The sequence below is a fragment of the Planococcus sp. BI3 genome (genome assembly GCF_056680115.1).
In genome coordinates this window covers 461,372-517,255 of record NZ_CM155266.1, presented here as the reverse complement: position 1 = coordinate 517,255, position 55,884 = coordinate 461,372, and the positions used below count along the sequence as shown (strand labels likewise).

The 55,884-nt window shown below is 46.0% G+C and carries 63 protein-coding genes, 1 pseudogene and 2 riboswitches (2 of these 66 only partly in view); of the genes and pseudogenes, 16 read left to right on the top strand and 48 right to left on the bottom strand.

From position 1 onward, the window contains the following. The 4 genes from AC1MEO_RS02690 to AC1MEO_RS02675 form a co-directional block, all read right to left on the bottom strand. Window positions 1-709, bottom strand: the 5' end (the start) of a protein-coding gene (locus AC1MEO_RS02690; RefSeq protein WP_480334142.1) for an ABC transporter permease. It extends 1,874 nt beyond the left edge of the window; only the first 709 of its 2,583 coding nucleotides appear in the window; the start codon lies at window positions 707-709; the stop codon falls past the left edge of the window. Continuing rightward, window positions 706-1,389 carry an ABC transporter ATP-binding protein gene (locus tag AC1MEO_RS02685; protein ID WP_480334140.1) on the bottom strand — a complete coding sequence of 228 codons (684 nt, stop codon included), beginning with the start codon at window positions 1,387-1,389 and terminating at the stop codon, window positions 706-708. Before AC1MEO_RS02685 ends, AC1MEO_RS02690 begins: the two co-directional genes overlap by 4 nt. A gap of 121 nt (window positions 1,390-1,510) precedes the next feature. Beyond that, on the bottom strand, window positions 1,511-2,515 hold the full coding sequence (locus tag AC1MEO_RS02680) for a sensor histidine kinase (protein WP_480334139.1): 1,005 nt from the start codon (window positions 2,513-2,515) through the stop codon (window positions 1,511-1,513). 2 nt (window positions 2,516-2,517) lie between these two features. Continuing rightward, entirely contained in the window at window positions 2,518-3,201 is a 684-nt protein-coding gene (locus tag AC1MEO_RS02675; RefSeq protein WP_480334138.1) for a response regulator transcription factor, read from the bottom strand. A 220-nt stretch (window positions 3,202-3,421) separates the two neighbouring features. Further along, window positions 3,422-3,521: riboswitch (purine riboswitch) on the top strand. Between the two features lie 87 nt (window positions 3,522-3,608). Between AC1MEO_RS02675 and AC1MEO_RS02670 the strand changes: the two genes are divergently transcribed. Next, window positions 3,609-4,811, top strand: coding sequence for an MFS transporter (locus AC1MEO_RS02670; protein ID WP_480334137.1), 1,203 nt, complete (start codon window positions 3,609-3,611; stop codon window positions 4,809-4,811). Window positions 4,812-4,874: 63 nt separating this feature from the next. On the opposite strand, the gene AC1MEO_RS02665 is transcribed toward AC1MEO_RS02670, so the two are convergent. From AC1MEO_RS02665 to AC1MEO_RS02645, 5 genes are all read right to left on the bottom strand, one after another. After that, window positions 4,875-5,591 (bottom strand): vWA domain-containing protein, encoded by a 717-nt coding sequence (locus AC1MEO_RS02665; protein WP_480334135.1) that lies wholly within the window; start codon window positions 5,589-5,591, stop codon window positions 4,875-4,877. Window positions 5,592-6,005: 414 nt separating this feature from the next. Beyond that, window positions 6,006-6,350 carry a hypothetical protein gene (locus AC1MEO_RS02660; protein WP_480334134.1) on the bottom strand — a complete coding sequence of 115 codons (345 nt, stop codon included), beginning with the start codon at window positions 6,348-6,350 and terminating at the stop codon, window positions 6,006-6,008. 103 nt (window positions 6,351-6,453) lie between these two features. Continuing rightward, window positions 6,454-6,780, bottom strand: coding sequence for a hypothetical protein (locus AC1MEO_RS02655; RefSeq protein ID WP_480334133.1), 327 nt, complete (start codon window positions 6,778-6,780; stop codon window positions 6,454-6,456). Between the two features lie 227 nt (window positions 6,781-7,007). Continuing rightward, complete coding sequence (locus tag AC1MEO_RS02650; protein ID WP_480334132.1) at window positions 7,008-7,217, bottom strand: hypothetical protein; 210 nt, start codon at window positions 7,215-7,217, stop codon at window positions 7,008-7,010. A gap of 42 nt (window positions 7,218-7,259) precedes the next feature. Continuing rightward, complete coding sequence (locus AC1MEO_RS02645; RefSeq protein WP_480334131.1) at window positions 7,260-7,412, bottom strand: hypothetical protein; 153 nt, start codon at window positions 7,410-7,412, stop codon at window positions 7,260-7,262. A 1,274-nt stretch (window positions 7,413-8,686) separates the two neighbouring features. Between AC1MEO_RS02645 and AC1MEO_RS02640 the strand changes: the two are divergent. From AC1MEO_RS02640 to AC1MEO_RS02615, 6 genes and pseudogenes are all read left to right on the top strand, one after another. Continuing rightward, window positions 8,687-8,869 (top strand): annotated as a pseudogene (locus AC1MEO_RS02640) (recombinase family protein); the annotation flags it as partial. 307 nt (window positions 8,870-9,176) lie between these two features. Further along, window positions 9,177-9,282: riboswitch (TPP riboswitch) on the top strand. Window positions 9,283-9,370: 88 nt separating this feature from the next. Next, window positions 9,371-9,961: a YkoF family thiamine/hydroxymethylpyrimidine-binding protein gene (locus AC1MEO_RS02635; protein WP_480334130.1), complete on the top strand. Its 591-nt coding sequence runs from the start codon at window positions 9,371-9,373 to the stop codon at window positions 9,959-9,961. Between the two features lies 1 nt (window position 9,962). Beyond that, complete coding sequence (locus AC1MEO_RS02630) at window positions 9,963-10,544, top strand: ECF transporter S component (protein ID WP_480334129.1); 582 nt, start codon at window positions 9,963-9,965, stop codon at window positions 10,542-10,544. Then, entirely contained in the window at window positions 10,537-11,967 is a 1,431-nt protein-coding gene (locus AC1MEO_RS02625) for an ABC transporter ATP-binding protein (RefSeq protein WP_480334128.1), read from the top strand. Before AC1MEO_RS02630 ends, AC1MEO_RS02625 begins: the two co-directional genes overlap by 8 nt. Further along, entirely contained in the window at window positions 11,948-12,703 is a 756-nt protein-coding gene (locus tag AC1MEO_RS02620) for an energy-coupling factor transporter transmembrane component T family protein (RefSeq protein ID WP_480334127.1), read from the top strand. Before AC1MEO_RS02625 ends, AC1MEO_RS02620 begins: the two co-directional genes overlap by 20 nt. Window positions 12,704-12,957: 254 nt before the next feature. After that, window positions 12,958-13,422 (top strand): hypothetical protein, encoded by a 465-nt coding sequence (locus tag AC1MEO_RS02615; protein WP_480334125.1) that lies wholly within the window; start codon window positions 12,958-12,960, stop codon window positions 13,420-13,422. A gap of 164 nt (window positions 13,423-13,586) precedes the next feature. Here the strand turns inward: AC1MEO_RS02615 and AC1MEO_RS02610 are convergent, their stop codons facing one another. The 4 genes from AC1MEO_RS02610 to AC1MEO_RS02595 form a co-directional block, all read right to left on the bottom strand. After that, a complete protein-coding gene (locus AC1MEO_RS02610) occupies window positions 13,587-13,946 on the bottom strand; it encodes a hypothetical protein (RefSeq protein ID WP_480334124.1) in 360 nt (119 codons plus the stop codon). Window positions 13,947-14,549: 603 nt separating this feature from the next. Continuing rightward, window positions 14,550-14,969: a sporulation protein gene (locus AC1MEO_RS02605; protein WP_480334123.1), complete on the bottom strand. Its 420-nt coding sequence runs from the start codon at window positions 14,967-14,969 to the stop codon at window positions 14,550-14,552. Between the two features lie 64 nt (window positions 14,970-15,033). Then, complete coding sequence (locus AC1MEO_RS02600) at window positions 15,034-16,221, bottom strand: AI-2E family transporter (protein ID WP_480334121.1); 1,188 nt, start codon at window positions 16,219-16,221, stop codon at window positions 15,034-15,036. 57 nt (window positions 16,222-16,278) lie between these two features. Beyond that, the gene (locus tag AC1MEO_RS02595) at window positions 16,279-17,223 is read right to left on the bottom strand and encodes an LCP family protein (RefSeq protein WP_480334120.1); all 945 of its coding nucleotides are present in this window, start codon (window positions 17,221-17,223) and stop codon (window positions 16,279-16,281) included. Window positions 17,224-17,722: 499 nt separating this feature from the next. Here AC1MEO_RS02595 and msrA (AC1MEO_RS02590) point away from each other — a divergent pair, with 499 nt between their 5' ends. Then, complete coding sequence (gene msrA / locus AC1MEO_RS02590) at window positions 17,723-18,253, top strand: peptide-methionine (S)-S-oxide reductase MsrA (protein WP_480334118.1); 531 nt, start codon at window positions 17,723-17,725, stop codon at window positions 18,251-18,253. 75 nt (window positions 18,254-18,328) lie between these two features. Continuing rightward, window positions 18,329-18,640, top strand: a complete 312-nt coding sequence (locus AC1MEO_RS02585) for a hypothetical protein (RefSeq protein WP_480334116.1) — start codon at window positions 18,329-18,331, stop codon at window positions 18,638-18,640. Window positions 18,641-18,815: 175 nt separating this feature from the next. Here the strand turns inward: AC1MEO_RS02585 and AC1MEO_RS02580 are convergent, their stop codons facing one another. Continuing rightward, window positions 18,816-19,997, bottom strand: a complete 1,182-nt coding sequence (locus AC1MEO_RS02580) for an MFS transporter (RefSeq protein ID WP_480334115.1) — start codon at window positions 19,995-19,997, stop codon at window positions 18,816-18,818. Between the two features lie 274 nt (window positions 19,998-20,271). Between AC1MEO_RS02580 and AC1MEO_RS02575 the strand changes: the two genes are divergently transcribed. Both AC1MEO_RS02575 and AC1MEO_RS02570 read left to right on the top strand, forming a co-directional pair. Then, window positions 20,272-20,505, top strand: coding sequence for a hypothetical protein (locus AC1MEO_RS02575; protein ID WP_480334113.1), 234 nt, complete (start codon window positions 20,272-20,274; stop codon window positions 20,503-20,505). 108 nt (window positions 20,506-20,613) lie between these two features. Then, window positions 20,614-22,221: an ABC-F family ATP-binding cassette domain-containing protein gene (locus AC1MEO_RS02570; protein WP_480334112.1), complete on the top strand. Its 1,608-nt coding sequence runs from the start codon at window positions 20,614-20,616 to the stop codon at window positions 22,219-22,221. Window positions 22,222-22,335: 114 nt separating this feature from the next. Here the strand turns inward: AC1MEO_RS02570 and AC1MEO_RS02565 are convergent, their stop codons facing one another. From AC1MEO_RS02565 to AC1MEO_RS02550, 4 genes are all read right to left on the bottom strand, one after another. Continuing rightward, on the bottom strand, window positions 22,336-22,812 hold the full coding sequence (locus AC1MEO_RS02565; protein ID WP_480334110.1) for a YkvA family protein: 477 nt from the start codon (window positions 22,810-22,812) through the stop codon (window positions 22,336-22,338). 52 nt (window positions 22,813-22,864) lie between these two features. Continuing rightward, complete coding sequence (locus AC1MEO_RS02560; protein ID WP_480334108.1) at window positions 22,865-23,071, bottom strand: cold-shock protein; 207 nt, start codon at window positions 23,069-23,071, stop codon at window positions 22,865-22,867. A 211-nt stretch (window positions 23,072-23,282) separates the two neighbouring features. Continuing rightward, entirely contained in the window at window positions 23,283-23,483 is a 201-nt protein-coding gene (locus AC1MEO_RS02555) for a cold-shock protein (protein WP_480334106.1), read from the bottom strand. Between the two features lie 183 nt (window positions 23,484-23,666). After that, complete coding sequence (locus AC1MEO_RS02550; protein WP_480334105.1) at window positions 23,667-23,978, bottom strand: DUF1033 family protein; 312 nt, start codon at window positions 23,976-23,978, stop codon at window positions 23,667-23,669. A 188-nt stretch (window positions 23,979-24,166) separates the two neighbouring features. On the opposite strand from AC1MEO_RS02550, the gene AC1MEO_RS02545 reads away from it, so the two are divergent. After that, window positions 24,167-24,880 (top strand): 5-bromo-4-chloroindolyl phosphate hydrolysis family protein, encoded by a 714-nt coding sequence (locus tag AC1MEO_RS02545; RefSeq protein WP_480334104.1) that lies wholly within the window; start codon window positions 24,167-24,169, stop codon window positions 24,878-24,880. Next, window positions 24,852-26,033 carry a toxic anion resistance protein gene (locus AC1MEO_RS02540; protein WP_480334102.1) on the top strand — a complete coding sequence of 394 codons (1,182 nt, stop codon included), beginning with the start codon at window positions 24,852-24,854 and terminating at the stop codon, window positions 26,031-26,033. Before AC1MEO_RS02545 ends, AC1MEO_RS02540 begins: the two co-directional genes overlap by 29 nt. Before the next feature lie 418 nt (window positions 26,034-26,451). Here AC1MEO_RS02540 and AC1MEO_RS02535 read toward each other — a convergent pair whose 3' ends face one another. The 9 genes from AC1MEO_RS02535 to AC1MEO_RS02495 all read right to left on the bottom strand — a co-directional run bounded on the left by AC1MEO_RS02535 (window position 26,452) and on the right by AC1MEO_RS02495 (window position 38,473). Then, window positions 26,452-28,305: a vWA domain-containing protein gene (locus tag AC1MEO_RS02535; RefSeq protein ID WP_480334100.1), complete on the bottom strand. Its 1,854-nt coding sequence runs from the start codon at window positions 28,303-28,305 to the stop codon at window positions 26,452-26,454. Between the two features lie 9 nt (window positions 28,306-28,314). After that, entirely contained in the window at window positions 28,315-29,172 is an 858-nt protein-coding gene (locus tag AC1MEO_RS02530; RefSeq protein WP_480334099.1) for an ATP-binding protein, read from the bottom strand. A gap of 90 nt (window positions 29,173-29,262) precedes the next feature. Continuing rightward, window positions 29,263-29,460: a DUF6501 family protein gene (locus AC1MEO_RS02525; RefSeq protein ID WP_480334097.1), complete on the bottom strand. Its 198-nt coding sequence runs from the start codon at window positions 29,458-29,460 to the stop codon at window positions 29,263-29,265. A gap of 188 nt (window positions 29,461-29,648) precedes the next feature. Further along, on the bottom strand, window positions 29,649-30,239 hold the full coding sequence (locus AC1MEO_RS02520) for a DedA family protein (protein WP_480334095.1): 591 nt from the start codon (window positions 30,237-30,239) through the stop codon (window positions 29,649-29,651). 87 nt (window positions 30,240-30,326) lie between these two features. Then, the gene (gene odhB / locus AC1MEO_RS02515; protein WP_480334093.1) at window positions 30,327-31,589 is read right to left on the bottom strand and encodes a 2-oxoglutarate dehydrogenase complex dihydrolipoyllysine-residue succinyltransferase; all 1,263 of its coding nucleotides are present in this window, start codon (window positions 31,587-31,589) and stop codon (window positions 30,327-30,329) included. A gap of 24 nt (window positions 31,590-31,613) precedes the next feature. Further along, window positions 31,614-34,439 (bottom strand): 2-oxoglutarate dehydrogenase E1 component, encoded by a 2,826-nt coding sequence (locus AC1MEO_RS02510; protein WP_480334092.1) that lies wholly within the window; start codon window positions 34,437-34,439, stop codon window positions 31,614-31,616. Window positions 34,440-34,684: 245 nt separating this feature from the next. Beyond that, complete coding sequence (locus AC1MEO_RS02505) at window positions 34,685-36,331, bottom strand: sensor domain-containing protein (RefSeq protein ID WP_480334090.1); 1,647 nt, start codon at window positions 36,329-36,331, stop codon at window positions 34,685-34,687. A gap of 18 nt (window positions 36,332-36,349) precedes the next feature. Then, a complete protein-coding gene (gene dapF / locus AC1MEO_RS02500) occupies window positions 36,350-37,303 on the bottom strand; it encodes a diaminopimelate epimerase (RefSeq protein ID WP_480334088.1) in 954 nt (317 codons plus the stop codon). A gap of 93 nt (window positions 37,304-37,396) precedes the next feature. Next, window positions 37,397-38,473 (bottom strand): undecaprenyldiphospho-muramoylpentapeptide beta-N-acetylglucosaminyltransferase, encoded by a 1,077-nt coding sequence (locus AC1MEO_RS02495; RefSeq protein WP_480334087.1) that lies wholly within the window; start codon window positions 38,471-38,473, stop codon window positions 37,397-37,399. 117 nt (window positions 38,474-38,590) lie between these two features. Between AC1MEO_RS02495 and AC1MEO_RS02490 the strand changes: the two genes are divergently transcribed. Next, window positions 38,591-39,967, top strand: a complete 1,377-nt coding sequence (locus AC1MEO_RS02490; protein WP_480334086.1) for an MATE family efflux transporter — start codon at window positions 38,591-38,593, stop codon at window positions 39,965-39,967. Between the two features lie 93 nt (window positions 39,968-40,060). On the opposite strand, the gene AC1MEO_RS02485 is transcribed toward AC1MEO_RS02490, so the two are convergent. The 16 genes from AC1MEO_RS02485 to AC1MEO_RS02410 all read right to left on the bottom strand — a co-directional run bounded on the left by AC1MEO_RS02485 (window position 40,061) and on the right by AC1MEO_RS02410 (window position 52,201). Beyond that, window positions 40,061-40,300 (bottom strand): hypothetical protein, encoded by a 240-nt coding sequence (locus AC1MEO_RS02485; RefSeq protein WP_480334084.1) that lies wholly within the window; start codon window positions 40,298-40,300, stop codon window positions 40,061-40,063. Further along, window positions 40,297-41,178, bottom strand: a complete 882-nt coding sequence (locus AC1MEO_RS02480; RefSeq protein WP_480334082.1) for a CobW family GTP-binding protein — start codon at window positions 41,176-41,178, stop codon at window positions 40,297-40,299. Before AC1MEO_RS02480 ends, AC1MEO_RS02485 begins: the two co-directional genes overlap by 4 nt. A 57-nt stretch (window positions 41,179-41,235) precedes the next feature. Then, entirely contained in the window at window positions 41,236-42,759 is a 1,524-nt protein-coding gene (locus AC1MEO_RS02475; RefSeq protein WP_480334081.1) for a lmo1851 family serine protease, read from the bottom strand. A 103-nt stretch (window positions 42,760-42,862) separates the two neighbouring features. Continuing rightward, the gene (gene deoD / locus AC1MEO_RS02470; protein ID WP_480334079.1) at window positions 42,863-43,564 is read right to left on the bottom strand and encodes a purine-nucleoside phosphorylase; all 702 of its coding nucleotides are present in this window, start codon (window positions 43,562-43,564) and stop codon (window positions 42,863-42,865) included. Between the two features lie 70 nt (window positions 43,565-43,634). After that, on the bottom strand, window positions 43,635-43,850 hold the full coding sequence (locus AC1MEO_RS02465) for a YozE family protein (protein WP_480334077.1): 216 nt from the start codon (window positions 43,848-43,850) through the stop codon (window positions 43,635-43,637). 58 nt (window positions 43,851-43,908) lie between these two features. After that, window positions 43,909-44,334 (bottom strand): peptide-methionine (R)-S-oxide reductase MsrB, encoded by a 426-nt coding sequence (gene msrB / locus AC1MEO_RS02460; protein WP_480334076.1) that lies wholly within the window; start codon window positions 44,332-44,334, stop codon window positions 43,909-43,911. Then, entirely contained in the window at window positions 44,331-44,861 is a 531-nt protein-coding gene (gene msrA / locus AC1MEO_RS02455) for a peptide-methionine (S)-S-oxide reductase MsrA (protein WP_480334075.1), read from the bottom strand. The genes msrB and msrA (AC1MEO_RS02455) overlap by 4 nt, the downstream gene beginning before the upstream one ends. 16 nt (window positions 44,862-44,877) lie before the next feature. Beyond that, complete coding sequence (locus tag AC1MEO_RS02450) at window positions 44,878-45,453, bottom strand: YpmS family protein (protein ID WP_480334074.1); 576 nt, start codon at window positions 45,451-45,453, stop codon at window positions 44,878-44,880. Window positions 45,454-45,465: 12 nt separating this feature from the next. After that, on the bottom strand, window positions 45,466-46,266 hold the full coding sequence (locus tag AC1MEO_RS02445) for a GDSL-type esterase/lipase family protein (RefSeq protein WP_480334073.1): 801 nt from the start codon (window positions 46,264-46,266) through the stop codon (window positions 45,466-45,468). 39 nt (window positions 46,267-46,305) lie between these two features. Next, window positions 46,306-47,145: a DegV family protein gene (locus AC1MEO_RS02440; RefSeq protein ID WP_480334071.1), complete on the bottom strand. Its 840-nt coding sequence runs from the start codon at window positions 47,143-47,145 to the stop codon at window positions 46,306-46,308. Window positions 47,146-47,237: 92 nt separating this feature from the next. Next, window positions 47,238-47,975 carry a lysophospholipid acyltransferase family protein gene (locus AC1MEO_RS02435; RefSeq protein WP_480334069.1) on the bottom strand — a complete coding sequence of 246 codons (738 nt, stop codon included), beginning with the start codon at window positions 47,973-47,975 and terminating at the stop codon, window positions 47,238-47,240. 3 nt (window positions 47,976-47,978) lie between these two features. Then, window positions 47,979-48,464: a dihydrofolate reductase gene (locus AC1MEO_RS02430; protein WP_480334067.1), complete on the bottom strand. Its 486-nt coding sequence runs from the start codon at window positions 48,462-48,464 to the stop codon at window positions 47,979-47,981. 578 nt (window positions 48,465-49,042) lie between these two features. Further along, on the bottom strand, window positions 49,043-49,987 hold the full coding sequence (locus AC1MEO_RS02425; RefSeq protein ID WP_480334066.1) for a thymidylate synthase: 945 nt from the start codon (window positions 49,985-49,987) through the stop codon (window positions 49,043-49,045). 122 nt (window positions 49,988-50,109) lie between these two features. Beyond that, window positions 50,110-50,703, bottom strand: a complete 594-nt coding sequence (locus AC1MEO_RS02420; protein ID WP_480334064.1) for a YpjP family protein — start codon at window positions 50,701-50,703, stop codon at window positions 50,110-50,112. 281 nt (window positions 50,704-50,984) lie between these two features. After that, entirely contained in the window at window positions 50,985-51,767 is a 783-nt protein-coding gene (locus tag AC1MEO_RS02415; RefSeq protein ID WP_480334062.1) for a class I SAM-dependent methyltransferase, read from the bottom strand. Further along, entirely contained in the window at window positions 51,764-52,201 is a 438-nt protein-coding gene (locus AC1MEO_RS02410; protein WP_480334060.1) for a BrxA/BrxB family bacilliredoxin, read from the bottom strand. The genes AC1MEO_RS02415 and AC1MEO_RS02410 overlap by 4 nt, the downstream gene beginning before the upstream one ends. A 247-nt stretch (window positions 52,202-52,448) precedes the next feature. Here AC1MEO_RS02410 and AC1MEO_RS02405 point away from each other — a divergent pair, with 247 nt between their 5' ends. Next, window positions 52,449-52,682, top strand: a complete 234-nt coding sequence (locus AC1MEO_RS02405; RefSeq protein ID WP_480334058.1) for a hypothetical protein — start codon at window positions 52,449-52,451, stop codon at window positions 52,680-52,682. Window positions 52,683-52,811: 129 nt separating this feature from the next. Then, a complete protein-coding gene (locus tag AC1MEO_RS02400) occupies window positions 52,812-53,039 on the top strand; it encodes a hypothetical protein (RefSeq protein WP_480334056.1) in 228 nt (75 codons plus the stop codon). Between the two features lie 575 nt (window positions 53,040-53,614). On the opposite strand, the gene AC1MEO_RS02395 is transcribed toward AC1MEO_RS02400, so the two are convergent. The 5 genes from AC1MEO_RS02395 to AC1MEO_RS02375 all read right to left on the bottom strand — a co-directional run. Continuing rightward, a complete protein-coding gene (locus AC1MEO_RS02395) occupies window positions 53,615-53,857 on the bottom strand; it encodes a hypothetical protein (protein ID WP_480334054.1) in 243 nt (80 codons plus the stop codon). A 154-nt stretch (window positions 53,858-54,011) separates the two neighbouring features. Then, on the bottom strand, window positions 54,012-54,218 hold the full coding sequence (locus tag AC1MEO_RS02390; protein ID WP_480334052.1) for a hypothetical protein: 207 nt from the start codon (window positions 54,216-54,218) through the stop codon (window positions 54,012-54,014). A gap of 227 nt (window positions 54,219-54,445) precedes the next feature. Further along, the gene (locus AC1MEO_RS02385) at window positions 54,446-54,706 is read right to left on the bottom strand and encodes a hypothetical protein (protein WP_480334050.1); all 261 of its coding nucleotides are present in this window, start codon (window positions 54,704-54,706) and stop codon (window positions 54,446-54,448) included. Window positions 54,707-54,734: 28 nt separating this feature from the next. Then, window positions 54,735-55,037 (bottom strand): hypothetical protein, encoded by a 303-nt coding sequence (locus AC1MEO_RS02380; RefSeq protein WP_480334048.1) that lies wholly within the window; start codon window positions 55,035-55,037, stop codon window positions 54,735-54,737. 148 nt (window positions 55,038-55,185) lie between these two features. After that, window positions 55,186-55,884 carry the 3' portion of a conserved virulence factor C family protein gene (locus tag AC1MEO_RS02375; RefSeq protein WP_480334046.1) on the bottom strand. 432 nt of this gene lie beyond the right edge of the window, so the window shows 699 of its 1,131 coding nt (coding positions 433-1,131); its start codon lies beyond the right edge, outside the window; it ends in the stop codon at window positions 55,186-55,188.

Genomic DNA, 55,884 nt, shown 5'->3' with positions numbered 1-55,884 from the left:
TGGAGACGACAACAAAAGCGTCGTATGTTTCGCTTTCATCCAGTTTGTTTTTGTCTATAAAACCGACCACTGTATAACCGGGCGACCAGGCCGGTTCCCACTCCGGGCGATCGAGTATTCCTGTAATCGTCACCGTTTTTGCTTTCAAGTTGTCGAGCTTTTCGAAGCTCTCCCCATCGGTGGTCTGCAGGGAATCAGTTTGTGTCAATACCTTCCCTTCGATTTCATGGATGCGTTGTCCTATTTCAACCGTCAGTTGGTCTCCGATTTGGAAAGGGGTTTCGATATTGTCCTGGATTGCTGCCGAGATGGCGACTTCTTCTTCAGAAGCCGGCAATCGCCCTTCCGAAACCGTCATGGGAAATTGGGCCAAGCCCTGTTCATCATAGTTTTGGAAATACAGGTAGGGCTTGTAAGCATTCGTTGAACTTTCCAGGGTGGCATAGCCGCCGCTTGAGAGGATCACCTTTTCGGTGTCACCATCCTGTTCGATGGCTTGGACTTGTTGTTTCTCCACACTTTCATATTTGACATGCCATTCACCATTTTTTGAAATCTCCTGGCGGACCATGAGATCCAGAAACGATACGCCAAGCGTGGTCACCGCTGCAATCATCGCAACGGAAATGATGACGCCGATGATGGTCACAAGTGAGCGGCGTTTGTTCTGCCGGATATGCCGGATAGTTACTTTGTTGATGATGTTCATGGCCGGATGACCTCATCTTTTGCAATTTTCCCGTCTACGATGGAAATGATGCGGTCAGCTTGCAACGCGATGCGCTCATCGTGGGTGATGACAATCAAGGTCTGTTTGTACATCTTGTTGAACAGCTTCAGCAATTCCATGATTTCTTCGCTGTTTTTGCTGTCAAGGTTGCCGGTCGGCTCGTCCGCCAGCATAATCGCTGGGTTGCTGATGAGCGCACGCCCAATCGAGACGCGCTGCTGTTGTCCTCCTGAGAGCTGGTTCGGCAAATGGGAAAGCCGTTTGCCCAGCCCCAACACATCAATGATTTTATTGAAATGAGCCGGATCCACCTGTTGCTCGTCCAACAGCATCGGCAAGGTGACATTTTCTTCAACCGTCAAAATCGGGATCAAGTTATAGAATTGGTAGATCAAGCCGATTTGCCGGCGCCGGAAAATGGCCAGCTGTGTTTCGTCCAAGTTGTAAATGTCCGTTTGGTCGATGCAGACGCTTCCGCTTGTTGGCAGATCGACACCGCCCAGCATATGAAGCAAGGTCGATTTGCCGGAACCGGATGGGCCGATGATGCAGACGAATTCACCTTTATTGACCGTAAACGATACATCGTCCAGTGCCATCACCGCCGTCTCGCCTTTGCCGTATACTTTTGATAAATTTTTCACTTCAACAATTGTCATGGGGAAAACCTCCGTAAGTTCTATGTCTAAGCTTAGTATAGATTGGCCACATGACTGCCCGGTGACTGGCAAGTGACAATCCAGTCACTTAAGAAAACAGGAGAAAAAAACAGGTGATGGGCTAAATCACCTGCTTGTAGAATTTAATGTGGAATGAAGTGCCCATGTCCGGCTCACTTTTCACTTCGATGTCGCCCTGCTGGCTGGAGATGATGCTGTACGCCATCGCCAGTCCGATGCCGACACTGTCATCTCCCGCATTCTTTCCTTTATAGAAGCGTTTGAAAATATGGGGCAAGTCCTGCTTCAGGATGCCGCTGCCATTGTCGGCTATCGTAATTTCGGTATAAAGTGCGTTTTCTGTGTAACCGACCGACAGCTTCCCTCCCGCTGCGGTGTGTTCGACACAGTTTTTCAAGATGTTGATCAGCGCTTCGGCGGTCCAGTTCAGATCCCCTGAAAAAGCGGCTTGAGGTTCTCCTTCTATCTCCAGCTGCAGCCCTTTGATATCCAGCGGTACCAATAACGGTTCAATCGCTTTATCAATGAGAAGCGGCACCGATATCCCTTCTTTTTTGAACGCGATCGTACCGGCATCGATTTTCGACAGCTTGAGCAGCGACGACACCAGCCAGTCCATCCGCTCCAGCTGAACACGAAGGTTGCGGGTGAATTCACTACGCCTCTCTTCATCAAGACGGCTGTCGCGCAATAAATCCGACATGACCATCATGGAGGTCAGCGGCGTTTTCAATTGATGGGAAATATCGGAAATGGCATCCGTCAATTTTTCTTTGTCTTCACGGAGAAGCGTGCCGTGTTCGGACAGCCTATTCGTCACTTTGTAGATTTGGCTCCTCAGCAGGCTCAATTCGCCTTCCACGTTGTCACGGACATCCAACTGAAAATCGCCATTGCTGATTTTTTGCAGGTACCCTGACAGCTTGTCGATTTCCCGGTAGCGCCACCCCGTAAAAACAACAGCCGTTAGGATCAATAAAAAAGATACGATGGCAATGCTCCAGGCTGCCGCTCCAGAAATGAAAATAGCGGCAAGAATAGCGGCGGCAATGCTGATGACAAGGAGTACCATCAGGAATAATTGGATTTCCCGGTTGCGCAGCATTTTCAATCACCCGCCTTATAGCCCATGCCCCGCACAGTCTTTATCAAGAGTGGCTGTTGGGGGTCGTCTTCAAGTTTTTCGCGCAGCCGCTTGATATAGACCGTCAATGTGTTGTCATTGACGAAATCCCCGCCGACATCCCAAATCCGGTCGAGCAGCTGTGCCCTTGTGAGAACCTGTCCGAGATGATTGGCGAAGATCAGCAACAGGCGATATTCCAAAGCCGTCAATACTATTTCGACGGATCCTTTATGGACTTTTCCATTTGCCGTGTCGACTTGGACGTCTCCGATTCGCATGGCCGTTTTCGGCTGGCTGTCCCGCTGGTAGCGGCGCAGCACCGAATTGATGCGTGACTGAAGTTCACGGACCCGGAACGGCTTGGTGATGTAATCATCCGCTCCCATATCCAATCCCATCACAACATTCACTTCATCATCGAACGCTGTCAAAAAAATGACCGGTATGTCGCCCTGTTCTTTCACGAGCGCGCATAAATCATAGCCGCTGCCATCCGGCAACGACAAATCAAGCAAACACAATCCAATGTCCTCATGCTGTTCTCTGATGACTTTCTCGGCGTCAGCTGCTGTGTGGCACAGGATGGTTCCGTAGCCTTCCTGCTGCAGGGAATACGTCAATCCGGATGCGATGGTGCGATCGTCTTCGACCACTAAAATGTTCATATGGTTTCCCCTATCATCTAATTTCCATTATTTTCTAGTTGCCTGTGTGTAAAGAATCCTTCCGAATCTACGATACAGGCTTTTGCATTCGATGACCAGAGACTGGCTGAAATTTGCAGCAAGGCTGATCTGGTTTATGGGTGAGTTTTTTTGCTTGCGGGTTGATATTTCATCAGGATAGCTTGCAGAAACGGATTGTCTGTAGTAAAATTTCTAAAGTAAATATCCATCTATAAGCATCTGTATAACCTTAAGAATATGGCTTAAGGGTCTCTACCAGGAACCGCAAAATCCTGATTACAGAAAACGATCCGTTCGTTTTTTGTAATCAGGATTTTTTTGTGTTTTCTGACAGGGATCTTTAGAGCCATTTTTTTATTCTATTTCGAAAGGAAGTGTATAAACACATGAATTTTAAAGTTTATATTTTAGCATTGGCCACAGTCGCAGTCGGGCTCGTGGAACTTATTGTGGGAGGCATCTTGCCGACGATCGCCGAGGAGTTCGGCGTCTCGTTAAGTTCAGCCGGACAGCTGATCACCTTATTCGCATTGATCTACGCCATCGCCGGACCCGTTTTGCTGGTAGCGACCAGCCGATTTGAACGGAAAAAAGTTTATTTGGTTTCTTTGTTCATCTTTTTCCTCGGCAATATCCTGACGTTTTTCAGTCCTGACTTTACATGGATGATGATTGCGCGCGTCATCACGGCAGCGAGCACGGCGCTTATCGTTGTCTTGTCTTTGACCATCGCCGCGAAAATCGTCGAACCCCCGTACCGCGCGAAAGCGATCGGCCTGATTTTTATGGGAATCAGTTCGTCACTCGTCCTCGGCGTTCCGCTCGGCATCCTCATCTCGGATGCCTTTGGATGGCGCATCATCTTCCTTGGGATCGCTGTATTGTCCGTCGGTTCGATGGCACTCATCGCCCGTTACATCCAGCCACTCCCTGGAGGTGCAGCAATTCCGCTCAAGCAACAGTTAAAAGCGGTGGCGAGTGCCAAAATCGGCACGGCGCACCTTGCGACGATGTTCATGCTTGCCGGGCATTATACGGTTTACGCCTACTTCACGCCATTTCTTGAAACCAACTTGCAGCTGAGCTCGTTCTGGGTCAGCGTCTGTTACCTGGTCTTCGGAATCGCAGCAGTCAGCGGCGGCGCAATTGGCGGCACGATGTCCGATTCGATCGGCTCGAAAAGGAGCATCCTCATCGTCATTTCCGCGTTTGCAGCTGTCTTATTCCTGCTTCCACTGACGACGTTTTCGCTGGTCATTTTCCTGCCGGTGATGGTCATCTGGGCGGCACTGAGCTGGAGCCTCGCTCCGCCTCAGCAAAGCTATTTGATTGAAACTGATCCGGCCACTTCAGATATCCAGCAAAGCTTCAATAACTCCGCGTTGCAGATCGGCATCGCTTTAGGCTCTGCCATCGGCGGCATCACCTTGACCCAAACCGGATCGGTCTCCAGCACCGCGTGGGTTGGCGCTGTCATCGTGCTGATTGCTCTTGCCTGCGCCGTCTTTTCATTGACCCGCCCGGCAATTGACCGGAATGCCGAAGGGGCTGATAACCCAAAACTCAATGCCAGCTATGAACAACATTAACCGAGCCAACCAAAATCCCCGATGAAATCAATCGATTTCATCGGGGATTTTATGCTGCTGTCCTTATTTATTTCTGTTCGGAAAAATAAAGTCCAACGGTGATCTTCGTTTTTTGTGCAAAATCCCTTTGTCCTTTGCCTCTTTCAACCACTCGGGAAATTCATTCAGCATTTGATTGTATAGCTCTTCATCCGTAATTTGAGCGACATCGGGAACATGGAAAAAATTCGCGTTGTCCACGAAGCGGCCTTCCATCGTATCCAGCTTTTTCAGTACGTCGAAATTCGAATCGCCGATGCCGATAAATTGCCAAAAAATCGGCTGGGTAGACGATTCCACGATGAATTTCTTGATGCCCGGCTTGCAGCCGCCATCGTTGATGAACACCAGAAAGACCGGCACGTCACTGGGCTCTTCTTTGGTGTATTTCCGGATAACGTCTTCCATCACTTTCGGTTCATCATTCCGCCCGAATTTATGGACATGGTCATTGGACAGGATGTTCTTTTCCACATACCCCATAAAAATCTCTTCGGTCGCTGCAGGCAATCGGGAAAACTCATTGTCGTAGACCCACACATCCAAAGCGCCATCATCGTCAAACTGGCTCGCTACCGCCAGCACACGCTCCACAACTTCCTGCACCACTCCGTCACGATACAGCTTGCGCATCGATCCTGTAATATCCAGTACGATCCCGACTTTGGCTACAACCCCAGTCAAGTTCTTCTTCTCTAATACGATACTTGCGGTTTTCTTCTTCAGGGAAATCGTACTCATTCAAGACACTCCTCTATTCATTCTGTTTTTAGTATAACGGACATTTGCGTACATAAAAAGAAAATATTGGAAATTATTAAGTGCAGTTATGTAAACTTTTTTAAACAATGCAATGAAGGATTTTTCTGCCTACTTATTGTTTCATCACTTTCCAGTTAGTTTATTTTTATACAGCATGTGTTGAGAATGCATAATGACAATTTTTTTGGCCAAGAAAAGAGCGATGCCATTTTATTAGCATCGCCCTTCCTAATCTATTGCCAGCCCTTGATTTTTCTGCGCTTTTTATTGCATGTCTTCAGTAATAACGACTTACCAAACTATCAGGAAAAAACCATAAATCACATGAATTCTCAAATGATTCTTGTATCCCTATAAGGATGCTATACACCGATTGCTATTCCGGTTTTGCTCTCAGCCTTGAAACATTTTCTCGATGGCTTTGAAGCTGTCATAACATTCTTTCCGGCAGCGTCCCTCCAATAAACCTAAAAGTGCTTCTCGTCCAATTGAAAACTGGCGCTCTATAGTTTCCAAAGAGTCCTCTTTGTTGTGGTAAAGATACAGCATCGTATAGACATCCTCATCACTGAAGTTAGTCAAGTATTCGCTGGATGGCATCGGGATTTCCCCTTTTTCAATGGCATCCCATTTTTTCTTCAATTGCTTATACATTTTGTACCCGGTGATATATTCCTCGTAGTCGCACAACTCCCAACTGAATGTATCTTTTGCTTCTGCAGATTGATAATTTTCCATGAGCTATTCCTCCTCCTTGTATAGTCAGTTTAGAAATGTGGCTTTGCTTCTTTTTTGATGGCTGCCGACATTTCCATCCGGTTCTTCCCCCGGCAGCTTTTGTTCAGAAATTCTCCCAGCTTTGTTCCAACTCCTGCCACGTAAGGAACATCTCCCGATTGGCCTTCAGATAATAAGGAATAATGCCATAAAGTTCATTCGGACAACGTTTGGACAGTTGCAGTAAATGCCGAAAAACTTGTTCGGACACCTCGTATTTCTCCAAGCAATTTGGCAAGGCCTTCACTTTTTCAGTTGCCTGTTCCATCCCTATATCCTCGAGTTCGACCCAACATGTTTCAACTTGAGTCTGTTTCTCTCTGCCTGTGAAAGAAATGGCTACACGCGTCAACCTGGCGAATAGCGTAATCGCGGTCACTCCATTTTCCATGTATACATCCTTGGATTTGAGAAAGAAATAAGTGACTGACTTCTGAGTACTCAATTGTTCTCGCGCCATTTTCTTGATTCTCCTTTTCCCATTTCCATGTGGTTCTTTATGAAAATAAAACCAGCTCCGAACAGGGCAATATTTGTGAATTAACCGAACCACAACCCCTTTTCTCATGGGAGTCCGCTTTGACTGCCTTTTCATCAGAATAAGATTGTTTTACACCTTTATTTAATTACGGAGTAATTCCCCAAATACAGCGCCACCTTCAATTTCTTCTGGTTTTTTAATGATTTGGCCTTTTTTATACATGGAGTAAGCTGTTTTTTTCGACAGAGTTTTTTGTTCTCATTGTCCAGAAAGCCGATGGAAAAAGTTTTCCCATCGGCAGTTTGAACAAATTCCAGAAGCTTAAAATCCACTTCTTCTGATAACATTTCAATTACCTCCCATTTCATGTTCTTCTTCCAGTCGCTGGCTCAGGAGTCTTCTTGCAGTTTCATATCAACACTTTTTTCAGCATATTCTTCAAATACAAGCATCTGCACACTTTCTTGCATGCCAATAGTGCGTAACTGCAAGTCATCGGACAAACCAAGGTTTTTTTGTAATGGACGGAACTTGCTATTCAAGAACCAGAAGCGCCTCATAAAGACATCCTACAAAATGTTCAGTGGGTTCCAAGCAATTCAAGTTGCAGACAGCACAAACCATCTGCCATCGTCATCACTTGCTGCAAGCAGTATGTTGGAAATAAGAAGGCCTGTTGTTTGAGCGCTGACGTGATAAGAGAAATTTCTTCAGTCAGCAGGAAAACTTCAACCATGTTAACAGCAGACCTGCCTTCCAGAATTCCGTAAAAGGACACTTCTATATTCAGTGAATAGTAAAAGCAGGATTTGCTGGTCTCCCGTTTAGCTGCTCGTTTCTTTCTGAAACCCTAAATTCCCGAACTCCATTCAACTTCTGTGTTCATTACCTGGCTTATTTCTACTGTTGCCTGTGCCAATGGATCTTTTCCTACCACTTAACCCAACCCTTCCGCGTTTAGTTTACAGAATTGATAATCGGCGCAGCTTTCTAAAGTGCCCAACATTTGTTCTGCTAAGCAGAATGGCCTCTCGATAAAGTTTTTTAACGAGTACCGGGTTAGTTGATAAAATAGTCCGGGTTTCTGGACCTTTATCTTTCAGATAAAATGCGGGCAAATATCCGAATAATGAAGATGCACATCACCATTACTTTTAACCTATACTTTCCATGTATTTTGTACTTCGATATTTCTCACGCTTGAAGGTTTTTTGAAAAATGATGAACTTTGGATAAAAAAAGTCAACCTCATGGGCAAGTTCTTCTGCTAATTGATTTTGCATAAATAGATCGGGCAGTTTTCACAATTTGTTTCTGACTTTAGATGCTCGGGATTGTGAAGAAGGAGTTTCTTTTACTCGAGGTCAATAAACCACGCTTTTTTAAATCATTCAGCATCCGGTTGGCCACTTCCTCCATCATTCCGCAAAGGTTCACTAGGCCCTGGTTGTTAGCATCCTATCAATCATAATCCCTTTTTCTGTTTGCTCCCCGCAGCTGTTAGAAAGTCTGATCACGATTGATACAGCGCTCCTTTTTGCCATGCAACAGCAAAGCTCGAAATTTCGTTTGGGTTTTCAGCTATCCGGATCCTTCAGAAAAACCGCGTAATTTATCAAAAATAAGACTAGTTTTTAACGGAGTTAAGATAGGACTATAGATTCACTTAACTGCAATAAAAAATTATTTTATATAACTTTTTATTACCTTTAGACTATACCCACTTCCAATAGATGTAAAGGTTATTTGAATGTTTTTTTTATTCAGATTTCTTTCTTTTTTTTTGATCTTATAGCATCTGACCGCAATAATGAGCATCAATGAACGGGATATCTATCTGGACAAGCAGAGTGGTAAAAATTTTGAACGGGCAAATTAGCAATTGCTAAAACGAGTTATTCGAAAAGGAGACATTCTATATATCCATTCGCTGGATTGGTTCTGCCAGAACAAAGAAGAGATTCTGCAGAGACAGAATGCCCTCACGAAAAATATTGAAATCATTGCAAAATAACACTGAAAGTCACAAATCCATTTCAAAGGGCGCTATTTGTGTAGATTTTCTCCCATCAACTCTCAAGCGCCGGCGCATCCATAGGCTAGGCGGAGCGATGAAAAAGGTGCTCTTCCTAGTTCAAGCACTGGAGCAATTGTCTTTGCCCAGCCCAAAGCGGCCGAAGCCATTCCAGCACACCAATCCAAACTGCCACTTCGCATATCTTTCCAATCTCCCTCTTTACATCCCCCACCACTTCCACTACACTAAACCCATCGGGAACAACCCGAACACAAAAACCGCATACCGTTTACTGCACTAGGGGTGCCCACTATGGCTGAGATGCAAGCGCAAGCTTCGATCCCTTAAAACTCGATCAGGATAATACCTGCGTGAGGAAGTGCGGCGCATTTCTGAAATAATTCCTTTTGGTTATTTGTAGATTATGGCTGCATCTTCGCGGATGCGGCCTTTTTTGTGCAAATTTTTAGGAGGAATGCTGATATGGAACCATTGCAATGCGGGACCAGCCCGATTGTCGGATTTCGCTTTTCGCTACATCCGATGACCGGCGATTTCATCAAAGTAATCAAAGGAGCCTTGAACGAGACGGACACGTCGAACGTTTGGATGCATACCGACGATGTCTCGACCGTCATACGCGGCAAACAGAATCATGTCTTCAATGTTGCCAAAGCACTGGCGTTGCACACTGCGAAAACCGGTGAGCATGTCGCGCTGTCCGGCACCTTCTCGATCGGCTGCCCCGGCGATTCTTCGGGCGACGTCTATCTGGAAAAAGACGATGTGCTGTTGAACACCGATGACACCAAGCAATACGTCTCTTCCCAGTTTGCCTTGTACCCGATGAACAATCCGGATTACATGGCGGCCATCTACCGGGAAGTGGACCGCGCCAAAAAATTGGGCGTCTTCAACGATTCGATGCATTACGCCAGCGGCATCCACGGCGATATCCATGAGGTCTTCACTTTTTATGAAGAAGCCTTTACCCATGCACGCTCCGCCGAACATCGGCACTTGGTCATGACGGTATCGATGAGCCTCAACAGCCCGTCCCATGGAGGTGCGTAAGGTGCTGAAATCATGGAAATTAAAAGAAGTTGTGCTGATGTCGCTGTTTGCGGTCGTCTTCGGCATCATCTATCTGCTGTTTGTCCATGCGGCGAATATTTGGGCAGCAATCATCGGCCCGCTCGCCTATGAATGGATGTTCGGCATCTGGTTCATCGTCTCGATCATCTGCATGTACATCATCCGCAAACCCGGCGCTGCCTTCCTGTCCGAGACGATGGCCGCTGCGATTGAAGTCTTGATCGGCAACGCCATGGGCCCCCGGCTGATTCTTTCCGGCGTCATCCAAGGGCTCGGCGCTGAAGCTGCGTTCGCATTGACTGGCTATAAGCATTTCAATATCCTGGTGCTGATGCTTGCCGGCATCGGTTCAGCCGTCTTCAGCTTCATTTATGGCTATTTCATCTCGGGTTATGCGGCACTGGACCCGTCATTTGTCGCGTTGATGTTCACGATACGCGTCCTCAGCGGCGCCATCATCGCTGGAATCGGCGGCAAGTATATCGGCGATGCGTTGCTTGCGACTGGTTCGCTCCGCGGCTATGCAATTGCGCGTGCGAAAAAAGGTGATGTGAATGCCTGAAGAAATCATTTCTTTAAGCGAGCTGTCGTTCCGCTTTCCGGAAGACGAAAAAAAAACGCTAACCGGCATTTCCTTTTCGGTCCGCCGGGGCGAACGGCTGGTCCTGAATGGCCCGAGCGGCTGCGGCAAAAGCACACTGCTGTACTTGCTGAACCGTCTGTATCCGGAAAACTGCGATGGCTTGGTTGGCGGGGAGATCTGGCTGTTCGGGAAACCCGCAGCTGACTATGCACCGGGGGAGATCAATCACCGCGTGGCCACCGTTTTCCAGGATCCCGATTCACAGTTCTGCATGCCGACCGTTGAAGAAGAATTGGCGTTCACGCTGGAAAACCTGCAGACCCCCTTCGCTGACATGGAGCCTCGCATCACGGCGGTTTTGGAAACGACAGGACTTACACAGCTGCGTCATACCGTTATCCAATCTTTATCCGGAGGAATGAAGCAGCGCGTCGCGACGGCGTGCGCGCTGATCATGGAGCCTGAGGTTTTATTGCTCGATGAACCCCTGTCTCACTTGGATCCCTATACCGCAAAACAATTTATCCACTGGCTGGAACTTCTGCAGCAAGGAGAAAATTTGACCATCATTGCCGTTGAACACCGTTTGGACAGCTGGGGTTCGTTTTTTGGACGTGAAATCCAATTGGGCTGCGATGGCCATGTCGTGGCAGACCAAAAATTCACACCGCGTCACCCGATTTCATTTCCCGAACGGCAGTCAGTTGTTCAACCGGAAACTGCGTTAAGGGCTGAACAACTCTCAGTGACAATCAAGGGCAAGCAACTGCTTTCCCCACTAACTTTTTCCGCCCGCCGCGGTGAAGTGGTGGCCATCGCTGGACCAAACGGCAGCGGCAAGTCGACGCTGGTGAAGTCGCTATGCGGCATCTACAAACGGACGACCGGTTCGATTAGATCCGACGGAATCGGCTATGTGCCGCAGTCTCCCGAATACCTGTTCCTGACACAAAGGGTCGAACAGGAAGTGGCGTTTTCGGGTGCTTCCAACCACGGCCAGCTCCGTGAATTGATGGACAGTCTGCGGCTTGAAGAAATAAAGGATGCGCATCCTTTCGCCATCAGCCACGGCCAAAAACGGCGCGTGGCGATCGCGGCCATGCTCGCGGATAAACGGCCGGTGCTGTTGATGGATGAACCGACCTCAGGTCAGGATACGGCCGCGCTGCTCGAGCTTTTCGGTTTGATTGAAGAGCGTTCCAAAGAAGGCACGACGTTCCTGATCGTCACGCATGACATGGAATTTGCGGCGAGCCTTGCGGATTCGGTGCTGCTGGTCAAGGATGGCCGGATGACCGGAAAATTCCCGGCAAAAGAAGTCTGGAGCAACAGCGAGTTGCTGGCTGAGCACCATTTGCTGCCACCAAAAGGAGTGACTCGCCTTGCGGAATCTTTTGCATGATATGAACCCGTCCGTCAAGTTTGTCCTGGTCACCCTGTCGATGCTGGCCATTGCGTTCTTTTTCAACCCGTGGACGCCGTTGCTGTTCTGGATTGGCATCATCCTGCTGCAGCTGACGATGAGCCGTATAAACTGGAAACTGTGGCTGTTGTTCATGCTGCCGTTTTCCATCGGCGCTTTTGGCTATTTATGGACCACGGTTGTTTTTGGCGCAGACACTGGCGGAACCGTCATCCTTTCATTTGCCGGAATCGATGTGACCGACGAACAATGGGCGCGCGCATTGTCTCTCGCTTTCCGAGTCATGGCGTTTTCCACTCTGTCCCTGCTGTTCGCTTTCACCACTGATCCCGTGAAATTCATCATGAGCCTTATGCAACAGCTCAAGCTGTCACCAAAACTGGCATACGGCGCCATGGTCGGCTACCAGTTCCTGCCCGTCATGAAAGATGAGTTCACCCAGATCCAGCAGGCGCAGCGGCTGCGCGGTGCAGATAGTGAAAAACACAGCTGGCAGCGGTTATTGGGCATGCGCCGCGTGTTGATTCCGATGCTGGCAGGCGCTGTCCGGAAAGCGGAACGTTCGGCATTCGCCATGGAAGCGCGCGGCTTTACCGGAGAACCGAGAAGCGCTTATTACCGGCCGGTCCGGGTTGGCCGCACGGATTTGCTGATGTCCGGTGTTTTTCTTGTCCTCCTCCTCGCCAGTTGCATTGGCGGCAGCTGGCTAAGCTGAAATTTGGGATAGATAAACTGCACATTATAAAAAAAAGGGGAATTCTCTTTAAGAGAGTTCCCCTTTCTGCTGGTATTTTGTTAGTTGCTCTTTTTTATTTTCTGGACACTTTTTCTTGTTGCATGTTTTGAATTTTTTCATATAACCTTATGTAGTATTTTACATGTACAACGGGGTACACCATTTGTTTCTATCCCTCTTATCGATTATAATGAAAGCAGTTACATTAATTAAATTAACGGGGAGGAATTGCTGTGAATGGATTTCAGTTGCTCGACGAACAAGACAACCGGATCTACTTTGTTTTCACACCTCGTCATCCACATTCGTTTCTATTGTTTGAACAACATCTGGAAACCGTACTGGCTCATTTTGAATCCAGTGTCCCCTCCGGCCAGCCGAATAGTTGGATCTTAAAAAAAATCGCAATCATCTGTGAAGATAAAATCAGTTATTTCCCCGACAACGAATTATTGATTGAACCCGATTCATTTATGGACACCACAATTCAAGAAGGTTACATAATATTATTATTTATTAAAAACTCCCCTTCCGCTCCCTTTGAACTTCAGCCTATCCAAACCATTGAGAATCATCGGAACTTCGAAGATGCCCAAAAGGCAGCAACCGAGCAAATGGCCAGCCTGAAAACTGCATCTCCCAACATCGAAATTAAAGCCCTCGGCGCCAAAATGATCTACGACATCCCGTTACAGTGACCCCTTCCATTAGATGCCTATACAATTTCAACTGAGTATAAAAAACCCCCTATTGCCGATACTTGTCCTTAATAGGCAAGCTTTGGCAATAGGGGGTTTTATGTACTTTACTTTAGTTAGACAACTAGAGACTGGGCATCAGAATCTGACTGCTCCACTCGGTCCTAATCGATATCCTGCCGCTTGCTCTTGTTGATCCAGTAAACCAAAAAAGCGACGCATAATACGATGATGACTGTTTTCCAATCGACTTGTCCTGCTTCTTCGTCCAAGCCTGCCTTCACCACTTCTCGTTTCGTTTGGGCTGACGACATTCCAGCAAGCTTTGTTTCGGTCTTTGCGGATTGAATTGCCGGCAAATGCGTTTTTTGTAGGTAGGCATCCGGCACAGCCTCGAGCAGAATAGCCATTGGCACATCACCATCCAAATGATTGCGATCCCCCTGTTTTTCACTCAGCACATGAGCCTGAACCCCACTGGAAAGAAACAGGCTCAAGCACAGCAACAACATTGCTTTCTTCATCTGCCTCCGCTCCTATTATCCGTAATCTGGAACTCCTGGTTCTCCAGCTGCATTGCCCCATTAGCAGGAATTCGGAAAAAATAATAGAGGCTTCCTGGTGGCATTTGCTGTTCCACAGATGCTGAGCAGAGCACCTGCGAACGCTAATTGCACCTGAGCCTCTTCTAAACTTTTGCCAAATGATAATTTCACGTCCAGATGGAATGTCTGAAAACTATTCCAATTAAAGGACGAAAGCGATCATGCCAGCATTCTTGGCGCTCCTCCTCAACCAGTCCATTCCACAAATACAGGGTCACGGCCTGTTGTTGCAGGTTAACCAGCTGGCTATTGCTATTGCAGCAACCAAACACAAGCTTCGTTATTTTCCGACAGCTTGTGCTCTTGTCTAATTTCTAATTTGTGTTCTCATATACCTTATCATAAGTGAGAATGATTATCAATATCATTAATGAAATAGAAAAAAGTTTTCTAAATTTTCTTTCGCACCTTTTTATGCGGGACTGTCGAAAAGCCTTTCCACGAACTTTGGCTGCCCATCTATTCATCTAATCCATTCCAGTTCCGAACTCGTCTTCAACCATAAAAAAAGAGAGCTGGATTTCAGCTCTCTAATGTTCCATAGGTAATTTCATCTTCATCTCTTGCATTGACACCGTTTTTCACATGGACAACCGTCCGCAGGATTAATTTAGCTTTTGGATTATCCAGAATCCAGCGTTCATCCGGAACGATTTCAAACTGCTGCATGACCGTATCTTTTGATTTGACAGAACCTGCAAACTCCATCGATTGTTTTGCGATAACCGTTTCATAAAAATCAAAATCGCTGTCGTCACGCGTATCCTCGATCAGCTTGATGACATTCAATTCGATGAAATCAATCGTTTGGTCTCCGTCCCCGCCGTCCAGATAAACGGTGCCGTTCAATGTTTCGCCTTCTTCAAGATGAGGCATTTCAACTACCGTTTTCACTTGTAATGAACCGATGCCTATAGATGATAAAAAATCCTTGAACTTCATAACGTAGAAACCTCCAACTTTTGTTACTCATAATATACCACAACTTCGTTGTTTCAAAACAATCTTACAGTTCCGTGTAATCGTATTGATTTTCCAAATTGGTTTCATGTCTATTATACCGGCGTTTGAATAATTTGTAAAAATGGGAAATCAAAACCCGCAGCAATGCATACATCGGAATCCCAAGTATGACTCCGACAATGCCGAACAGGGAGCCTGCCGTCAAAAGCACGAAGATGATGGTCACCGGATGGATGAACAAGGTTTTCCCCATCACTTGCGGAGAAATCAGGTTGCCTTCCACCAATTGCACAACTGTCCAAACGATAGCCAGTTTAACCAGCATGAACGGCGAAGTCACCAAAGCGATGATGGCTGCCGGAGCAATGGCAATCGCCGGCCCAATATACGGAACGACGCTCGTGACCATGGCTAAAACGCCCAGCAATAAGGCATATTCCATGCCGATGATCAGGAATCCGATATAGACCATTACCCCAATGCAAAACGCCACAATCAACTGGCCTTGAATATAGGCGCTCAATTGCTTGTCCGCTTCAGTGAACACTTCACGGGTGTCGTCACGGAATCTTGGCGGCAACAGCTTCAGGAAATACTCCGGCAATTTATCGCCGTCCTTCAAAAGATAAAACAAGATGAAAGGCACAATTACCACCGACAAAATCACACCGGTAATGGTCGAAATCAACCCGGTAACGCCTGTAATGATGCTTGTCACTGTATTTTGCAGAGTATCTGCAATGTTCGCCGGCAAAGTAGCGAGCAAGGTATCCACCGTGAAGTTGGATTCGCTGTAATAATCGCCAATAAACGATGTTCTCAAAAACGCATCAATATTGGTCAGCAATTGCATGAAATATTCCGGGAACTCGGCAATCAAGGTTTGAAATTGTGATCGCAAAAATGGAAAAACCAAGACGATCAACAAGGTAGTCAGCCCAACCAAACCAAGAAAGATGATGATGATGCCCCAAATGCGTTTGATTTTGAATTTCTCCAGCAAGCGCAATATCGGCCGCAGCAAGTAGAAGAAAATCAATGCCAGGACAATCGGTAAAACTACGGTTTTCATGAAAACCGTGATTGGATGAAAGAGAAATGAGACTTCCCTGGAAATATAAACCACCAATCCAAGCAATAACAAAGTGATCAATGTGAATAATGTGTTCTTGCCACCTAAGAAACGGATATAATTGGTGGCGAAAAATGATTGCTTCTCCTCTGGCTGCATAAGCTTCCCCTCTTCAAATAGACTCTATACTTTCATACTATCATATCCATTAATGATTTAGTCTAAGGGTTGTGATAAATACTCGCCTAATGCCAGCCTGTTGTACTCAACATCAATATCCAGAACCGATCCGGCATGAGAGTAGTTTCCATAGCTATAGCTGTTTTCAACCGGCAGGGTCAAGCGCTCTACTTCTCCGCCCCCGCCAATGGCCAATTGGGCCGCCAGTTTTGCTTGGTCAGTCAATGGCATGTCGGTTTGGACATAGCCTTGCAAGGCACCCGCCAGTTTCGGGATATTCGCAACTGCAGCAAAGCTGACCATTTCGTCTTTCATGGCCGCAATCACTTGCTGCTGCCGGCGGACCCGCCCGAAGTCGCCTTCGTTATCAGACCGGAAACGCGCATAGCCCAGAAGCTGTTTGCCGTTCAGGTCCTGAACACCCGGCGTCAACGAAACGCCGATATCTTTGGACATCGCTTTTTCGACATCGATTTCCACGCCATTTGGCGCCGCTACATCGACGAGACTTTCAAAGCTTGAAAAGTCAATCAATGCATAATGGTGAATCTCCACGCCAAACATGCCCCTAAGCGTATCCGCCAACAGATCCACGCCGCCTAAATAAAATGCCGTATTTAATTTATAGGATTGAAAGCCGGGAATATCGGCATAAATATCCCGCATAAATGAAGTCAATTTAATTTCATTGTTCACTTTATCATGTGTGACGAGCATCATCGTATCTGTACGGGACTGCTCTTCTCCACGCGAATCGACACCCAGCACCAGGATATTCTCATAATCACCGTTTGCAGCGTCTCCATCGAATGTAACAGGTTCTTGCTCTGAATTGTCAGCTAGACTTTCACCACTCTTGAATTGGATAAATGCATAAACACCAACAGCGATAAGTGCAACCAGGAGCAGGAAGACGATGCCGCGCAGCCGAAATCTTCTTCTACGTCTTTTTCTCTTGGGGGGTTGTAGTTCTTCTTCCATAATAAATCTACTCCTTTCTAAACTTTCACGTCAATAAGACGCTCAGCTGTGCATTAAGTTTCGGAATTCCTTTTAAATTAAAGGCTTAAACCATAGAAATAGGCTTTTATTCCCTCAACTGATGCGAATTTGGTGAAAAAATGAAGAATGATGCGAATTAGTTCGTCGTGTACAGAACATTTTAATTGTCGGGAAACCGGCGGAGTGGTAAGATTTTTCTTACCTACTATTCAGATGACAGGCAAAATAACCTTTTCTTCCTATTAACTGTATAAGTTGAACTAAAATAACTACAGCAGCGGATATTCCGCAAAACGGTTCCGCTTTCGGGCCCGCGGGAGTCTTCGCTGTTTTGCTCTATATCTCTAGAGATTTCTCAAGCGCCGAAGCGGCTTATTTATGATGATTCTTTAGTTCAACTAGTATACTGAGAAATTAAAGCGAAAGATTTCATCTGTAAAATGTAGCACAGCAATCACCACCGAGAGGAGCCCTTATCATGACAGAAAAAGCGACATTTGCAGGCGGTTGCTTTTGGTGCATGGTCAAACCTTTTGATCAGTTTGACGGCATTGAGCAGATCGTTTCAGGCTATAGCGGCGGACATGTAGAAAATCCTACATACGAACAAGTGAAATCCGGTACCACCGGCCATTTGGAAGTTGTTGAAATCACATTCCAGCCTGATGTTTTTCCATACGAACAATTGCTGGATATCTTTTGGCAGCAAATTGACCCTACAGATGACGAAGGCCAATTTCAAGACCGGGGCCCTTCTTACCGGGCATCCATCTTCGTCCATAACGAGCACCAACGTGCGATAGCTGAAAAAACCAAGCTGGAACTTGATGCCAGCGGACGTTTCAATAAGCCTGTCGTTACTGAAATCCGCGATGCCGCTCCCTTCTTCAAAGCAGAAGATTACCATCAGAATTTTTATAAGAAAAATGCCGAACACTATAGCATAGACCGGGCAGAATCCGGCCGGGATGTATTTCTGTCCAATGCCTGGGAAAAAGTTGACGCTTGATGCGTCAGCTTTTTTTACCCTCTTTTATAGACGCACTATTTCGTTAATTCATATTCATTTCAGGGAGGGACTCCATTGAAACTTGTAGAATCCATAGATCCTATTGTGATGCAATTGGTGATTGTTCCGATGATTGTCATTGGAATTGGCATGCTGCTCGCTTTCCTCACCAATAGAGTATACGTTGGACCAATTGCGACGATGATTGTCACCTTGAGCTATAATTATTGGTATTTCACATCTTTTTTCCCCGATTCAGAACTTTCCTTTACCATGATTTCATCCTGGTGCATCATCTTCCCTTTAATCTCCCTCTATCTTTCTTGGATGATCGTGTTTCAGCTTCATGTCATCAAAGCATTTTTCCTGCCGGATCCAAAAGAATAACTAGTTGCGTTGAACTAATGATTTATTTCAGTCGATACTCCGCAAAACAGCTCCGCTTTCGGGCCCGCAGGATGCGGGTCATGCAGGTGGCGCGACAGGACTTCGCGGTGCTATGAGTGGGAGTGAATTCGGAGCAAGCATCGGTTTTTCCTTGTATTCGTTAAAAATTGTTCGTTCAATTAATAGTAACTTTTTTATTGAGCAGGACCGCAAATATAACCATCAGCACAATGAAAACCAAAAACAGCAGCAAGGTGATGTCGTGGTTGCCCGTCTGATCGTAGACGATGCCGATGGTGAGCGGCATAAAGGCCGAGATGATATAGCCGCCCGACTGCGTCATCGCTGTCCAGCTATTGGCTTCATCAGCAGAAGTTGTTTCATCAAGCGGCATCAATAAAGCAATCGGGAAAAGTCCGCCAAGTGCGACGCCGATAAATGCAGCCGCTATCCAAATCATATCGACATTGCCGAACATCAGCAACAGGATTCCAAGCGTTCCAAAAGCCAATACGATCAATATCCAGACCAAACGGTTTGGGAATTTATTGAAAAATAACGGGATGGAGATATTGCCGGCAATCTGAACCGCTGCCATCAACGTCAATACGCCCCCGGCAGCTAAAACTGTCATGCCTTTTTCAATCGCGATCGGCGCAAGCCAGGTCAACATGGAAAAGAATAAAGCCGATTGGCAGCCGAAAAACAACAGCATATACCAGGCACGCTTATTTTTCCACGGGGAAACACGGGCAAACTCCTCAATCATTGTTTCCTCAACCCTCACTTCACCCGGTTGTTCTACACGCAGCCAAATGATGAGGGCCGCAACCGACAACAAGCTCCAGCTGGCAATCGCCAGCGGCCAGTCCGCGATGGTGTAAAAAACTCCCGTCAATCCAGCTGACAACGTTGCTCCCAACCCCATACCGAACGAATAGACCCCGATCAATGCCGCAGTCCGCATCGGGAAATCACGCTTGATCATCGCCGACAGCAGCGGACTGATGATGGCGATGGCAATACCGATGAAAAAGGCGCTGGCAAGCAGAACCGGATAAGTCGGCACAAATCCTCTGACCAATGTAAACAGCCCAATGGCCACAAGCAATACCGCAATCGAAGGCTTTAAGCCGAACTTCCGGCCGAACAAAACGGCTAAGGGCGCAAAAAGCCCCATACAAAATACAGGAACAGCCGTCAACAGGCTGACTTCACTATTGCTTAAGTTTAAATCTGCACGAATGGCCTCAAGCATTGGGCCAATGGACGAAATGGCCGGACGCAGGTTTAAAGCAACAAACAAAATTGCCAAAACCATCAAGCCAATCGTTGATTTCTTCTGCTTTTCAGCCACGTTTTTTTCCTCCTATTAATAAAACCAATTATATTCATTCATATTTTTCCGGCTAACCTGTGGAAGTTGAACCAAAGATTTTCGCCTGCCGATATTCCGCAAACCAAATCCGCCTGGAGTGATTTCTTCAACCTCAAGAAACAAAACAAGATTACGTTTTGTGAAGTTTCAACAATATATTATTTCATTGGACTGTCCTTCTCAGTACACAACGCCAAACTTGTGTACTCACCCCTCAATCATTTAAAATAGAGGTGTGAAAGGCGGGTTGTTGATGAAGCTCGTTCATTGGAGTTATGCCAAACGTTACAATATAAAAGCCATTTTCGATGACTTTCCTCATGTCGTCGTGCTGTTTCGCCAAATTGGCGGCTACTACTTTATCTACTCGATGAAAGGCCTGACGCCGGAGCATATTCCCGGCCGCCGCGAGTATGTGCGGATGGAATATTTGCTGAACAAGGAACTTGGCATGCTGGAAGCTTATGTTGAACGGAAAATCAGGTAAAAATAGCCTTATATTATTAGTTTATCCGAGACCACGGGCGATTGCTATCGATTTCCGTGGATTTCGTGGTATACTCTTCTTATTGTGAAATTTAGGAGGTACGTATAAATGATAGCTGCAAATGATGTAAGTCTTCGCTTTGGTGACCGCAAACTATTCGAAGATGTAAATATTCAATTTAACCCCGGCAATTGCTACGGATTAATTGGTGCCAATGGTGCCGGCAAATCGACGTTCATCAAAATTCTTTCTGGTGAACTTGAAGCGCAATCCGGAAATGTTTATATGGGATCAGGCGAACGCCTGGCTGTATTAAAACAAAACCATTTCGAATACGAAGAGTCCGCAGTTCTTGAAACTGTTATTATGGGCCACAAGAAATTATATGAGGTTATGTCTGAGAAGAACGCCATTTACATGAAAGAGGATTTCTCTGATGAAGACGGCATGCGCGCTGCTGAACTTGAAGGCGAATTCGCTGAGTTGAACGGTTGGGAAGCTGAATCTGAAGCGGCCATCCTGTTGCAAGGCCTTGGCATTTCTGAGGATCTGCATGATAAGAAGCTGGCTGAACTTTCCGGTTCCGATAAAGTGAAAGTGCTTTTGGCACAGGCTTTATTCGGCAAACCCGATGTTCTCTTGCTGGATGAGCCGACCAACCATCTGGACTTGAAAGCAATCCAATGGCTGGAAGAATTCCTGATCAACTTCAATAACACCGTTATCGTTGTTTCGCATGACCGCCACTTCCTGAACAAAGTATGTACGCATATTGCTGACCTTGACTTCGGTAAAATTCAGCTGTATGTCGGCAACTACGACTTCTGGTACGAATCAAGCCAATTGGCAACCCGTTTGGCATCAGATCAGAACTCGAAGAAAGAAGAAAAGATCAAAGAGCTCCAAGCCTTTATCACCCGTTTCTCCGCCAACGCTTCCAAATCGAAGCAAGCGACGTCACGGAAGAAGATGCTTGATAAAATCGAGCTGGATGATATCCGCCCTTCTTCCCGTAAATATCCATTCGTCAACTTTACCCTCGGCCGCGAAATCGGCAACGATGTGTTGACTGTCAGAGACGTCAGCCAAACTGTGGACGGCAAACAATTATTGAATAAAGTCAGCTTCAACCTGAACAAAGACGACAAAATCGTTTTAATGGGCGATCCATTGGCGAAATCGGCCCTTCTCCGCATCCTTGCGGAAGAAGACCAGCCGGCAGCCGGTTCGATCACTTGGGGTGTCACCACTTCACGCGCTTACTTGCCGATCGACAACACCAGCTACTTTGAAGGCAGTGAATTGTCATTGGTGGATTGGCTTCGCCAGTACTCACCTGAAGACGAAAGCGAAACATTCCTTCGCGGCTTCCTCGGCAGAATGCTGTTCTCCGGCGAAGAAGTGAAAAAGAAACCTTCTGTGTTATCCGGTGGCGAAAAAGTGCGTTGCATGCTTTCGAAAATGATGTTGTCACATGCGAACGTCCTGCTATTGGACGAGCCGACCAACCACTTGGATCTTGAATCGATCCAAGCGTTGAACAACGGCATGATTGCCTTTAAAGGCGCCATGGTCTTCACTTCCCATGACCATCAGTTTATCCAGACGGTTGCAAACCGCGTGATTGAAATCCGTGAAGACGGATCAATCCTCGACAAGCAATTGAGCTATGATGAATACCTGGAATGGAAAGACGCACAAGGAATCACCAACTAAACCAGCTACTATCTCAGCAGCAGACCTACTCGCCAAACCGAGTAGGTCTGCTGCTTTTTTGCGACAAAGAGGAGCCGCGGGTCTATGAAGATCCGCGGCTTTTTCAAAGCTTCTTTATTTCATGAAACGTTTCACCAAGCGGCCAGCAGGCAATTTGGAAACATATTTATTACTTGAATTGGATACCTTTTTGACAAGTTCCAATAAGTCTTTATCCCCTGTCCAATGCTCTTTGATAACTTCCGCCGGGAATTTGTTCAATATCGTGTTGATGACGAATACTGCAACCACGACATCATCCAAGAATCCTGCGGGACCAACCAAAATTTCTGGCAGAAAATCAATTGGCGCGATGAAATACATGATACCCGCACCAACAGCAGCCTTACTTTTCGCATCAATGCGACTGTCCAGCATCAATCTTGTCAGCAAGTGGAACAAATCTGGAGCAAACAATACATAGCCGCTGACAGCTCCAAACACTTTTGGTTTGGAGTCTACCCAATCCTGTACTTTCTCCCGGAGCTTATGATAAAAATCTTCTTGCTTTTCTTTGCTTGGCATTTCTTTTTTTAAATACTCATCAGCCATTTAGTTGTCCCCCTCAATCTTTCTTTACAGCAACTCATGAATGCGGTGACACTTAAAACACCAATGTCACATTTGTCGCTACACGCTCTTTATCTGCAACACCTTCATATACAGTGAACTTTACCGGCTGGCCCGGATTCAGTTTCCGGAAGCCATCGACATTGATATTAATTTCCTCGAAGAAGAAATCCTCTCCGTTGTCACCTGTAATCATACCGATCCCTTTATTTTCATCAAATGATTTCACTTTGCCTTCCATTGCGAAAACCTCCCGTATTGTCTTTGTCCAATCATCTATTTATACCCTTCCAGCATTAAATAAAAACCTGATGAACAAGGACAGTGAGGCCGGCTAAACGAGCACCCGGAAAGGCCGGCTTGTTAAAGTTAATCCGCAATAGAATGGAGTCCATTTCAGGAGATTCTTTTGCAAAAAAAAGAACCGCTCCCGAGAGAGCAGTTCTTGGCTATTAAGCTTTAGTTACGTTTGTAGCTTGAGGTCCGCGGTTGCCTTCTTCTACTTCAAATTCAACACGTTGTCCTTCGTCAAGCGTTTTAAAGCCGTCGCCTTGGATTGCTGAGAAATGTACGAATACATCGTCTCCGCCTTCAACTTCGATGAAGCCAAAGCCTTTTTCTGAATTAAACCATTTTACTGTTCCTTGTTGCATAATAATTACCTCCTACGGTAGAAAAATTTTCAATATGGAATCTTTCCAATAAAAAAATTCACATATTCCCTAAAGTACCATCACGTGCTGATCACTTTAGGGAATATGTGAATAGCTGTAATTGGTGCGGATTTCAAATTGTTAATGTAATTATATCAAATTGACTACAAAAGTCAAACAAATCTAAAAACTTATCTGAGGTTTCCCGTTAACTAGCCAAATCAACCCATGAAATATCTGCAAATCCTCTTCGCATTTTTCGCAATATTCCATTTCTTCTTCGTTCCAGTAACTTGTAAAGGCCGCGTCCCGCTCTTCATGCTCTGAGAATCGAAGGCTGAAATCCGCTTTGAGTTCTGCCAGGTAGTTGCGTGCAGCATCGGCTGCAGAAAATTTCCGGCGCGTGACCACTTTATCTTCCCAGTCATCAAACATCCACCACGGTTCATAATCCGCTCTCATATAGATGATTTCGTGCATAGTTGCCTGCCCCATTTCTTCCTCATAAGAATTGTGCCAAATCTTTTTCAGCTTGTAAAGATATAAGCATGGATTTCTGCAGGGATTCGAAAGTTTGTATTGACTTCTTCTTTCACGTAAAATATAAGGAAGAAGAGCACTGGAATGAAACTTTTCAGTGTCAAGGACGTATAAGTTAAGTAGCAGTGAAGGAGGTCCTTTACATGAAGCCCCTAAAGCCGATTGAAAATTTTATCAAGAGACAATCCGTCAGTTTGCCTCTTATGACAGTGATGTTCCCAATCCTGTATCTAGGAGCCGAAATTGGGTTGATCGCGTCAGGAGCTGTTGCCGCCGGAACTTATATCGCCAGCAACAGCACCATCAAACAGGTTCAAATTTCAGCTGACTCCAAACATCTTGGAATGACCCGCAGTGAATTTAAAAATGTACGAAACCAGATAAAAGAAGGCAAGGAAAAAATCAAACAGCTTCAAGGTAATTATTATAAAGTACGTTCTATTTCATCTTTTAAACAATTGATGGACATGACAAAAATCGCGAATAAAATCATCAATGTCGTCCAGCAAAATCCGAGAAAATTCTATTTAGCCGAACCCTTCTTTTATTCCCATTTGGATTCAGCGATTGAATTGACGGAAAAATACACCTTATTGGTTGGGCAGCCTGTCAAAGACCAGGAAATGCGTGTGGCCTTGCAGGATACGCGGGAAATGCTGCTGTCGCTCAATAAAGTGATGGAACAGGATTTAAAGCAGGTCCTGTCCAGTGATGTCGAGAAACTTCGCATGGAACTGGATTATGCCCAATTGGCTGTCGATCAGCACAATAACAATAGCCAGAAATTACTCGTTCAGCCAGAGCCTGAACATGAGGGAGACGTGGAAGATGACAGAGAAACCATCAACTCGAAGTGAATTGGATGATTTATTGGAATCGCCATTTGGCATGCAATTGGAAAAACAGGAGCAGGCAGTTGCCGAACAAGCGGAGGGCCGCCCTGTTGCTTTAATGGATCGCTTGACGAAAGAAGAACAAGCGAAAGCGCGTGAGCTTGCCAAGCAAATTCCGACCGGCAACAATGAAGCCATCCTGACCTACGGCGCCAATGCACAAAATCAGCTGAGCCAGTTTTCACACAAGATGCTCGACCATGTTCAGCGCAAAGACATCGGTCCTGTCGGTGACGTGCTCCATGACCTGATGAAAAAGCTGGAGGAATTGAATCCTGAAGAGTTGACGCAAAAGAAAAAAACGGGCATCCGCAAGATTTTTTCAAAAGCCAAATACTCAGTCCAGGAAATGATGACCAAATACCAGAAGCTCAGCACCCAGGTCGACCGCATCAGCATCCAGCTGGACCATTCCAAGCGCGGCCTGCTGGATGATGTACAGATGCTTGAGCAGCTGTATGACCAAAACAAAACCTATTTTCAGGCTTTGAATGTCTACATCGCTGCCGCTGAATTGAAGCGCGACGAAATCATGAGCGAAACGATTCCCGCGCTCCGCAAAAAAGCGGAAACTTCGCAGGATCAAATGGTCTACCAGGAAGTCAACGACATGATGCAGTACGTGGACCGCCTGGAAAAACGGCTGTACGATCTGCAGCTTTCGCGCCAGATCACCATTCAAAGCGCACCGCAGATCCGCATGATCCAGCAGACCAACCAAACCCTGGCGGAAAAGATCCAGTCGTCCATCATGACGTCGATTCCTTTATGGAAAAACCAGATTGCCATCGCGTTGACCTTGAACAAACAGCTAAAGGCCGTAGAAGCACAAAAACAAGTCACCTCCACCACCAATGACCTGCTGTTGAAAAACTCGGAAATGCTGAAAATGAATTCGATCGAAACCGCCCGTGAAAATGAACGCGGCATCGTCGAAATCGATACCTTGAAGAAAACGCAGGAAAACCTGCTTGAAACCATTGAAGAAACGCTGAAGATCCAGGCGGAAGGCCGCAGAAACCGAAAAGCAGCCGAACTTGAAATCGGCCGCATGGAAGAAGACCTGAAACAACGCCTTCTTGCCATCCATGACAACAACGAAAAGAATAATATGTAAATAGTTAACCCCCGGAAGCTGGTGAGCTTCCGGGGGTTTTTGTATTCTAGATGAAGATTCGGCGGTCCTACCTTATGGTTCCGGGTTTCTACATGAAGAAAAGAGGCGGCTTTCTCATCCATCCACTCTTCTACATGAACCATTCAGCTTTCTAAACGAATTCCATGAAAACCATCACAAACTGTCTGTGAATAGAGCTTGATGAGAAAGCAGCACTTCCTATCCCCAGCTTTCGTCCCGTGAACAGCTTTGTGTGGTCTCTTTCATGGAAAGTATTTCAGCCTGGCCAGAAAGTATTCTGGGAGCTGCAGAAAGTGTTTCGTCTCTTTTGGAAAGTATTTTATACTTTTTGGAAAGCAAATGCTTTTATTGGAATTAACGATTGAAACACGCCAATATTAGCCAAAAACACTTAACATCACCCCGCCTGAATCACCAGATGCAAGCTTCTTTTCAGGAGGCGCAGAGTCTGTTCGACAAATTGCTCCAAGGAATCGGCACTGACGGATTTATTGCCATACATCATCCGGTAAAATGCGGCCTGCTCTTCTGTGATCGAGTCGCTGCTCAAAAATAGGTGCAACACTTCGATGCCCTGTTTTTTCGCTTCTGCTACGGCGTTTGCGGTATCCACCACGCCATTCTCCGCGTAATTATAGGCAGATGGCTCTCCATCGGAAAAGACCAGTAAAAAGCGGTGTTTCTCGGCTCTGTGTTTCAAGCGGCTGTTCATCCAGCGAATGGCGAAACCATCCCGGTTGTCTTCATGCGCATCCAGGGAGGCAATTACCTGGGCATGGTCTTTGCCCCGGTCTTCGAACTTATGCATCCACTCGAAATAGTTCGGCTGCTCAGTATCACTAGCTTCATAGGCATCCTCGTAAAACAAGACGATTTCATGCGGTACGTTCAAGCCGCGCAGCACATCGTGGAATAACAGCACGGCTTGCTTTGTTTCGTCCAGTTTATCGAGCATGGAAGCGGAGCCATCAATCAACAGGCAAAAAACCGCATCCAGTTCTTTAGAAGGTGCTGTTTTTCGGTAGAACGGCTTGGGGCGTTCTTCAATCACCAGCGGCATCAGCTTCTTCGACAGCCTCCCCGCATTCAGGTTGGTACGGACGCCTTCCTGCCGCTGCGTCATCCGTTTTTTCAGCTCTTTCAGCAAAGCCCGCACATACGGTGCCTGTTTTTTCCGCCAGTCCTCAATTTCGAGGCGATGGTCACCTTCCGCACGCAGTCTGGACTCATGGTATACCACCTGGTCATTGGCTGAACCGAACCGGCCTTCTGCTTTTTTGGGCTGGCTTTCCATCTGCCGGTCTTCGGCATCACTGTCTTCCAGATGCTCTCCGCTTGAATCGCCTTTAGCGGTCTGTTGAACCTCGCCGGCACCTTCTTCTTCCCTGCCGCCTTCAGCAAGCTGGGAGTCGCCGCGTTCGAGCTCAAACTCCATTGCAGGTGCCTCGCTCATTTCGGTTTCCCGGTGCCAGGCCTGGAACCATTCTTCAATAGTTTCAATTTCTTCCGGTTCTTCCGCCTCATCCGCTTTGATGCCTTCATGGTAATGAAACGGCGGCACTTTATCAGCCGTTTCACCAAAAGTGTAATAGGTATGCAGTGCATCTCCTTCAAGCAGGAATTCTGCGCGGTCCATGATCCGGTCCACCACTTTCACCGAATCCATTGTTGTTTTTGCATCGAATAATTCCGTCCAAATGAAAGACAAGGCATTGAAACGTTCTCCGGCATCAACGTCAATCCCCCGCAACCGCAGATAAGCCGAGTTGATCAACCCATCGCTTCCAAAGCCTTTTTTCAGGTTTTGCCGGAATTGATCTTTGTGGTATTCCGTATAGACCGCTTCCCGCGTGTCAAAAGCCGCAACCGTTCCAGGACGCGCCGCTTTAATCTGTTCGGAAAGCCGGAACTCCTCGGCGCATAACAGCAATTGTTCCCGCAGGCTCGGCAAAGCGGTATCAGTCCTTTTGAACCGGCGCCATGCAGTCAAGTTGAAGTCCCGCCAATAGCCCGCTGCTATCAAATAGATATCCGACAAGTAGCCATTGCGCTCGATCCGTTTGGCCCGGTGCCGCCAAAAGACGCTGACGGACATCGCCGATTCGGATGGCCGTAACTCCACCAGTTTGCGGGTCGTCACCTTCAAATAAGGAGCATCTGCCAGTGCACCGGCGAGCAGCTCCATTTGATGAAGCATCTTGGTATCGATGGTTTCATTATTGAATTGGATAAACCGGTTGACTGATGCCATTAGTTTCACCTACTCCTTCCAAGTATGAGCCAGGTCCATGAACAGATCGCGTTCACTTTCATCTTCCAATTTTTCCGCGATAGCGTATTGCACGGCACGCAATGGGTCCATATAGTGCGCCAGAGCCGTTGCATCCAGCAGGCTCCGGATCGAAGCAGCTTCTTCCGACAACAAGCCGTTCGTCACTTGTTTCATTAAATCTTCCGCCAAATTCAGCATAAATTTTTTCAGAATTTTATCCGCTTCCGGAAATTCGCGGTCCCATAGCTCAGCCAGCTGCTGACCTGTCAAATAAGGGATCGGATACGCAATAAAACGGTTTTTTAAGGCTTCATTCATGGGGGCTGTGCCGATATAACCTTCATTGATGGCAGAAATCACCCCAAAATCAGGATGCGCCTCAATCACTTCGCCCGTAAATGGATTCGTCATCATGCGGCGATGGTCCAATGCACTATGAAGAATCGGCAGGGTTTCGGCTTTGGCCATGTTGATTTCATCAATATAAAGAAAATGCCCTTTTTTCATGGCCGTAACCACTGGCCCTTCGACAAACTCAATGACGCTTTGGCCATCCCGCTGCACCAATGTCTTAAAGCCCAGCAGCGCTTCCGCGTCCAGGTCAACCGAACAGTTGATGCTTTGCATCGGCTGTCCGAACAGCGCGGAAATGCTTTCCGCCAGCTTGGTCTTGCCCGCTCCCGTCGGCCCTTTCAGCAAAACAGGCTTCCGCAGGACAACCGCAGACAGAATATCCTGCCACAGATGGTTATCAGGCGCGATATACCCCGCTTTCCCGATCAATTTATCATACGCTTCATGCGTTCGCTCTTTTCGCTTTGCAATATCCTGTTCAATCAATGACATTCCGATTCCTCTTTTCCACAGAAAAAGCCGATGTAGATTCATCGGCTTTTTGATATTCTTCACGGCCTTTAACAGCCAACTATCCATTCATTATTCGAAATAAGTTTTATAGAACCCGCCGATTTTCCCGGTATTGTCTATAACAAAAATAAATTCTTCGGTCTCATTCTTCACTTCATATTCTTTGCCCACAGTCAGCACGTTGGAAACCAAAAATTTCGCTGCATCCGTGTGCTTGCAAGTTACCGTTTTAATCGTTTCTCTGTCAAGCCATTCATTGTGAATCATCGTCCTCATCCTTTTCAATCTGTCTATACCTTCAGTATAAGGAAAAAGCAGGCCAATTTCAAACTGGCTCTGCTTTGATGTGCTTATAGGTTATAATTTGCGAAAGCTTTTACGAAAATATCCACTTTCAGACCCACTGGATGTGGGTCATGCAGGTCCAGTAACATTACCACATTCTCTAAAACCCTTCACTTCTTCGCAAACTTGGTACTGTAAAGATAACGGAACACCACGATGCCGATGACAAGAACCGACAGCAGGATCAAAAAGCCCTGCAGGTGCTCAAGGATGGTCTCATAGGCATAGGGAAACATCCGGCCGAGATTAAAATAGATGAACATCCAGACAAATCCGGCCGTATAAGCGAACATCATGTAACGCAAGAATGGAAAACGGTTGGCGCCGACGACATAAGGCATCGCCCAACGGATTCCAGGCAGAAAAAAACTGAAGGCGATTGCCCATTCCCCATGCTTTTCCAGAAAGTTGCTGAAGCGGCTGATCGGCCCTTTCAGACGGGTCCGGTTTAACCGGTTTAAGAGCCGATGCCCCAGACTGCGGCCAATAAAATACGCGAACGTGTTGCTGGTGATCAGACCGAGATAAGCTGAAAGAAAAGCATAGACTGGCTTAAAATAGCTGATTTCCGTCAAGACTCCCGAAAAGGCTGCGGCGACTTCATTGGGAATCGGCAGACCAAAAAGCAACAGCCAATTAAAGACGAACATGCTGAAATAACCATATTCCTTCACTAATTCAATAAAAAACGAGATATCCATAGACTTCTACCGCCTTTAGGCTTGTTACCTTTATGATGACAAAAAAAAGGCAGTCCTGCAATGCAGGACTACCTGGTTGAACAAATATTAAGATTCCAGCAATAGATCTTCTGGGTTCTCGATCATATCTTTGACCATTTTCAAGAAACCAACAGAATCGCTTCCATCAATTACACGGTGATCGTAAGAAAGTGCCACGTACATCATCGGACGGATTTGAACTTCGTCGCCGATTGCAACAGGGCGTTTTTGGATTGTGTGCATTCCAAGAATACCAACCTGTGTTCCGTTCAAGATTGGTGTAGACATCAATGAACCGAATACGCCACCGTTCGTGATTGTGAATGAACCGCCTGTCATGTCAGCAATTGAAAGCTTCTTGTCGCGCGCTTTTTTAGCAAGCTCGCCGATTGTTGCTTCAATTTCAGCAAAGTTCTTTTTGTCCGTGTCGCGAACGATCGGTACAACCAAGCCTTCTTCAGTTGAAACGGCAATCCCTACATCATAGAACTGTTTTAGCAGGACATCTGTCCCGTCCAATTCAGCGTTGACATATGGGTATTTTTTAAGTGCTGCTGTAACTGCTTTAGTAAAGAATGACATAAAGCCAAGTTTCACATCGTTATTTTTAAGGAATTGGTCTTTTTTGCGGCTGCGCAAAGCCATAACGTTCGTCATGTCGATTTCGTTGAATGTCGTCAACATTGCAGTTGATTGTCTTACTTCAAGAAGGCGTTTGGCGATCGTTTGACGGCGTCTTGACATTTTTTCACGGACAATGCGGCCACTTTCTTCATCAGAAGAAGGAGCTGCAGCTTTTGGTGCTTCCGCTTTTGCTGCTGGTGCACTTGCAGCCGGTTTTAATCCGTGAGCTTCAACGTCCTGAACACGTACACGGCCCATTGGGTCAACTGGTGAAATAGCAGCCAGGTCGATTCCTTTTTCGCGTGCCAATTTGCGTGCTGCAGGGCTTGCAATCGTCCGGTCAGTAGAAGATTGCTCTTCTGCTGCTGGATCTTTTTCTACAGGCTCTTGAGTAGCAGGAGCTTCTGTTTTAGCAGGCTCCTCGGATTTTTGTGGAGCTTCTTCAGCTTTAGGTGCTGCAGCTTCGCCAGAACCTTCGCCAACGATAGCGATAACTTGTCCAACTTCAACTGTATCGCCTTCCTGCGCTAAAAGTTCCTGAACAACTCCAGCCTCTTCGGAAATGACTTCAACGTTGACTTTATCTGTTTCCAGTTCAACGATGAATTCTCCCTTTTCAACAGTTTCGCCCGGCTGTTTAAGCCACTGAGCGATTGTTCCTTCTGTAATCGATTCTGCTAATTCTGGTACTTTGATCTCTGCCACAAAAAATTCCTCCTTAGATTATCCTTACAATTTAGCTAATGCTTCATCAATTATACGTGCTTGTTCCACTTTGTGCGCTTCTCCATCGCCTTCTGCAGGGCTTTGGCGTTGAATGCGTCCAAAATACTTCACTTCTTTGCCATCTGCCAATTCATTCAGATACGGATTAGCAAAAGTCCATGAACCCATGTTCTGTGGTTCTTCCTGTACCCAAGCCAACTCTTTGGCGTTTGGATAGCGGTCAAGGATCGCTTTAATCTTCTCAGCCGGGAATGGATACAATTGCTCGACGCGGACGATATGCGCCCACTCGAAGCCTTTTCCATCTTTCACCCGTTCTGCCAGGTCAATCGCCATTTTGCCGCTTGCCAAAAGAACGCGTTTCACTTTTTTCGCATCTTTGCCCATATTCGGCTGTTCAATGACAGTTTCGAATTGGCCTTCAGCTAACTCAGCTACATCTGCACCCACTAGAGGATGGCGAAGCAATGATTTAGGTGAAACGATGATTAGCGGACGAATTGCTTCTTCTCCAAGCATTTTAGCCTGACGGCGTAAAATATGGAAGTAGTTGGCTGCACTGGAAAGGTTTGCGACTGTCCAGTTGTTTTCAGCAGCCATCTGAAGATGTCTTTCAAGACGGGCACTTGAGTGCTCAGGTCCCTGGCCTTCGAAGCCATGAGGCAACAGCATGACCAAGCCTGATTTTTGGCCCCATTTTGCGCGTCCCGCAGAAATAAACTGGTCAAACATCATTTGGGCCATGTTGGCGAAATCGCCGTATTGCGCTTCCCAAATAACAAGTGCTTTATCATTTTCAACGTTATAGCCATACTCAAAGCCCAGTACAGATGCTTCACTCAATGGGCTGTTATAGACGACAAATGATGCTTTGGCATCTGAAATATGATGCAATGGCACCAGTTCATTGCCAGTCTTTTCATCATGCAGGACAAGATGGCGATGTGCAAATGTTCCGCGCTGCGCATCTTGGCCAGCCAGACGGATTGGGTTGCCATCTTGCAGGATTGAACCGAAGGCAAGCGTTTCAGCATGTGCCCAGTCAATCTTGCCTTTTTCATTGAATGGATCTTCACGGCGCTTTAGAATTCGTGCTAACTTGCTGAAGGCAGAGAAATCACTTGGCCAAGACAATAGTTCTTCATTCATCTTCGTCAGGACGTCTTTGTCAACGCCTGTCGGCACTTCAGGATAACCAGCTAAGACAGCTTCCGGAATTTCAAGTTTCGGGAAGTCCGCCGTTTTGTTTTCTTTGACTCTGTCATAGGCTTCCTGCATCTCTTTTTGTATATCTGAATCAAGCTTGTTGACATCGTCTTCAGATAGGACTTTCTCTGTTGCCAATTGTTTTCCGTAAAGCGCACGAACCGTATCATGCTGATGGACGCCATGGTACATTATCGGATTCGTCACCAGCGGCTCATCCATTTCATTATGGCCGTAACGGCGATAGCCGATCAGATCAATCAGAATATCTTTGCCGAATTTCTCACGGTATTCAAATGCCAGACGAGCGACTGCCACTACAGCTTCAGGCTCATCAGCATTGACGTGGATTACCGGCACTTCAAAGCCTTTTGCAGGGTCTGACGAATAATGTGTCGATCTTGAATCAAACTGTTCTGTTGTAAAACCGATCAAATTGTTGGCGATGACGTGGATTGATCCACCTGTCTGATAGCCTTTGACACGGCTGAAGTTCAAGGTTTCGGTTACGATGCCCTGTCCCGGGAATGCCGCATCCCCGTGCACAAGAATCGCGTATGATTTTTTCGGATCCATTTTAGCCACACCCGTTTGATCGGTAAGTTCCTGTGCAGCACGCGTCTGTCCAGCAACGATTGGGCTGACGATTTCCAGGTGGGAAGGATTATAGGCAAGTTTAATACTTGTCCCATTCTCTGATTTAAAAGCTGCACCCATATGGTATTTGACATCGCCAAACCAGCCTTTAGTGATTTGAAGCGAACCGTCTTCAGGAAGGAAAGCATCGTCTCCAACGTGTGCAAAGCCTGCAAACATCATTTCATAGGGTTTATTCAAAATATGTGTAAGCACATTTAAACGACCGCGATGCGCCATCCCGATCATGATATCTTTTGTTCCGGCCGACTCGGATAGACGAACAAGTTCATCCATCAGAACAACCAATGAATCGACACCTTCAATTGAAAAGCGTTTTTGCCCAACAAAAGTACGGTGTACGAATTTTTCAAAGCCTTCTACACGTGTCAACAGATCAAGAACTTGTTTCTTCTTGTCCGCATCCAATGTTGGCTTGACTTCACCCGCTTCGATTTTATCCTGCAGCCAGCTGCGTTCTTGAGGCTGGATCACATGAGAAAATTCAAAAGCGACTTTATCCGTATAAAGCGATTTCAAATAATTAATAGCTTCCAAACCATTCGTGATATTGCTTGGTGCATTATTCAAAAGCAATGATACCGGCACTTCTTTTAAATCCTGATCGCTGAGGCCATGGGTAGGCTCAATTCGGGAACTGTCTTTCGGCTGATCCTTCAACGGATAGATATCCGATGCCAAATGGCCATGAGCGCGAATCGCTTCAGCCAAATGGACAGCAGCCAGCACTTTTTCAAAATTATTGGGTTCTACCGCTTTTCCAGCAGAAGCTTGTTGGCTTGTGGAAACTTGTTGGCCCATGGAAACTTCAACAGGAGGGCCGTATTGTTTAAAAAGTTCAACGTACTCTGGATCAAGCAACTCCGGTGATTCTTGATACAGATCATACATCTCCATTATGTATCCCAGGTTAGGACCTGTAATGGAACTCCATGGGGATTTGGCATCTGAATAATTGCTAGACATTAAAAAAACCTCCAACTATTTGTTTGACGGCAGTCACTTTATTTGTATATGTCTCGTCCATTTTATCACGCATCCCACTAGACATAAAGCAGAAGGCGCTGTGTTGATTAAAGTTTAAAATTCCCTATCAATCTTACTACTTCCCCGTTAAAAAACAAGCCCTTTCGTGAAAATATTCACATAAGAAGGCGTAAAGCGCTTTTATGCCTGCTGCTGCCCTAAACTGACGCGTAAACAGACCGGCTTTAAGTGGATGAATACAAATAGCAATTCCCTTTGCCGTTGCTTTTCGCCAGGTAGAGCGCAGCATCCGCTTTTTTGACCAGATCGTCAAAATCATTTCCGTGCAACGGATAAACGGCAATGCCCGCTGATGAAGTCGGCGCAAAATGATGGCCGTTGATTTCCCAGCCTTCGGCAAGTGTCTGGTTGATGCGGCTGATGACCTTTTCGATGTGCACTTGGCTTACTTCAGGAATAATGCCGCACAGCGCCACCAGAAATTCGTCTCCGCCTACTCTGGCAACCATATCTTCCTTACGAAGACTTTTCTTGATCGCCTGTCCGAAATGATAAATAAAGTCATCTCCAACATCATGGCCAAATTGATCGTTGATCGATTTAAAGTCGTCGCCATCGATATACAACAAAGCGATCTGGTGTCCTTTTGCTTCCGCCTTTTCTTTCATCTGCTGGAATCGCAGGACCATCAGACGGCGGTTGGGCAAAGTTGTCAAGCTGTCATGGTAAGCCATGAAATGAAGCTGTTCTTCCAGTTGTTTGCGCTCGGTAATGTCGAATAAGATCGACAGGACCTGATAAATTTGGCCATCCACATCCATCAAAGGAATGATCGTGGCATCCACCCAGAAAATCTCACCATTTTTCTTTAAGCTTCTTATCTGTCCACGCCAGATGGAACCCTGCCAAATAACAGACCGAATCTCTCTATATTCCTCAGTGGAGATAACCGACTTTCCTATCTTGAAAATATTGCTGCCGATCAGCTCTTCAGGCTTATAGCCGGCTAATTCATTAAAATTGTCATTGACGAATTCTATCCTACCAGACAAGTTCCAGATTGCGACAAGCGCTGCGTAATTAAGTGCATCCTTGTAGCTCTCCAGAATATTCTCGGTTTTTTTCAGCTCATTCTTCAATAGCAGTTCGTTGGTCAATTCCCGGAACACCACGTGGAACGCCCGGATAATGCCATTTTCGTTGATGGGGGAATAACTGGCTGAAAACTTCGCCAATGTGCCATCCTGTTTTCTGCGCTTCATGATGATGGACGAGCTCTTAGATCCAGGGACAAACTGATCAAGCAAATTTTTGCCCGTCTTAAACTGCTCTTTTTGCTTTTCAGGCAAATCCTTGTAGTAACGGTTGATCCAATCCTCTTTGTTCACTCCGAATGTTCGTTCATAGGCCGGATTCAAATCGATGATCATGTATTCTGCTGAAATCATGATCATCGGGTCCACTGAGTTTTGGACCAGGGATTCATAGAATAAATAATCTTCTTCAATCTTCTTCTGAGCTGCAACATTCTTTGTGATCGCCAGCACGAAATTTTGCCCTTCAAACTGGATCGGAGTCAGTTCAGTTTCCATCGCCGTGTCCAAATCACTGAACAAGCTATAGTCACGGTAAATGTGCTTTTCTCCTGCTTTCAAGGCAATCAAATACTGTTTTTTAATTTCCCGTGTCAAATCCGGCGGCATGCTGTCATCCAATGTTGTTCCACACAGTTCTTTTTTGAACAAAGCAAAGCACACCGGATTGACGTATACATAGTCAAAGGTGTCTCCATTTTGCTTCATAAAATAGACAGGGTCTTTCGAGTTTCCATAGAGAAGATCCAACTGTTCGTGGGTAAAAGGCATGGACATCTGTTTCACCGCTTTCCATTAGACAAATTGTTTCGAGAATGTTGAAATTCGCTCACTGAATTGGGCATAGTACGCCTGCTCATCCAATGATTCAGAGCTTAGGATTTTGCTTTCTTCCCGATCCGCAGGCCAACTGAATTTGGCAACCGACAGGTAAGTCGCATTGCCGGTAAGCTGAAGATGGATGTCATCCCCTTGCCTGGAAACTGAACATTTCACCATGCCACCGGGATTGTAGACTGATACATCCCCATAAGGAACGAGTCCCGCCATGCAGCTGACCAAAGCTGAGGCCGTCATTGCCGTTCCGCAGGCATTGGTGAATCCTACACCCCGCTCATAGGTACGGACAAAGATGCCATCTTCCACCGGCGTCACGTAACTGACGTTGACTCCATCTGAAAAATAATCGTTGTCTCCATTAAAATACTGCGCCCATTTTTGCTGATGGCTTGTATCCCTCTGCAATTCAGGCGGTACAATGCCGATCAGATGCGGGTTGGGAACGGCGACAGCTGTAAATGGAATTTCTTCTGAAACGAATGGCAAGGATTTGTGAATCCATTCGCTGTGCCCCTCATAGCTCATCGGCAAACTGCTGAGTGAAAATGAAACCGGCGATATTTCCACCGCGTACGTTTCAATTCCTTCATTTAATGTCTCTTCTTTTTTCACGCGCAGCAGAGCTTTCATGGTCTCAATTACCGCTTCCTGCACCCCATCGCGTTCGCATACAAAACGGGCAACACAGCGCAAACCGTTTCCGCACATGGACGCTTCTGAACCGTCATTATTAAAGACCCGCATTTTCGCATGTGCGACAGCTGAAGGCAAAATCACTAAAATACCGTCAATGTCTTTGTCCAGTTCGGCCAACCGGATTGCCAGCTGCGCAAAATCAGCCCTTTCTTCCGATTCGAACATATAGAAGGTATTCATGGAGCCATGGACTTTTATCAATGTCATTTCCAAATTCGTCACCTCTTAAAAGTATTATATATTGAAATCAGAATTTTCACACAATATTTTTCCCGTAAAACGGCAGTGTAAAGTGATGAAAAGAATTTATTTAGCGTGGGCAGCTACCAATTTAGCCATTTCGGCAGCCGTAATCGGTGCTTCGGCTTGTGTCATGTTCTCAATCAGCTGATCTTTATCAGCCTGCAGGCGTGCTATCTCGTCCATGAAGCGGTCTGCAGACAGCTCTTCCTCTTCAACTACATGCGCAAAACCTTGTTTTTCAAAGAGATTGGCATTCAATAGTTGGTCGCCGCGACTTTTTTGAATAGACAAAGGCACCAGCAACATCGGTTTTTTCAATGCCAAAAACTCGAATATCGAATTGGACCCTGCACGTGATACCACAAAATCCGTCATATGCAGCAGATGCGGCAATTCATGAGTCACATATTCAAACTGCCGGTAGTTCACATGGACATTCAATTCCGGCACGCTATTGCCTTTGCCGCACAGATGGATGATATTGAATTCTTTCAACAGCCGTTCCAGGTTGTTGCGGACAGCCGAGTTGATCATCGCTGAACCTTGGCTGCCGCCCATGACCATGAGGACCGGCAACTCATTGTCGAACGGACAGATTTCCCGCCCTTTTTCTGTAGAGCCTTCCATCAGTTCACTGCGGATAAGTGAACCTGTACACGTAGACTTGCCGCTTGGCACATGCGCCAGCGTTTCTTTAAATACCGTAAAGATATGGTCAGCAAAAGGCAAGGCAATTTTGTTCGCCAAACCAGGTGTAACATCCGATTCATGGATGATCACCGGAACCGACAGCATGCGTCCAGCCATTACGACCGGCACCGATACGAATCCGCCTTTTGAAAAAATTGCGGCAGGCTTCGTTTTGCGGATGATGTTGACTGCCTGCATCAAGCCAGCGCCTACACGGAACGGATCCGAGAAGTTCTTCGTGGAAAAATAGCGTCTCAACTTACCGCTGGAAATAGCATGGTAGGGTACCGACGGAAAAGAGTCGCGGATCAGTTCATTTTCAATCCCATCTTTAGAGCCGATGTATTCAACATGAAAACCTAAATTCTTCAGTTCTGGTATCAATGCCTGATTTAAAGAGACGTGTCCTGCCGTTCCGCCTCCGGTCAATAAAATTGTTTTGTTGTCCATTGCATGTCCTACTCTCATCTGTTAATTTGGCATAGCCGGATTGCTTTGAGCAAGCCTTTCTATGCTATACTGGATTTTATTTGCTAAATTGTATTTGAATTGCGGGAGGAAAGAAATATGTACCAAACAAAAACCATGAAAGAAAAAATACTGCTCCTGGTGAAAATCGTTTTTCCGATTCTCGTTACGCAAGTTGCAATGTATATGGTAACATTCTTCGATATTTATATGACTGCCCGCTACGGAACAGAAGATTTGGCCGGCGTTTCCATCGGGTCATCTTTTTGGGTTCCCGTCTATATTGGCCTAGCCGGTATCCTTATGTCCATCACACCAATTGTAGCACAATTGATGGGAGCTAAGAAAAAAGAACAAGTAAAACAAGCCGTCCAGCAAGGGATTTATTTGGCCATTCTGCTGGCTGCCATCGTCTTTGCTTTCTTCTACTTCGGCATCGATTTCCTGATTGCGTTCATGGACCTCGAGCCGGTCGTTGCTGACGTTGCAAGCCGCTATATCTTTGCGATGTCGATCGGGTTGATTCCGTTATTCGTCTACAATGCCTTGCGTTCTTATATCGATGCACTCGGGGCTACCCGTGTCACGATGGTCATTTCACTCCTATCAACACCCATCAACATCTTCTTCAACTACTTGCTGATTTTCGGGAAATTCGGTTTCCCGGAACTCGGAGGCGTCGGCGCCGGACTTGCCTCGGCCATCACCTACTGGTTGATCCTGGTGATTGCCATCTGGATCATCCATACGAGAAGCCCATTCAATTCCTATGGCATCTTCCGCGACTGGCCCAAATTGTCCTTGAGCCGCTGGGGTGAGATCAGCCGGATCGGTGTTCCGATCGGCATCTCGATTTTTGTGGAAACCAGTATTTTCTCTGCAGTGACGTTCTTGCTTGCTGTCTACGGCACCGTCACTATCGCAGCGCATCAAATCGCGTTGAATTTTGCTTCCTTGCTTTATATGCTGCCGCTCAGCATCTCCATGGGCGCCACCATCCTGGTCGGCTACGAAGTCGGCGCCAAACGCTTCCGGGATGCCAGACAATACAGCTGGCTGAGCGTCAGCACCGCCATCATCCTGAGTGCCCTGTCCGCCTTTCTCCTGTTCTTCATGCGCAGCGAGATTGCGGCCTTGTATTCCTCAGACCCTGTGGTGGTTGAATTGGCTGTCCAGTTCTTGCTGTTTGCGGCATTGTTCCAGCTTTCCGACGCGATTCAAGCCCCTGTCCAAGGAGCATTACGCGGCTACAAAGACGTCAACATCACATTCATCATGGCCTTGATTTCCTATTGGGTCATCGGCCTTCCCTCGGGATACCTATTAGCCAACTTCACTGATTTCGGTGCCTTCGGCTATTGGATCGGCTTGATTGTCGGCTTGACTGCAGGAGCGATCACCTTATCCATCCGCCTGCTGTCGATCCAGAAAAAGATCTCCCGCCAAACCGCAACAGTACCGCGGAACGCGCAATAAAATAGGGAACGATAAAAAGCAGGACGCGAAAAATCAATGATTTTTCGCGTCCTGCTTTTAGTTATGCCGACTATTATTTAAGCAGCTTCGAATCTACTGTGATGCAAGTTTTCTATACAAAGCAGCTAAGCCATCTTTTTCTGATTGTGACAAATCCGACCCTTTGATCCGCGCCAGTGCCAGTTCCAGTTTTTGCTGTCTGGATTTGCGGACGCGCGGATGCGTCAGTTCGTCATCCAATTCGATCAGCATGTATTTTTCAAGCTCTTCCTGTGTCGTAATCGCTTCTGCAGCCGCCCGTTGCGGCCAGAGTTTCCGGTACGCTCCTATCATGGAAGCTCGACTCCTTCCAGCCCTTCTCCAATGACGACAATCTGGTTCTGCATCTTGATGTATTCAGGAAGCCATTGCGCCATTCCATAAGCAAACTGGAAGGCGTGCGGGTATTTATCGCCTTCCAGCGGCACATACCCTTTGATGCGGAACACCGTATCCGGAAGTGCCCGCAGCCAGTCCTCAAATTTCTCGCGTTGGACAGGTGCCTCGAACTGGAGCACTTTGGCGTTCAGGTTCAATTTTGAGATGGGCGCTTTGGCAACATCTCCAGCCGGAGAAGGCTTCAATTTGTCCAAGGCTGAAAATGGCACTTTTGCATGTACCGTTTGGATAATCTGCGCTTTTGGGTTCAGCGACTGGATCTCATAGACCACCGTACCCTGTTCCCCATCCGTCAATAAATCCATTTTATTGGCCAAAATCAAATCGGCATGGCGGATCTGTTCCAAAAACAACGAACGGATCTGCGGCGACAGGCTCTCCCGGTCCATCCAGCGTTTGCTGTCAGCAACTGTGACAATTCCTTTAAAATTCAAGCGTTCAGCAAATAAGGGAGAAAAGATGGCATCCAAGGCTTCCACCGGATGCGCTGCGCCTGTCGTTTCAATCAGCAATACGTCAAAGTCTTCTTCGGCCAACAGCGTCTGGATCTGTGCTTCTGATTTCTCGGATCCCGAGCAGCAGATGCAGCCATCAAGGATTTCCTTCAACGGCACGCCGTCTTCTACCGAGTCGGAATCCATATTCATTTTGCCGAGTTCGTTCATAAAGACTGCAGGCTTCAGTCCCCGGTCTTTCATTTGGCTGATCATGCCCTTCAACAGGGTCGTTTTTCCGCTCCCCAAAAATCCACTGAACAAATATACATCTTTCATCGTCTCATCCTTTCGGGTATTGATTAAGAAAAGGCCCGCATAAGCGGACCTTAAGAATTACTCTTCAGTTTCTTCAGCTTCTTCTGATGCCGAAGCTGAAATTCCCGCTTCTTCCATCAGAAGTTTCTTCGCTTCCTGCAATTGCGGATCATCACTTTCGATTTTCGCGCGCAATGCATCCATTACTGCAAATGTACTGTCTCCAGTCAGAATACCTGTTACTTCCAAATCGTTTTCTTCTTGGAAAGTTTCAACAGCTTCCGTCATCTGCTCTTCAAAGACGCCATCGACATCTCCGACTTCATAGCCAAGTGCCACGAGCATTTTCTCAGCAGTTTCTACTTGGTCAGAAATAACGCCGTCTTTCAGTTCCGCTGATGTATCCAGAACCGGTAGTGATGCGTACTCCGGATAAGCTACAGCTACATCCGGCTCAATTCCTTTTTCATGGATCCAATTGCCGTCCGGCGTCAGCCATTTAGCTGTTGTAAACTTCAAATTAGAGCCGTCTTGAAGGTCATTGGCTGTTTGGACAGTTCCTTTGCCGAATGTCTTTTCACCGACCAATTTAATGTCTCCCGACTCATTCATCGCTCCAGCGAGAATCTCGGATGCCGAAGCACTGCCGCCATCGATCAACATGGTAACAGGAACATCAATTTTTGTGCCTGATGAAGATGTATAGACCTCGGGTTCTGCACCTTTTGCCTGAACTTCAAATAATGGTTTTCCTTCTTCAATGAACAAATCGGAAATATCAAGTGCCACATCCAGCAAGCCACCCGGATTTTGGCGAACGTCCATAACGATCGCTTCCATTCCTTCAGCTTCCATTGTTTCAATGGCATCAAGCAGCTCCTGATAGGTGTTTTCGGAGAAGCTTGTCACTTGAATGTGCGCGACATTGTCTCCAACCATCTCTGCATAAACAGTTTCGATCGGTATTTCGTCGCGAACGATGGTAATGTCGATCGGCTCTGCATTTTCACCGCGTTGAATAGTCAACGTGACTTCTGTTCCTTTTTCACCACGGATCAGCATAACGGCTTCAGTTGTTGTGAAACCTTGGATGCTTTCCCCGTCAACCGCTGTAATCTGGTCGTTTGGCAAGACGCCAGCTTTTTCTGCAGGTGAATTCTTGATGGGCGAAACCACCGTTACATATCCACCGCGCTCCTGCACTTCAGCGCCGATCCCCTGGAAACTTGACGAAATCCCTTCAAGGAATTGAGCTGCTTCTTCTTCATTCATATAATCGGAATAAGGATCTTCCAACGAATCGACCATGCCGTTGATGGCTCCGTTAACCAGAACATCTCTGTCGACATCCTCAAAATACTGGTCCTGTATTTGGTCGTACGCCGTATACAATTTCTCGAATTCGCGGCGTTCCGGCGAATTGACTTCCACTGCTTTATCGTCCCCGAACGTTAATGCGAAAACGGTCAAACCTGCCGTTGCGATTATTAAAAGAAAGACAAGCATAATAAAAGAGAATGTTTTCATCTTAATAACGTGCGACGGAGATTCTTCTACTGGCGGAACTTGTTCATGCTCTTCCCCCGGACGTTTATCATCCATCTATTTCACCACTTTCATAATTAGCTCAGGTACTGGAAATCATTAAAAGAAAAAGACTGTCGAAACAGTCTTTTTTTCGAACTTGAGAGAGGATAAGCCTCACTTATTGGATTGCTGCGTCCAAAGCGACGACGATCATATCGTTGAATGTTGTTTGGCGTTCTTCGGAAGTTGTCACTTCACCTGTCAACAAATGATCGCTGACAGTCAAGATTGATAGGGCTTGGCAGCCGAATTTGGCAGCCAATGTGTAAAGGGCTGAAGATTCCATTTCAAGTGCAAGAACTCCGTACTGCGCCCATTTTTCATGTTCTGCAAATTCATTATAGAAAACATCTTCAGTAAAGACATTCCCGACGCGCAAACTCAAGCCTTTTTCAAGTCCTGCGTTATATGCTTTCAGCAATAGATCGAAATCTGCCGTTGGTGCATAGTTGACGCCCTTGAAAATGATTTCATTCATTTTCGAATCAGTGGACGCGCTTTGAGCCAAAATAACGTCGCGAACCTTAACGTCTTTATGGATTGAACCACAAGTTCCAACGCGGATCAATTTCTTCACGTCATATTCCTGCATCAATTCAGTCACATAGATTGAAATTGATGGTACACCCATTCCTGTTCCTTGAACAGAGATGCGTTTTCCTTTATACGTTCCGGTATAACCAAACATATTGCGGACTTCGTTGTACAAAGTTACATCTTCCAGGAAAGTTTCCGCTATGTATTTTGCGCGAAGCGGGTCACCCGGCAGTAAAATCGTATCGGCAATATCGCCTTTTTTTGCATTAATATGAACACTCATCTAAAAAACCTCACTTTAATATAGTCGATTTAATCATACTGGTTTTTTCTCTATAGTGCAATGACGAGTCTTATCCCCCTATATATTCTTCCCACATTTCATCAAAGGTCGATGCTTTCATGACCGGATGTGCCTTTTCTTCGATGTATTGGGAAAGGTGATCGAAATCCGTTGCTGTTTTAGGGAATGAATGATCCAAGAACATCGCTTCCGCAAAGTGTGAATAATCGTCGGCGTCGAGTTTCCCTCGGTATTTCAATGCAAATTGATAAAATGAACGTTCCATGAAGGTCTCCTTCCAGATTTAGGGCAAAAAAAACCCGGACAGTTGTCCGGGCAACCCGTTATTCAAACAATTTCTTGTATTCGGATAAACCTTCTGCATCCAATTGCTCTTTTGGCACAAAACGAAGTGCCGCAGAATTGATGCAGTAGCGCAAGCCGCCAAGAGATGAAGGGCCATCCGGGAAAAGGTGTCCCAAGTGGGAGTCAGCTGTTTCAGACCGGACTTCCGTTCTTCTCATGCCGTGGCTTGTATCCAGATTTTCTTTCACTTCTGTGCCTTCAATCGGCTTGGCAAAGCTCGGCCAACCACAATGGGCATCGAACTTATCCTTAGAGCTGAACAACGGTTTTCCGGAGACGATATCGACATAGATGCCGTCTTCGAAATGCTGATCATATTCTCCTTGGAAAGGCGGCTCAGTACCGCTTTCTTGTGTGACATGATATTGCATCGGCGTTAATTTCGCTTTTAATTCGTCTTTCATGATTGTCCACCCCAGTTCTTTTCGATAAACGCTGTCCGCCCGGAACCAACCGAGTAGCGGTTGTAATGGGCAGGGTTTTTCTTATAATAATCCTGATGGTGTGTTTCTGCCGGATAAAACGGTTTCGCCTCCAAAATCGGTGTCGCTACAGGCTTCTCAAATCTGCCTGAATTGTCCAGCTCCTGCTTGGACTTTTCCGCTGCAATCCGCTGTTCTTCAGAATGATGGAAAATCGCTGTCTGGTAAGATTCGCCGCGGTCAAAAAATTGGCCGCCTGCGTCCGTTGGATCAATTTGTGTCCAGAAGACATCCAGTAATTTCTCATATGGGAAGATCTCAGGCTGGAACGTGATTTGTACCGCCTCAACATGGCCCGTGGCGTTTGAACAAACCTGTTCATAGGTTGGATTCGGCAAATCGCCGCCTGTATAGCCGCTTACCACTTCTTCAATGCCGTCCAATGAATCGAATGGCTTGACCATACACCAGAAACAGCCTCCTGCAAATGTCGCTTTTTCCGTCTTCATACACTCACTCCGTTCTTTATGGTTCAATTGTCACCAATAATCGGATATCGTCCTCTTGCAGATTGAATGATGCTGCCCGGACTGAAATGCCATCGTCCAACGGAATTTCCGTCAACTTAAGCAGCACTTCTTCTTCTGCTGGCATCACTTCCATGAATTCAGGAAGTTCAACTGAGTCTCTAAGCAACTTTAACGCAGATTCAGGAGGAATATCCAGCATGCCGACTTCTACAGACTTCTGTTCCAGCAATAAATTGCCATCTTCTTGAACAAGCGGTTCAAATTTCATCAAAATCGGCAATGTTACTGAAAAAATTGTGAGCTCTGTCGACAAACTGACGTCGTCATTGACCGATAATGCCAAAGGAATCGGCTGATCCTTCATAGCATCCTGTATATAGGTATTGGCGATTCCTTCAAAATCAGCTTTCGTGGTGTTGACGACTACCGTATGCCCGGCTGCTTGCGTACTTTCCATCGCCTGGTAAGACGTATAATCTTTAGGTGGAGTGGTCACATAAAGTATGATTCCCACCAATGCCAGTGCATTTATCGCAAGCAGAACAAAAAAAGCGAAACGCCATTTTTTCATTTGTCACCGCCCCTATTCTTTATAGATCAATCCACATTCTTCCATCCGCTCCAGGATGCGCTCAGCCATCAAGTCATACCCCTTGCTGTTTGGATGGAAAAAATCAGAATGGTAAACCAAGTTCTTGTTGCCGACAAACAAATCGCTGACAGACACAAAACATGCCTGCGGATCCTGTTCTGCCCTTTTTTGCATCGTTTCATTATAAGAGGCGATAATTTGATCGAACTCCTCTACATCATCCGTAATGAGCGAAAAGGGATTATAGATGCCCATAACAATCATGGGAGCATTTGGATTGATATCCCGGATTGCTTTGAAGATGTTATCAAATCTATTTTCATACAATATCAGTTCATCCTCAAAAGCTTCCATATTCAATGAAAACAGGTCGCGTTTAACAATTCGCATAACATCGTTGCCGCCGATCGTCAAAGCCAGGTAATCCGCTTCTGCCACAGGGCCAGTGAGTTCCCCCTGTTGAAACATGGCCAGCAGTTGGTCGCTGCGCCGGCCGCGTTTCGCCGTATTTTCAACAGCAACCCCTCTAATCCCCTGCCAAGTGCGGATCTCGGCTGCTATCCGGCCTGTATAACCACCCAAGTCTTCTGTATCCCCTACGCCTTGAGACAAGGAATCCCCAAGCGCTGTAAGAATCACTGCTTGAGGAACAAAATTCGGTGGCACAGTGTAAGGATTGATGGCCGGCTCGCTTCTAGGCTCAGCTTCTTCATTACCAAAGATAAACGTTGGACTGCACCCCGCTACTATACCCATGGACAAAATGACAATAATAAACAGGATGCGTTTCAAATGTGTCTCTCCTTTTTCGAATGGGCCTTTCCGCTCTAATTAATCCGTGTAGTACATAAAACCAATTGCTCCAATTCCCGTGTGGGTGGAGATGACTGGCGTTGTAAAATCGAATTTAATATCCGTAAAACCCGTTTCCTTAATTTTTTCCCTCAACGGTTCAGCCATTGCCAATCCGTTAGCGTGGGCAATGCCGACGCCTTTGACTATTTTTCCGGCGGTCCGCTCCATGAAATCCTTCAGTAGATAATCCACCACTTGCTTATGGCTTCTGACTTTGGCAACCGGCGTATACTCTCCATCATCCAGTGAAGCGATCGGCTTGATTTTCATCAAGGAGCCAAGCAATGCGCGGCCTTTCCCGATACGCCCGCCTTTCACTAAATTATCCAGCGTATCCACTACGACAAATAACTTGGTGTTGAGGCGGATCTGTTCTACCCGCTCCACAATTTCTTCCATTTTTTTTCCGGCTTTCGCCATATCGGCAGCCTCGAAAACCTGGAAGGTCAGTGCATGGGAAATATAGCGTGAATCAATTACGGTAACGTCTGAATCGGTCAGTTGAGCTGCAGCTTTTGCTGATTCGACTGTGCCGCTCATTCCTCCGGTCATATGGATGGATAAGATCTGATCGCCATTTTTTCCAAGTTCGTCATAGAGTTCCTTGAATACACCAGGAGCTGGTTGTGAGCTTTTTGGCATTTCATCGGAATCCTTCATCAGTTCAAGAAAAGATTCAGGTTCCAGGTCAACCCGGTCAAGATAAGTTTTTCCACCAATTTGAATCGTTAAAGGAACCACATGCAAATCGTATTTTTCAATGACCTCCGGTTTTAGATCAGCGGTCGAATCCGTGACAATATGAATCTTAGACATGAAATCACTTCCTTCTTCTTTAGTTAGTTTAAGGAATTGCAGAGCAGTAAACAACTGATAGGATTGCCATCCCTTTCAAAATCCGTCTTTAATTAGTTTGTTTTTTGCTGAGACAGCGTTGAAATAGCTGCGGCAATTTGTGAACGAACCAATTGGATCGCCTCTTTTGAATCCAATTCCCCTATCGACTCAGCGGATATGGAAGGCAGAAGTTGAACCTTTACATCTGCCGGCAAGACTTTATTGTTATTTTTTTCCATTATATCCGATGTTCCGTGAATTGCAATCGGCAAGATGGGGACGCCTGCGTCTTTGGCAATGCGCATAAAACCGGACTTGAATTCTCCGAGACCTTGCCCCTTGCTCCTTGTGCCTTCAGGAAAAATCAGGATGGAATGGCCTTCTGTCAATTTCCCGACCGTATCGGCAATCGATTTCAAGGCGCTCCTGCGGTCAGTTCGATCTAAAAAGACACAATTCATCTGCTCCATATACATGGGGATGATCGGCAGCTTTTTCACTTCTTTTTTGGAAATGAAGCCGAAGGGTTTCGGAATTGTCGACAACAGGACCGGGATATCAAAATTCCCTTCATGATTGCTCACGAAGAGGACAGGCCCTTCAGGTAAATTCTCCAGTCCTGTAATCGAAACGGAGCTTTTCGTCCGCTCCATAATGCCCTTCGCCCATTTTTGGGGCTCCGTGTGGATCAATTGATCGTATTCCTGTATGCTCAGCTGCGGTTTCTGCTTGATAAATTTCTTTAAATTCACTGCACTGAATGGCAAATAACCGAAAAGAAACGAGAATGTCCGGATTGAATTAAACATGGGTCATCTCTTTTTGCGTCGTTCATAAACCAGGAACGAAAAGGGCACTTCATTTGAAATTTGCTGTTCCGACTCCGAAACGAGCTTCCATTCACGGCCGTATTCCGGGAAATAAGTATCCCCTTCAAACGGCTGATGAACCAGTGTGATGTACAGGCGGTCCGCATCGTCCAAAACCGAGCTGAAAACTTGCTCGCCGCCGATGATCATTACTTCTTCATGAACTTCTTTGGCCAATTTCACGGCATCCTGTATGTTGTGGACAACATCGACACCTTCTGCCTCATAATCATCATTGCGTGTGACGACGATGTTCCGGCGCTTTGGAAGCGGACGTCCAATGGATTCAAAGGTATTGCGTCCCATGATGATGCCTTTTCCGATTGTGTGTTCTTTAAAATAAGCCAGATCGGCTGGAATATGCCAAGGCAATTCGTTATCTTTTCCGATGACCCGGTTTGGATCGTGCGCTACCATTAATGAAATCATGCATGTTCCTCCTATTCCGCTCTTTGGCGGGTTTGAACTTTAATTATTGTTGAAGAAATCGCTGCAGGCGGACGCTTTCCGCGGGCACGGCTTCTGCTCGTTCTTTTTTGTTCTAATCTACTCAAGCTAATGTAGCTATAAGACTAATGCTCTTCAGAGACTATATAAGTTGAACTAATATTTTAGATTAGCCGATACTCCGCAAAACAGCTGCGCTTTCCAGCGGGCTCCCGCCCAATCCTCCTCGTCCGCTGCGCTCCCTGCGGTGTATCGGTCGAATCGCTAAGCCGCAGGAGTCTTCGCTGTTTTGCTCCATATCTCTGAGAGTTCTCCAGCGCCGGTGCGGCTCAGGATGAGGTAGGGCACTTAGGTGAGTGTTCTTCTCGGCTTATCGTGCGAATCAAAGTGTGCCAGAAGAATTCGGTCCACCTTAGCGACAGAGCTTACGGAGAATCATTGTTCTCTTCTCTTCCATAGCCACCGAATTGGCCTATAAATGTTACTCTTTTAGTTCAACTTATATAGTTTAAAATATCTGCATTTGAAAATAAATCCATAAAAATCACCAGCGAACCCTGTTATACAGCAACTGGTGCTTTAATCCGGGGGTGCGGATCGTAGTCTTCGATTGTAATATCCGATAATGTCAGGTCGAAAATTGATTCGACATCCCCGTTGATTTTTAGGGTCGGCAATGGTTTTGGATCTCTAGTCAACTGTTCTTTAACCTGTTCCAGGTGGTTTGAATAGAGGTGCGTGTCACCTGTTGTGTGGACGAAATCGCCGACTTCCAACTTGCATTCCCGTGCAATGAGGTGTGTCAACAGCGCATAGGATGCGATATTGAACGGCACGCCTAAAAAGACATCTGCACTGCGCTGGTAGAGCTGGCAGGACAGTTTGCCATCTGCTACGTAGAACTGGAACATGATATGGCATGGCGGCAAAGCCATGTCATCAATGAATTCCGGATTCCAGGCAGTGACCAGATGACGGCGGGAATCCGGGTTTTTTTTGATGGATTCGATGACATTCTTTAATTGATCGATGGTCCCGCCTTGTGTTGTTGCCCACGAACGCCATTGTTTGCCGTAAACCGGTCCAAGATCACCATATTTTTCGGCAAACTCCGGATTTTCGATGACTTTTCGTTGAAAACTTTGCATCTCCAGCTTATAGAGTTCCGCAAATTCCGGATCTTTTTGCGCGCGGCGCCCGAAATCAGTCATATTGGGCCCTGCGTATTCGTCGCTTGCCACCCATTGGGCAAATGCCCATTCATCCCAAATATGGTTATTATCCTGCAGCAAAGCCCGGACATTGGTGTCCCCTTTGATGAACCAGAGAAGTTCCGACACGATCAAGCGGAACGCTGTTTTCTTGGTGGTCATCAAGGGAAACCCTTCATTTAAATCGAATCGCATCTGGTGGCCGAAGACACTTAAGGTTCCTGTGCCGGTCCGGTCTTCCTTCGTCGCCCCGTTATGTAAAATATGTTCGCATAATTCTAAATATTGCCTCATGTAAATCGCCTCCGTTGCTAAGTTTAATCATAACAAAAACTCTCTATTAACACACTTCCCTTTACGAATGATTATAAAATCAAAAAACTCCAAAAGAAAAAACCGCCACAAAAAGTGAACGGTTAGGATAGCCATTTCGGCGGTGTATTTTTGGACCAGTATATATCGCCAACGGTTATGTGCTTTTGGAAATCATCTTCGGCCAAATGGTAATGGAAATTGAACGAGTAGCCCACTTGCGGCTTTCTCTCCGTTCTGACGTGGAAACGGATTTCGTCTTGATTCGTTTCGGTATCGTAGACGTGGAAAATCTTTTCTGAGTAATCGCCAGATGGCTTTTCAGAGATGGCCAGTTTGCTTAACTTGCCGGAATCAAGAGTGGACAGATGGACATCAATTGCCCGCTGGATGTTCGGCAGGATCATGGTCTGGAATTCATCTTGAATTACAGGGCCGATCCGCGAACCGAACTTCAAATAAGACTGCTCTTCAGCCGATTGGTGGACCGTGTCAAGAATGGATTCACCGGTGACGTAAAACTCACTCGGGTCGACCCAATCATAGATATATTGTTTGTTATCGCTTTCCGCTGCATGTGATTTCGGTTGGCCTTTTTCGTCCAGAAGCGACTCCCAGATTAAATGGTTCGGGGAGATTGCGCCCAATGTCAATACGGCAACTGCAATCATCAGCGACTTTTGCCACCAATTTTTCATCAACATCACCTCTTCATTTATGAACATTTTAGCAACGCTTTAGGAATGCGTTTGCTTATTTATACGAATTTTATTGGTAAAGGTTTCATCTTCTTGAAATTCATTGTACAATAAAGTCATTAACAACGCCTTGTTTTTTTGAAAAGGAGGAATTTTCATGGATGCATCATTATTGATTGGACTGGGTCTTCTGTTTATGCTCGGCTACTTGACTTCACTTTCTTTTACAGACTAATAAGCAATAAAAAAACTTCCTGAAATCCAGGAAGTTTTTTTATTGCTTATTTTTCGGCGTGACAGACGATTACACCGTAATGGAATTTCGTATTGGGGCGTATACGCCGGGCAAATCCGAAGCGTTCAAAGTCCTGTGAGCGAAAATGCGCTTTCAAGACAATTGTTTTCCTTGCCACCCGTTTTGCTTCGGCCATCCAAAGCTCCGTCAATTGCCCTTGATCAGCCGGTCCTCTTAAAGGGGTGAAGTTGGACGCTTCCGCTATTTCCTCAGTAAACATCGGATCCATATAGATCACATCGATTGAATTGGATTCCAGTTTCCCCAAATATGAAACGGCATCAGAAGAAATCACTTTGATGCGCTTCATGGCTTCATCCAAATGCGGCATGCCGCTATACTGCTGCAACCCCTGACTGACGACGTATGCAAGGACGGGGTGGCTTTCGCAGCCATACACCTGCCCGCCTTCACCAACGCACTGGGAAGCGACAATCGAATCGGATGCCAGGCCCAATGTACAATCCAAAAAAGAATCGCCCGCTTCAAGACCTGATATTTCAATCAACGGATCCTGGTCGAGTGGCCGCTTAGTTCGGAACGCTGCTGAATTCGGGTGAAAAAAGAACGGCTCATTTTTACCCAAAGGGTAAAACTCGAGCCGTTCCTTTAAACAGACCAAAAGATCCGCTCTTTCATCCGCATGCAATCTGTCGATGGAACGTTTATTGCGCGGGACCTGTTTGAGCGAAAGGTCTGCTGAAACCCGTCCGGCATTTTCGAATAGTGACGAAGTTGGCCGGTACGCTGTCGTGACGACCGTTTTCACTGAGCGGACACCCGTCCAAGAGCATATGCCAAATGATCGCGGATCTGCTCCATTGGATTGCCTTCAATCTGTTCACGCGGAATGAAATAAGCCAATTGGCCGTCTTTCAATACTGCAATTGATGGTGAAGATGGTGGAACCTCTTCAAAATAATTGCGCATCTGCGCAGTAGCTTCTTTGTCTTGTCCGGCGAATACCGTCACCAAGTGTTCTGGTTTAGCTTCCACTGTGTTCAGTGCTTCAATAACTGCCGGACGCGCCAAACCTGCTGCACAGCCGCAGACTGAGTTGATGACAAGAAGACTGGTTCCTTTAGAGCTGCTCATATGTTCATTGACTTCTTCTGCCGTCAATAATTCCGTAAATCCTGCCCCTGTCAATTCCTGGCGCATAGGCACAACTATGCCTTTCATGTACTCATCATATGCGTTCATGCTTTTGCCTCTTTTCTATCATATTATTTTGTTCTGTATAGAGAATCTTAGCACCTACAGTGTAACCCAGACAGCTTGGAATTTCATAGTCTGGCGATTTGAATGTAAGTTTTTTGTGAGTCAATATAAATATTTCCATAAATGAAATATGGTTCTCATCACTATGTTATAATAAAGGTTGTACGATGGAATGGATTCTTTGAGACTTCACTTAGTCAATTTCCAACTATGGAAATGAGGAATCACCATGAAATTAGAAAGCATTACAGAAATATTTACCACCATAAGCCAATACAATACCGCCACAATCATCCATACTTTCAGTAAAGATGGTACTTCTTTGATTCGCGCAAGATGCCTCCCTTTAACTTCGACCCTGGAACTTACTTTTCTCGCAGAACAGCGAGTAGAGTTATTCGATTCTCTTGCGGAAGCAGTGAAGATAGTGGAACTGCAAATTAATTCAACCCACAATGCTTAACCCCTGATCTTTCAGGGGTTTTTTATGATTTATTTGAAATTAGTGAAATATGTTACTTTTCATGGAACCCGTCCCGGATTCACTAAGGAGTGAAAAAGCTAAGTCTGACCCTGAAAGAGAGCGAATGTTATGAAGTTAAACCACATCAAGGATCTGCTGTTAATTACATGCCATTTTAACACTTCCTCAATCACCCACACCTTCGCTATTGAAGAGAGCGAAAATACGCTGATCGTCAAGTGCATCAAAGACACATTTATACTTGAAATCGCATCCAGTGAAGGCCACAAGACCGAATATTACACATCTATTGATGAAGCAGCTGAAAGCCTTTTCAATAAAATCCACCCTAAATAAACTTTCCGGCCTCCCTCTTAAGGGAGGTTTTTTGATGATATAAGTTGAACTAAGGATTTATTTTAGCCGATACTCCGCAAAACAGCTCCGCTTTCGGGCCCGCAGGATGCGGGTCATGCAGGTGGCGCGACAGGACGTCGCGGTGCCAGCTGCCAAGGGCTCCCGCCCAATCCTCCTCGTCCGCTGCGCTCCCTGCGGTGTATCGGTCGAATCGCTAAGCCGCAGGAGTCTTCGCTGTTTTGCTCCATATCTCTGAGAGTTCTCCAGCGCCGGTGCGGCTCAGGAGGAGATGAGGCAATAAGGTGAGTGTTCTTCTCGGCTTATCGTGTGAATCAAGGTGTGCCAGAAAAATTCGGTCCACCTTTGCGGCAAAACTTACGGAGAAATATTGTTCTCTTCTCTTCCATAGCCACCGAATCGGCCTATAAATGTTACTCTTTTAGTTCAACTTAGATAGATCTAATTTTTCATTGCTCAACTGTCCTGAATACTGATCTACTTCCTCCCTGCTCATATCCCTCCCCTCTATTTTCGCATAAGAAAAAAGCACCCGATTGGATGCTTTTTGGAGTTGGTTATTTTGTTGAAAAACCTGTATACATATTTTTAAGATATTTATCCGGATGGGGCATCGGATGGTTTTTGCCTCTTTTGGTATTTTTTTGGTAACTTTCAAAAGCAGAATTAATCAGCTCCCAATCCTCTGGATAATCCGTCTTGAAATTAGTCTTAAAAATATGCCAACTCATATCTATGCCATACTTGTTGATCATCGCGTCTATTTTTTTCTTTTTCGCCGGAAATACTGCACTGCCCATTACATCACTCTTTTCTCTTACCAATATACAGCAAAACAGAAATTTTGAAAAGAATCATTGAAACAGCTTTTTGTCATTCCGCCCCCCCCTTCTTCTATCCTGAACAGTTTGTTATTCCGGAAAAAATTTGGCTGACCATAAGAAAAGCCATCCCTCAGGACGACTTGAATAATGATATTTGAATGCCTTCAACCGATGGCGGGCGAAGAATAATGGAGCTTCCGACTTCTTCTACCGTGTAATCCTTTAAATATTCTTCCACACCTTGTGGGTGTTCTGCAACTGCTTCTCTTATAAGTTCACTGATAATCAACGAACTTCTTTTTTGATTTAACACTATGCCATCGACTGTAAGATTCACCTGAAACCCTCCTATGTATCCTTACAAGATAGCATAAAATTAATAAAAACAAACGTATACAAGGACCTAATAATTATTATTAAAAATGAAAAATACTAATAAATTCGTATCTATTGGTATAGAAAGTGATTTAATAGACCTATACCATCCCGCATTTATAATACCCCCCACTCAAGATTCACGTATTCCTACCAAAAAAACTACCCGAATTGGGTAGTCAGCGAAATCTATTGATCACTTTCTCTGTCGACTGCTGCATCATCAAACAGTCCCGGCACCAGTCTATTGACCGCAAAGCTTTGCGTCAGTCCGCAATGGCCGCAGCCTGTGACGATCAACGGAAATTTTCCGGACGTCGATTTCCCCAGGAACAGCAGTTCATCCACGATGACCGGTTCTTTGGTCCCGCAGGCAGAACAGACTTTACTGACGCCCCGGTCGTTTAATGTTCTTGCGATGATCTCCAATTGTTCTTTGGTCAGCCTCATATCCATCACCTTCCTTTTTTGTGGAAAATTAATCCGATTTGTCGTATTCCTTATTGATGAAATCAAGCATATTGCTGAATATGTCGTATTCAAACCATTCATAGGAAGTATCCTGATCGTATTTCCCATCAGCTTTAATCTCTAGATTATTGGAGGAAAGCTGAACAATCTGCGCATCTTCGATGTCTTCTTCCTCGCCTTTCACTTTATGGCCTTTAAACTGCCTGCTCACTTTCTCAAAAAAAACATCCCGTTTTTGGCGATCTTCAAATTCCCACGATTCATACTTTCCACTTGATAAGATTTCAATTGAATACATGCTGTTTGCCATCCCTGTTCCTCCTAGTAAATTATGACTCCCCATTTTATCTTGGTTAGGAGAACTTTACCTCTTAATAGACGAGGGGAAACATTTTCTTTCGAGCAAGTTGATTTAAACGCAGAAAAAAGCCACTGACTTTTCAGTCAGCGGCTTTTTTCTATTCTTCTTTCATGGCTTGGCGTGCTTCGGTCATTTGTTTCCAAACGGATCCTTTGGCATCTTCGCCTTGCTCGATGCGTGCGATTGCCATTTTGACTTGTAATTTCACTTCGAATTCCGGATCGTTTTCAGCTTGCTTCAGCCCCGGCAAAGCCGCTTCTGTTCCCGTTTCATACAGGAACATCGCAGCTCTCCAGCGAACCAGCTTGTTTTTGTCCTTCAAAGTCTCAACCATGATCGGTTCGAATTCCTCAAAACCGAGGTCACTGATGGTATCCCCAGCTGTTCTGCGGACAGCCCAACTCTTGTCTTTCATTGCACGTTCGACGTAAGGCACTACCGCTTTGTCCTTGATATCTCCAAGGAAAATGGCGGCCTGGCGGCGAATCGACATCTTTTCATCATCCAGTGCAAGCGACAGCAACGGCAGATCGTCAACATCCGCTTCGATCATTTGGTCCAGCAGCTGGAAACGGGTTTCCCAGTCGGGCGCACTGAATTCTTCTGCAGAAATCCTGCGGCCTCGCGGTGCTGCTTGAGCCTGTTCTTCCTCTTCCTTGGTTGTCAGCGAATCCAAGCGGTCCTGCGGGTAAGCGGCTTCGATTTCCTCCACCATGCTTTTGCCGATTTCGCTTTTGTCGCCGTAACGGACGCCATAATCGGCCCATTTGCGCTGCAGCAGGTAGTTTTCCTCTGT

What these genes read in the sequence shown, in the direction of transcription:
- AC1MEO_RS02685 (WP_480334140.1), bottom strand. Translation starts at nt 1,389, where the DNA reads ATGACAATTGTTGAAGTGAAAAATTTATCAAAAGTATACGGCAAAGGC.
- AC1MEO_RS02680 (WP_480334139.1), bottom strand. Translation starts at nt 2,515, where the DNA reads ATGCTGCGCAACCGGGAAATCCAATTATTCCTGATGGTACTCCTTGTC.
- AC1MEO_RS02675 (WP_480334138.1), bottom strand. Translation starts at nt 3,201, where the DNA reads ATGAACATTTTAGTGGTCGAAGACGATCGCACCATCGCATCCGGATTG.
- AC1MEO_RS02670 (WP_480334137.1), top strand. Translation starts at nt 3,609, where the DNA reads ATGAATTTTAAAGTTTATATTTTAGCATTGGCCACAGTCGCAGTCGGG.
- AC1MEO_RS02665 (WP_480334135.1), bottom strand. Translation starts at nt 5,591, where the DNA reads ATGAGTACGATTTCCCTGAAGAAGAAAACCGCAAGTATCGTATTAGAG.
- AC1MEO_RS02660 (WP_480334134.1), bottom strand. Translation starts at nt 6,350, where the DNA reads ATGGAAAATTATCAATCTGCAGAAGCAAAAGATACATTCAGTTGGGAG.
- AC1MEO_RS02655 (WP_480334133.1), bottom strand. Translation starts at nt 6,780, where the DNA reads ATGGAAAATGGAGTGACCGCGATTACGCTATTCGCCAGGTTGACGCGT.
- AC1MEO_RS02650 (WP_480334132.1), bottom strand. Translation starts at nt 7,217, where the DNA reads ATGTTATCAGAAGAAGTGGATTTTAAGCTTCTGGAATTTGTTCAAACT.
- AC1MEO_RS02635 (WP_480334130.1), top strand. Translation starts at nt 9,371, where the DNA reads ATGGAACCATTGCAATGCGGGACCAGCCCGATTGTCGGATTTCGCTTT.
- AC1MEO_RS02625 (WP_480334128.1), top strand. Translation starts at nt 10,537, where the DNA reads ATGCCTGAAGAAATCATTTCTTTAAGCGAGCTGTCGTTCCGCTTTCCG.
- AC1MEO_RS02610 (WP_480334124.1), bottom strand. Translation starts at nt 13,946, where the DNA reads ATGAAGAAAGCAATGTTGTTGCTGTGCTTGAGCCTGTTTCTTTCCAGT.
- AC1MEO_RS02605 (WP_480334123.1), bottom strand. Translation starts at nt 14,969, where the DNA reads ATGAAGTTCAAGGATTTTTTATCATCTATAGGCATCGGTTCATTACAA.
- AC1MEO_RS02600 (WP_480334121.1), bottom strand. Translation starts at nt 16,221, where the DNA reads ATGCAGCCAGAGGAGAAGCAATCATTTTTCGCCACCAATTATATCCGT.
- AC1MEO_RS02595 (WP_480334120.1), bottom strand. Translation starts at nt 17,223, where the DNA reads ATGGAAGAAGAACTACAACCCCCCAAGAGAAAAAGACGTAGAAGAAGA.
- msrA (WP_480334118.1), top strand. Translation starts at nt 17,723, where the DNA reads ATGACAGAAAAAGCGACATTTGCAGGCGGTTGCTTTTGGTGCATGGTC.
- AC1MEO_RS02575 (WP_480334113.1), top strand. Translation starts at nt 20,272, where the DNA reads ATGAAGCTCGTTCATTGGAGTTATGCCAAACGTTACAATATAAAAGCC.
- AC1MEO_RS02570 (WP_480334112.1), top strand. Translation starts at nt 20,614, where the DNA reads ATGATAGCTGCAAATGATGTAAGTCTTCGCTTTGGTGACCGCAAACTA.
- AC1MEO_RS02565 (WP_480334110.1), bottom strand. Translation starts at nt 22,812, where the DNA reads ATGGCTGATGAGTATTTAAAAAAAGAAATGCCAAGCAAAGAAAAGCAA.
- AC1MEO_RS02560 (WP_480334108.1), bottom strand. Translation starts at nt 23,071, where the DNA reads ATGGAAGGCAAAGTGAAATCATTTGATGAAAATAAAGGGATCGGTATG.
- AC1MEO_RS02555 (WP_480334106.1), bottom strand. Translation starts at nt 23,483, where the DNA reads ATGCAACAAGGAACAGTAAAATGGTTTAATTCAGAAAAAGGCTTTGGC.
- AC1MEO_RS02550 (WP_480334105.1), bottom strand. Translation starts at nt 23,978, where the DNA reads ATGGGGCAGGCAACTATGCACGAAATCATCTATATGAGAGCGGATTAT.
- AC1MEO_RS02545 (WP_480334104.1), top strand. Translation starts at nt 24,167, where the DNA reads ATGAAGCCCCTAAAGCCGATTGAAAATTTTATCAAGAGACAATCCGTC.
- AC1MEO_RS02540 (WP_480334102.1), top strand. Translation starts at nt 24,852, where the DNA reads ATGACAGAGAAACCATCAACTCGAAGTGAATTGGATGATTTATTGGAA.
- AC1MEO_RS02535 (WP_480334100.1), bottom strand. Translation starts at nt 28,305, where the DNA reads ATGGCATCAGTCAACCGGTTTATCCAATTCAATAATGAAACCATCGAT.
- AC1MEO_RS02530 (WP_480334099.1), bottom strand. Translation starts at nt 29,172, where the DNA reads ATGTCATTGATTGAACAGGATATTGCAAAGCGAAAAGAGCGAACGCAT.
- AC1MEO_RS02525 (WP_480334097.1), bottom strand. Translation starts at nt 29,460, where the DNA reads ATGATTCACAATGAATGGCTTGACAGAGAAACGATTAAAACGGTAACT.
- AC1MEO_RS02520 (WP_480334095.1), bottom strand. Translation starts at nt 30,239, where the DNA reads ATGGATATCTCGTTTTTTATTGAATTAGTGAAGGAATATGGTTATTTC.
- AC1MEO_RS02510 (WP_480334092.1), bottom strand. Translation starts at nt 34,439, where the DNA reads ATGTCTAGCAATTATTCAGATGCCAAATCCCCATGGAGTTCCATTACA.
- AC1MEO_RS02505 (WP_480334090.1), bottom strand. Translation starts at nt 36,331, where the DNA reads ATGTCCATGCCTTTTACCCACGAACAGTTGGATCTTCTCTATGGAAAC.
- AC1MEO_RS02495 (WP_480334087.1), bottom strand. Translation starts at nt 38,473, where the DNA reads ATGGACAACAAAACAATTTTATTGACCGGAGGCGGAACGGCAGGACAC.
- AC1MEO_RS02490 (WP_480334086.1), top strand. Translation starts at nt 38,591, where the DNA reads ATGTACCAAACAAAAACCATGAAAGAAAAAATACTGCTCCTGGTGAAA.
- AC1MEO_RS02485 (WP_480334084.1), bottom strand. Translation starts at nt 40,300, where the DNA reads ATGATAGGAGCGTACCGGAAACTCTGGCCGCAACGGGCGGCTGCAGAA.
- AC1MEO_RS02480 (WP_480334082.1), bottom strand. Translation starts at nt 41,178, where the DNA reads ATGAAAGATGTATATTTGTTCAGTGGATTTTTGGGGAGCGGAAAAACG.
- AC1MEO_RS02475 (WP_480334081.1), bottom strand. Translation starts at nt 42,759, where the DNA reads ATGGATGATAAACGTCCGGGGGAAGAGCATGAACAAGTTCCGCCAGTA.
- deoD (WP_480334079.1), bottom strand. Translation starts at nt 43,564, where the DNA reads ATGAGTGTTCATATTAATGCAAAAAAAGGCGATATTGCCGATACGATT.
- AC1MEO_RS02465 (WP_480334077.1), bottom strand. Translation starts at nt 43,850, where the DNA reads ATGGAACGTTCATTTTATCAATTTGCATTGAAATACCGAGGGAAACTC.
- msrB (WP_480334076.1), bottom strand. Translation starts at nt 44,334, where the DNA reads ATGAAAGACGAATTAAAAGCGAAATTAACGCCGATGCAATATCATGTC.
- msrA (WP_480334075.1), bottom strand. Translation starts at nt 44,861, where the DNA reads ATGAAGACGGAAAAAGCGACATTTGCAGGAGGCTGTTTCTGGTGTATG.
- AC1MEO_RS02450 (WP_480334074.1), bottom strand. Translation starts at nt 45,453, where the DNA reads ATGAAAAAATGGCGTTTCGCTTTTTTTGTTCTGCTTGCGATAAATGCA.
- AC1MEO_RS02440 (WP_480334071.1), bottom strand. Translation starts at nt 47,145, where the DNA reads ATGTCTAAGATTCATATTGTCACGGATTCGACCGCTGATCTAAAACCG.
- AC1MEO_RS02435 (WP_480334069.1), bottom strand. Translation starts at nt 47,975, where the DNA reads ATGTTTAATTCAATCCGGACATTCTCGTTTCTTTTCGGTTATTTGCCA.
- AC1MEO_RS02430 (WP_480334067.1), bottom strand. Translation starts at nt 48,464, where the DNA reads ATGATTTCATTAATGGTAGCGCACGATCCAAACCGGGTCATCGGAAAA.
- AC1MEO_RS02425 (WP_480334066.1), bottom strand. Translation starts at nt 49,987, where the DNA reads ATGAGGCAATATTTAGAATTATGCGAACATATTTTACATAACGGGGCG.
- AC1MEO_RS02420 (WP_480334064.1), bottom strand. Translation starts at nt 50,703, where the DNA reads ATGAAAAATTGGTGGCAAAAGTCGCTGATGATTGCAGTTGCCGTATTG.
- AC1MEO_RS02410 (WP_480334060.1), bottom strand. Translation starts at nt 52,201, where the DNA reads ATGAACGCATATGATGAGTACATGAAAGGCATAGTTGTGCCTATGCGC.
- AC1MEO_RS02405 (WP_480334058.1), top strand. Translation starts at nt 52,449, where the DNA reads ATGAAATTAGAAAGCATTACAGAAATATTTACCACCATAAGCCAATAC.
- AC1MEO_RS02400 (WP_480334056.1), top strand. Translation starts at nt 52,812, where the DNA reads ATGAAGTTAAACCACATCAAGGATCTGCTGTTAATTACATGCCATTTT.
- AC1MEO_RS02395 (WP_480334054.1), bottom strand. Translation starts at nt 53,857, where the DNA reads ATGGGCAGTGCAGTATTTCCGGCGAAAAAGAAAAAAATAGACGCGATG.
- AC1MEO_RS02385 (WP_480334050.1), bottom strand. Translation starts at nt 54,706, where the DNA reads ATGAGGCTGACCAAAGAACAATTGGAGATCATCGCAAGAACATTAAAC.
- AC1MEO_RS02380 (WP_480334048.1), bottom strand. Translation starts at nt 55,037, where the DNA reads ATGGCAAACAGCATGTATTCAATTGAAATCTTATCAAGTGGAAAGTAT.